Source organism: Kitasatospora sp. NPDC127111, from assembly GCF_042677465.1.
GTDB lineage: Bacteria > Actinomycetota > Actinomycetes > Streptomycetales > Streptomycetaceae > Kitasatospora.
Genome location: NZ_JBHXTG010000003.1, coordinates 168482 through 223467, shown reverse-complemented (window position 1 = coordinate 223467; position 54986 = coordinate 168482). Strand labels below are relative to the sequence as shown.

General features: G+C 74.9%; 52 protein-coding genes (2 of these 52 running past the window's edge). 27 read left to right on the top strand and 25 right to left on the bottom strand.

From position 1 onward, the window contains the following. Nucleotides 1-629 carry the final stretch of a CDP-glycerol glycerophosphotransferase family protein gene (locus tag ACFVHB_RS04090; RefSeq protein WP_380314697.1) on the top strand. The gene continues 1582 nt to the left of window position 1, outside the view, so only the last 629 of its 2211 coding nucleotides appear in the window; its start codon lies beyond the left edge, outside the window; its stop codon occupies nucleotides 627-629. 141 nt (nucleotides 630-770) lie between these two features. Here ACFVHB_RS04090 and ACFVHB_RS04085 read toward each other — a convergent pair whose 3' ends face one another. Further along, nucleotides 771-983, bottom strand: a complete 213-nt coding sequence (locus ACFVHB_RS04085; RefSeq protein WP_380314695.1) for an EF-hand domain-containing protein — start codon at nucleotides 981-983, stop codon at nucleotides 771-773. A 232-nt stretch (nucleotides 984-1215) separates the two neighbouring features. On the opposite strand from ACFVHB_RS04085, the gene ACFVHB_RS04080 reads away from it, so the two are divergent. Next, nucleotides 1216-1884: a lysophospholipid acyltransferase family protein gene (locus tag ACFVHB_RS04080; RefSeq protein ID WP_380314693.1), complete on the top strand. Its 669-nt coding sequence runs from the start codon at nucleotides 1216-1218 to the stop codon at nucleotides 1882-1884. A 150-nt stretch (nucleotides 1885-2034) separates the two neighbouring features. Here the strand turns inward: ACFVHB_RS04080 and ACFVHB_RS04075 are convergent, their stop codons facing one another. Continuing rightward, nucleotides 2035-3870 (bottom strand): ABC transporter ATP-binding protein, encoded by a 1836-nt coding sequence (locus ACFVHB_RS04075; RefSeq protein ID WP_380314691.1) that lies wholly within the window; start codon nucleotides 3868-3870, stop codon nucleotides 2035-2037. Nucleotides 3871-4299: 429 nt separating this feature from the next. Next, nucleotides 4300-5073: an SDR family NAD(P)-dependent oxidoreductase gene (locus ACFVHB_RS04070; RefSeq protein WP_380314689.1), complete on the bottom strand. Its 774-nt coding sequence runs from the start codon at nucleotides 5071-5073 to the stop codon at nucleotides 4300-4302. 243 nt (nucleotides 5074-5316) lie between these two features. On the opposite strand from ACFVHB_RS04070, the gene ACFVHB_RS04065 reads away from it, so the two are divergent. The 3 genes from ACFVHB_RS04065 to ACFVHB_RS04055 all read left to right on the top strand — a co-directional run bounded on the left by ACFVHB_RS04065 (nucleotide 5317) and on the right by ACFVHB_RS04055 (nucleotide 8634). Then, the gene (locus ACFVHB_RS04065) at nucleotides 5317-5508 is read left to right on the top strand and encodes a hypothetical protein (RefSeq protein ID WP_380314687.1); all 192 of its coding nucleotides are present in this window, start codon (nucleotides 5317-5319) and stop codon (nucleotides 5506-5508) included. A 117-nt stretch (nucleotides 5509-5625) separates the two neighbouring features. Continuing rightward, the gene (locus ACFVHB_RS04060) at nucleotides 5626-7578 is read left to right on the top strand and encodes a DUF6895 family protein (protein ID WP_380314686.1); all 1953 of its coding nucleotides are present in this window, start codon (nucleotides 5626-5628) and stop codon (nucleotides 7576-7578) included. Next, nucleotides 7579-8634 carry a serine hydrolase domain-containing protein gene (locus ACFVHB_RS04055; protein WP_380314685.1) on the top strand — a complete coding sequence of 352 codons (1056 nt, stop codon included), beginning with the start codon at nucleotides 7579-7581 and terminating at the stop codon, nucleotides 8632-8634. It begins immediately after the preceding gene. 65 nt (nucleotides 8635-8699) lie between these two features. Here the strand turns inward: ACFVHB_RS04055 and ACFVHB_RS04050 are convergent, their stop codons facing one another. From ACFVHB_RS04050 to ACFVHB_RS04040, 3 genes are read right to left on the bottom strand one after another with little or no spacing between them, the layout of a single operon-like run. Continuing rightward, on the bottom strand, nucleotides 8700-9593 hold the full coding sequence (locus ACFVHB_RS04050) for an SDR family oxidoreductase (protein ID WP_380314684.1): 894 nt from the start codon (nucleotides 9591-9593) through the stop codon (nucleotides 8700-8702). Beyond that, a complete protein-coding gene (locus ACFVHB_RS04045; RefSeq protein WP_380314683.1) occupies nucleotides 9590-10621 on the bottom strand; it encodes an alpha/beta fold hydrolase in 1032 nt (343 codons plus the stop codon). The genes ACFVHB_RS04050 and ACFVHB_RS04045 overlap by 4 nt, the downstream gene beginning before the upstream one ends. Next, entirely contained in the window at nucleotides 10618-12312 is a 1695-nt protein-coding gene (locus ACFVHB_RS04040) for a flavin-containing monooxygenase (protein WP_380314682.1), read from the bottom strand. Before ACFVHB_RS04040 ends, ACFVHB_RS04045 begins: the two co-directional genes overlap by 4 nt. Before the next feature lie 179 nt (nucleotides 12313-12491). On the opposite strand from ACFVHB_RS04040, the gene ACFVHB_RS04035 reads away from it, so the two are divergent. From ACFVHB_RS04035 to ACFVHB_RS04005, 7 genes are all read left to right on the top strand, one after another. Further along, complete coding sequence (locus ACFVHB_RS04035; protein ID WP_380314681.1) at nucleotides 12492-13352, top strand: MerR family transcriptional regulator; 861 nt, start codon at nucleotides 12492-12494, stop codon at nucleotides 13350-13352. Between the two features lie 171 nt (nucleotides 13353-13523). After that, complete coding sequence (locus tag ACFVHB_RS04030) at nucleotides 13524-14537, top strand: ABC transporter substrate-binding protein (RefSeq protein WP_380314680.1); 1014 nt, start codon at nucleotides 13524-13526, stop codon at nucleotides 14535-14537. A 278-nt stretch (nucleotides 14538-14815) separates the two neighbouring features. Then, a complete protein-coding gene (locus tag ACFVHB_RS04025; protein ID WP_380314679.1) occupies nucleotides 14816-16180 on the top strand; it encodes an MFS transporter in 1365 nt (454 codons plus the stop codon). A gap of 309 nt (nucleotides 16181-16489) precedes the next feature. Beyond that, the gene (locus ACFVHB_RS04020) at nucleotides 16490-16828 is read left to right on the top strand and encodes a type VII secretion target (protein WP_380314678.1); all 339 of its coding nucleotides are present in this window, start codon (nucleotides 16490-16492) and stop codon (nucleotides 16826-16828) included. Then, nucleotides 16825-18381 carry a WXG100 family type VII secretion target gene (locus tag ACFVHB_RS04015; protein ID WP_380314677.1) on the top strand — a complete coding sequence of 519 codons (1557 nt, stop codon included), beginning with the start codon at nucleotides 16825-16827 and terminating at the stop codon, nucleotides 18379-18381. Before ACFVHB_RS04020 ends, ACFVHB_RS04015 begins: the two co-directional genes overlap by 4 nt. Then, nucleotides 18378-18767, top strand: a complete 390-nt coding sequence (locus tag ACFVHB_RS04010; protein WP_380314676.1) for a hypothetical protein — start codon at nucleotides 18378-18380, stop codon at nucleotides 18765-18767. Before ACFVHB_RS04015 ends, ACFVHB_RS04010 begins: the two co-directional genes overlap by 4 nt. 54 nt (nucleotides 18768-18821) lie before the next feature. Continuing rightward, nucleotides 18822-19409 carry a GNAT family N-acetyltransferase gene (locus tag ACFVHB_RS04005; RefSeq protein WP_380314675.1) on the top strand — a complete coding sequence of 196 codons (588 nt, stop codon included), beginning with the start codon at nucleotides 18822-18824 and terminating at the stop codon, nucleotides 19407-19409. A gap of 242 nt (nucleotides 19410-19651) precedes the next feature. Here ACFVHB_RS04005 and ACFVHB_RS04000 read toward each other — a convergent pair whose 3' ends face one another. Both ACFVHB_RS04000 and ACFVHB_RS03995 read right to left on the bottom strand, forming a co-directional pair. Then, a complete protein-coding gene (locus ACFVHB_RS04000) occupies nucleotides 19652-20470 on the bottom strand; it encodes a class I SAM-dependent methyltransferase (RefSeq protein ID WP_380314674.1) in 819 nt (272 codons plus the stop codon). Nucleotides 20471-20583: 113 nt separating this feature from the next. Next, nucleotides 20584-21012 (bottom strand): ester cyclase, encoded by a 429-nt coding sequence (locus ACFVHB_RS03995; protein WP_380314673.1) that lies wholly within the window; start codon nucleotides 21010-21012, stop codon nucleotides 20584-20586. A 126-nt stretch (nucleotides 21013-21138) separates the two neighbouring features. Between ACFVHB_RS03995 and ACFVHB_RS03990 the strand changes: the two genes are divergently transcribed. Further along, the gene (locus tag ACFVHB_RS03990) at nucleotides 21139-21618 is read left to right on the top strand and encodes a GNAT family N-acetyltransferase (protein WP_380314672.1); all 480 of its coding nucleotides are present in this window, start codon (nucleotides 21139-21141) and stop codon (nucleotides 21616-21618) included. 163 nt (nucleotides 21619-21781) lie between these two features. Here ACFVHB_RS03990 and ACFVHB_RS03985 read toward each other — a convergent pair whose 3' ends face one another. Then, nucleotides 21782-22693 carry a LysR family transcriptional regulator gene (locus ACFVHB_RS03985; RefSeq protein WP_380314671.1) on the bottom strand — a complete coding sequence of 304 codons (912 nt, stop codon included), beginning with the start codon at nucleotides 22691-22693 and terminating at the stop codon, nucleotides 21782-21784. 72 nt (nucleotides 22694-22765) lie between these two features. Between ACFVHB_RS03985 and ACFVHB_RS03980 the strand changes: the two genes are divergently transcribed. Then, complete coding sequence (locus tag ACFVHB_RS03980) at nucleotides 22766-23359, top strand: maleylpyruvate isomerase family mycothiol-dependent enzyme (RefSeq protein WP_380314670.1); 594 nt, start codon at nucleotides 22766-22768, stop codon at nucleotides 23357-23359. Between the two features lie 143 nt (nucleotides 23360-23502). On the opposite strand, the gene ACFVHB_RS03975 is transcribed toward ACFVHB_RS03980, so the two are convergent. The 3 genes from ACFVHB_RS03975 to ACFVHB_RS03965 form a co-directional block, all read right to left on the bottom strand. Beyond that, nucleotides 23503-24303: a hypothetical protein gene (locus ACFVHB_RS03975; RefSeq protein ID WP_380314669.1), complete on the bottom strand. Its 801-nt coding sequence runs from the start codon at nucleotides 24301-24303 to the stop codon at nucleotides 23503-23505. Between the two features lie 100 nt (nucleotides 24304-24403). Further along, nucleotides 24404-24805 carry a VOC family protein gene (locus ACFVHB_RS03970; protein WP_380314668.1) on the bottom strand — a complete coding sequence of 134 codons (402 nt, stop codon included), beginning with the start codon at nucleotides 24803-24805 and terminating at the stop codon, nucleotides 24404-24406. Between the two features lie 107 nt (nucleotides 24806-24912). Further along, nucleotides 24913-25839, bottom strand: coding sequence for a (2Fe-2S)-binding protein (locus ACFVHB_RS03965; protein WP_380314667.1), 927 nt, complete (start codon nucleotides 25837-25839; stop codon nucleotides 24913-24915). Nucleotides 25840-25974: 135 nt separating this feature from the next. Here ACFVHB_RS03965 and ACFVHB_RS03960 point away from each other — a divergent pair, with 135 nt between their 5' ends. The 10 genes from ACFVHB_RS03960 (at nucleotide 25975) to ACFVHB_RS03915 (ending at nucleotide 38608) form a co-directional block, all read left to right on the top strand. Then, nucleotides 25975-27009 carry a FecCD family ABC transporter permease gene (locus ACFVHB_RS03960; RefSeq protein ID WP_380314666.1) on the top strand — a complete coding sequence of 345 codons (1035 nt, stop codon included), beginning with the start codon at nucleotides 25975-25977 and terminating at the stop codon, nucleotides 27007-27009. After that, nucleotides 27006-28121, top strand: a complete 1116-nt coding sequence (locus ACFVHB_RS03955) for a FecCD family ABC transporter permease (protein ID WP_380314665.1) — start codon at nucleotides 27006-27008, stop codon at nucleotides 28119-28121. Before ACFVHB_RS03960 ends, ACFVHB_RS03955 begins: the two co-directional genes overlap by 4 nt. Further along, nucleotides 28121-28942: an ABC transporter ATP-binding protein gene (locus ACFVHB_RS03950; RefSeq protein WP_380314664.1), complete on the top strand. Its 822-nt coding sequence runs from the start codon at nucleotides 28121-28123 to the stop codon at nucleotides 28940-28942. The genes ACFVHB_RS03955 and ACFVHB_RS03950 overlap by 1 nt, the downstream gene beginning before the upstream one ends. A 201-nt stretch (nucleotides 28943-29143) precedes the next feature. Further along, nucleotides 29144-30160, top strand: coding sequence for an ABC transporter substrate-binding protein (locus ACFVHB_RS03945; protein ID WP_380314663.1), 1017 nt, complete (start codon nucleotides 29144-29146; stop codon nucleotides 30158-30160). 88 nt (nucleotides 30161-30248) lie between these two features. Then, nucleotides 30249-31472, top strand: a complete 1224-nt coding sequence (locus ACFVHB_RS03940; RefSeq protein WP_380314662.1) for an acetyl-CoA carboxylase biotin carboxylase subunit family protein — start codon at nucleotides 30249-30251, stop codon at nucleotides 31470-31472. Between the two features lie 50 nt (nucleotides 31473-31522). Next, nucleotides 31523-33292, top strand: a complete 1770-nt coding sequence (locus ACFVHB_RS03935; RefSeq protein ID WP_380314751.1) for an IucA/IucC family protein — start codon at nucleotides 31523-31525, stop codon at nucleotides 33290-33292. After that, nucleotides 33289-34623: an MFS transporter gene (locus ACFVHB_RS03930; protein ID WP_380314661.1), complete on the top strand. Its 1335-nt coding sequence runs from the start codon at nucleotides 33289-33291 to the stop codon at nucleotides 34621-34623. Before ACFVHB_RS03935 ends, ACFVHB_RS03930 begins: the two co-directional genes overlap by 4 nt. After that, on the top strand, nucleotides 34620-36371 hold the full coding sequence (locus ACFVHB_RS03925; protein WP_380314660.1) for an IucA/IucC family protein: 1752 nt from the start codon (nucleotides 34620-34622) through the stop codon (nucleotides 36369-36371). Before ACFVHB_RS03930 ends, ACFVHB_RS03925 begins: the two co-directional genes overlap by 4 nt. Further along, complete coding sequence (locus ACFVHB_RS03920; protein ID WP_380314659.1) at nucleotides 36368-37618, top strand: type III PLP-dependent enzyme; 1251 nt, start codon at nucleotides 36368-36370, stop codon at nucleotides 37616-37618. The genes ACFVHB_RS03925 and ACFVHB_RS03920 overlap by 4 nt, the downstream gene beginning before the upstream one ends. A 192-nt stretch (nucleotides 37619-37810) precedes the next feature. Beyond that, nucleotides 37811-38608, top strand: a complete 798-nt coding sequence (locus ACFVHB_RS03915; RefSeq protein ID WP_380314748.1) for an inositol monophosphatase family protein — start codon at nucleotides 37811-37813, stop codon at nucleotides 38606-38608. Between the two features lie 74 nt (nucleotides 38609-38682). On the opposite strand, the gene ACFVHB_RS03910 is transcribed toward ACFVHB_RS03915, so the two are convergent. The 4 genes from ACFVHB_RS03910 to ACFVHB_RS03895 form a co-directional block, all read right to left on the bottom strand. After that, a complete protein-coding gene (locus tag ACFVHB_RS03910) occupies nucleotides 38683-39870 on the bottom strand; it encodes a cytochrome P450 (RefSeq protein WP_380314658.1) in 1188 nt (395 codons plus the stop codon). Between the two features lie 86 nt (nucleotides 39871-39956). After that, on the bottom strand, nucleotides 39957-40721 hold the full coding sequence (locus tag ACFVHB_RS03905; protein WP_380314657.1) for a tRNA-dependent cyclodipeptide synthase: 765 nt from the start codon (nucleotides 40719-40721) through the stop codon (nucleotides 39957-39959). A gap of 515 nt (nucleotides 40722-41236) precedes the next feature. Beyond that, the gene (locus ACFVHB_RS03900; protein WP_380314656.1) at nucleotides 41237-42733 is read right to left on the bottom strand and encodes a pyridoxal phosphate-dependent decarboxylase family protein; all 1497 of its coding nucleotides are present in this window, start codon (nucleotides 42731-42733) and stop codon (nucleotides 41237-41239) included. A gap of 83 nt (nucleotides 42734-42816) precedes the next feature. Next, nucleotides 42817-44325, bottom strand: a complete 1509-nt coding sequence (locus tag ACFVHB_RS03895) for a diaminobutyrate--2-oxoglutarate transaminase (protein ID WP_380314655.1) — start codon at nucleotides 44323-44325, stop codon at nucleotides 42817-42819. A gap of 172 nt (nucleotides 44326-44497) precedes the next feature. Here ACFVHB_RS03895 and ACFVHB_RS03890 point away from each other — a divergent pair, with 172 nt between their 5' ends. Then, nucleotides 44498-45241, top strand: coding sequence for a class I SAM-dependent methyltransferase (locus ACFVHB_RS03890; RefSeq protein WP_380314654.1), 744 nt, complete (start codon nucleotides 44498-44500; stop codon nucleotides 45239-45241). A 110-nt stretch (nucleotides 45242-45351) separates the two neighbouring features. On the opposite strand, the gene ACFVHB_RS03885 is transcribed toward ACFVHB_RS03890, so the two are convergent. Beyond that, entirely contained in the window at nucleotides 45352-46068 is a 717-nt protein-coding gene (locus ACFVHB_RS03885) for a response regulator (protein WP_380314653.1), read from the bottom strand. Beyond that, complete coding sequence (locus tag ACFVHB_RS03880) at nucleotides 46065-47759, bottom strand: ATP-binding protein (RefSeq protein ID WP_380314652.1); 1695 nt, start codon at nucleotides 47757-47759, stop codon at nucleotides 46065-46067. The genes ACFVHB_RS03885 and ACFVHB_RS03880 overlap by 4 nt, the downstream gene beginning before the upstream one ends. Nucleotides 47760-47968: 209 nt before the next feature. On the opposite strand from ACFVHB_RS03880, the gene ACFVHB_RS03875 reads away from it, so the two are divergent. Then, a complete protein-coding gene (locus tag ACFVHB_RS03875) occupies nucleotides 47969-49393 on the top strand; it encodes a cation:dicarboxylate symporter family transporter (RefSeq protein WP_380314651.1) in 1425 nt (474 codons plus the stop codon). Nucleotides 49394-49619: 226 nt separating this feature from the next. Here ACFVHB_RS03875 and ACFVHB_RS03870 read toward each other — a convergent pair whose 3' ends face one another. Beyond that, on the bottom strand, nucleotides 49620-50576 hold the full coding sequence (locus tag ACFVHB_RS03870) for a hypothetical protein (protein WP_380314650.1): 957 nt from the start codon (nucleotides 50574-50576) through the stop codon (nucleotides 49620-49622). Nucleotides 50577-50621: 45 nt separating this feature from the next. Further along, nucleotides 50622-51410, bottom strand: a complete 789-nt coding sequence (locus ACFVHB_RS03865; RefSeq protein WP_380314745.1) for an RNA polymerase sigma factor — start codon at nucleotides 51408-51410, stop codon at nucleotides 50622-50624. A gap of 207 nt (nucleotides 51411-51617) precedes the next feature. Here ACFVHB_RS03865 and ACFVHB_RS03860 point away from each other — a divergent pair, with 207 nt between their 5' ends. Then, nucleotides 51618-51992 carry a hypothetical protein gene (locus tag ACFVHB_RS03860; protein WP_380314649.1) on the top strand — a complete coding sequence of 125 codons (375 nt, stop codon included), beginning with the start codon at nucleotides 51618-51620 and terminating at the stop codon, nucleotides 51990-51992. A gap of 258 nt (nucleotides 51993-52250) precedes the next feature. Here the strand turns inward: ACFVHB_RS03860 and ACFVHB_RS03855 are convergent, their stop codons facing one another. The 5 genes from ACFVHB_RS03855 to ACFVHB_RS03835 all read right to left on the bottom strand — a co-directional run. Next, on the bottom strand, nucleotides 52251-52439 hold the full coding sequence (locus ACFVHB_RS03855; RefSeq protein ID WP_380314648.1) for a transposase: 189 nt from the start codon (nucleotides 52437-52439) through the stop codon (nucleotides 52251-52253). Between the two features lie 339 nt (nucleotides 52440-52778). Further along, nucleotides 52779-53504: an ATP/GTP-binding protein gene (locus ACFVHB_RS03850; RefSeq protein ID WP_380314647.1), complete on the bottom strand. Its 726-nt coding sequence runs from the start codon at nucleotides 53502-53504 to the stop codon at nucleotides 52779-52781. Next, nucleotides 53485-53961 (bottom strand): DUF742 domain-containing protein, encoded by a 477-nt coding sequence (locus ACFVHB_RS03845; protein WP_380314646.1) that lies wholly within the window; start codon nucleotides 53959-53961, stop codon nucleotides 53485-53487. The genes ACFVHB_RS03850 and ACFVHB_RS03845 overlap by 20 nt, the downstream gene beginning before the upstream one ends. An 80-nt stretch (nucleotides 53962-54041) precedes the next feature. Continuing rightward, entirely contained in the window at nucleotides 54042-54452 is a 411-nt protein-coding gene (locus ACFVHB_RS03840; protein ID WP_380314645.1) for a roadblock/LC7 domain-containing protein, read from the bottom strand. Continuing rightward, on the bottom strand, nucleotides 54449-54986 hold the end of the coding sequence (locus ACFVHB_RS03835) for a nitrate- and nitrite sensing domain-containing protein (protein WP_380314644.1). 2537 nt of this gene lie beyond the right edge of the window; only the last 538 of its 3075 coding nucleotides appear in the window; the start codon falls outside the window, past its right edge — the gene reads right to left on this strand; the stop codon is at nucleotides 54449-54451. The genes ACFVHB_RS03840 and ACFVHB_RS03835 overlap by 4 nt, the downstream gene beginning before the upstream one ends.

Genomic DNA, 54986 nt, shown 5'->3' with positions numbered 1-54986 from the left:
GCTACGAGATGCTGGACACCGGCTACCCGCGCAACGACCGGCTGGCCAACGCCACCCCGGCCGAGGTGGCCGCGATGCGGGAGCGGTTCGGCCTGGCGCCGGGCCGCACGGCGGTGCTGTACGCGCCGACGCACCGCGAGGGCAGGGGCGGGTACGTGCCGCTGCTGGACGTGCGCGAGCTGGCCCGGCGGCTCGGGCCCGGCTTCACACTGCTCGTCCGCACGCACTACTTCCACACCGGCGGCCCGGGCGACCTGGCGGCGGGCGCGGGCGCGGCGGAGATCGTGGACGTCTCGGCGCACCCGACCGTCGAGGACCTCTACCTGGCTGCGGACGTGCTGGTCACCGACTACTCGTCGATGATGTTCGACTACGCGGTGCTGGACCGGCCGGTGGTGATCTTCGCGCCGGACTGGGACGAGTACCGGCAGAACCGGGGCGTCTACTTCGACCTGTTCGAGCAGCCGCCGGGCGCGGTGACGGTGGACGCCGACGGGCTGGCGAAGGCGCTGCTGGCGGGTGACCCGGAGCCGGCGGCGCGGGCGCGGTTCCGCGAGCGGTTCTGCCCGTGGGACGACGGCGGGGCGGCCGAGCGGGTGGTGCGGCGGGTGTTCCCGGTCAAGGGCTGACGGGCCCGGCCGGGCGTGCCGGAGCCTGACGTGCCGCGGCGGCCTGACGGGCCCCCGGGCCCCCGGGGAGCGCCGGGAGGCGGTCCCGCGAAAGCCGACGGCGGGGCTCCCGGGCGGACCCGGGCGCCCCGCCGAGCGGGCTCAGCCCTGACGCGCGGCCAGGAACTCGTCGAAGGTCAGCTCGCCGTCGTGGTTCGTGTCCATCTGCTTGATGATGGCCTCGGCCACCGCGATCGTGGTGGTCAGGTCGCCGAGCTCGCGCGCGACCTTGGCGTACTCGGCGGCGGTGATCCGGCCGTTGCCGTTCACGTCGTACTTGTCGAACGCCGCGCGGATGGTCTCGACGTCTGCCATGGGTGGCCCCTTCTGATGAACTGCTGATCCTGAAGACCGGCTGATGTGCGTTTCCGTCGGCGGTACCCTACCCGCCCGTGGTGAGCGCCACGGCGGGCGGGAGTGGACGGGCTCCGGGGTCGGTGTCGTAGTCTGCGGGTCTGTTCCCGGCCCGGCCGGGGATTGATCGACCACCGATTGTCGTCTGTTCAGGCCCGGGCACCTCTCGGGCGTGCGCGTCCTGGGAGGGACCATGCTCGATCTCGTCACCAAGCTGGTGCTGAAACCGCTCTCGCGGGGGATCTGGCGGCCGAACATCGAGGGTCTGGAGAACGTGCCGCGCAAGGGCGGGGTCATCCTGGCCAGCAACCACCTGTCCTTCATCGACAGCGTGGTCATCCCGCTGACCGCCCCGCGCCGGGTGCACTTCCTCGCCAAGGCCGAGTACTTCACCGGCACCGGGCTGAAGGGCGCGGTGTCCAAGGGCTTCTTCGAGGCGATCGGCGCGGTGCCGGTCGAGCGCGGCACCTACCGCTCGGCGCAGGCCTCGCTGGAGTCGGCGCTGGAGATCCTGGAGGACGGCAAGGCCTTCGGCATCTACCCGGAGGGCACCCGCTCGCTCGACGGCCGCCTCTACCGGGGCAAGACCGGTGTGGCCTGGCTGGCCCTCACCGCGGGCGTCCCGGTGGTGCCGGTGGCGCTGGAGGGGCCGGAGCAGATCCTGCCGATCGGCAAGCGCGTCCCCCGGATCAAGAAGGTGACGGTCCGTTTCGGCGAGCCGCTGCACTTCGACGAGCTGCACGGCCAGGCGCGCTCGCTCAAGGCCCGCCGGCAGGTCACCGACGAGGTGATGCGGGCGATCCAGCAGCTCTCCGGCCAGGAGGTCGTGGAGAGCTACAACGAGATCCCCAAGGCCGCCTGAGACCCGTCCCGTCCGAGGCCTGCCGGGACTGCCCGGGGCCCGCGCGGGCCCGGCCGGCGCTGCCGTGGGCCGGGGCCGTGTCCGCGAGTCCGCGTGGTTCCGCCTGCGGCCGGCCGGGCACACCGCCGGGGGCCGCGCCCACCCCGCCGGCTACGCGTGCCCGAGGGACGGCACCGGCACCGACGCCGGAACCGGCGCCTCGCGGCGCAGCAGCGCCGCGTACCGGCCGTCCGCCTCGACCAGGTCGTCGTGGGTGCCCAGCTCGGCCACCTCACCGTGGTCCAGGACGACGATCTGGTCGGCGGCCCGGACGGTGGACAGCCGGTGGGCGATGGTGATGGTGGTCCGTCCGGCCGCCAGGGTGTCGATCGCCTGCTGGACGGCGTGCTCGGTCCGGTTGTCGAGCGCGCTGGTGGCCTCGTCCAGGATCAGCACCGGCGGGTTGCGCAGGATCGTCCGGGCGAGCGCGAGCCGCTGCTTCTCCCCTCCCGAGAAGCGGTAGCCGCGCTCGCCGACCAGGGTGTCGTAGCCGTCCGGCAGGCCGGCGATGGTCTCGTGGATCTGCGCGGCCTCCGCGGCGGCCACCAGCTCGGCGTCGGTGGCGTCCGGCTTGGCGAAGCGCAGGTTGTCGGCGACCGAGGCGTGGAAGAGGTAGGTCTCCTGGGAGACCACCCCGACCGCCCGGGACAGCGTCTCGAAGGACAGCTCGCGGACGTCGACGCCGTCGATGGTGACCCGGCCGCCGGTGACGTCGTAGAGGCGGGGGACGAGGTAGCTGAGCGTGGTCTTGCCGGAGCCGGTCTCGCCGACCACGGCGAGCGAGCTGCCGGCCGGGACCTTGAGCTCGACGCCCGACAGGGTCGGCCGCTCCTGCTCCGCGTCGTACCGGAAGTCCACGCCCTCGAACCTGACCTCGCCCTGGATCCGCTCCAGGGCCACCGGGTGCTCCGGTTCGGCGATCTCCACCGGCAGGTCGAGGTACTCGAAGATCCGGTGGAACAGCGCCAGCGAGGTCTGCACCTGCACGCCGGTCGAGAGCAGGCTGACGGTCGGGCGGAACAGGCCCTGCTGGAGCGAGACGAACGCGACCAGGGTGCCGACCGAGACGATCGGCGAGCCGCCGGCCGAGGCCAGCCCGGCCGCCCAGTAGATCACCGCGGGCATCGCGGCCATCACGATCTGGATGGTGTTCATCCGCCAGCGCCCGGCCATGCTGGCGCGCACCTCGAGGTCGGCCAGCTGGTCGGACTGCCCGGTGAACTCCTTCGACAGCGAGTCGGAGCGGCCCATGGTGCGGCCGAGCAGGATGCCGCTGACCGACAGCGACTCCTGCACCGCCGAGCTCATCGCGGCCAGCTGCTTCTGCCGCTCGGCGGTGATCTTCTTGCGCTCGTTGCCGACCCGGCGGCTGATCCAGACGAACACCGGCAGGAGCAGCAGCGAGACCACGGTGAGCCGCCAGTCGAGCGCGACCATGGCGACCACGGAGGCGATCACGCCGGTGAAGTTGGAGACCAGCGAGGTGGCGGTGGAGGTCACGGTGGACTGCATGCCGCCGATGTCGTTGGCGATCCGGGACTGCACCTCGCCGGTGCGGGTCCGGGTGAAGAAGGCCAGCGACATCCGCTGGAGGTGGCTGTAGACGGCGGTGCGCAGGTCGTGCATGACGCGCTGGCCGACGGTGGTGGAGATCAGCGTCTGCAGCACGTTGAAGATGCTGTTGACCACGGCGGCGGCGACCATGCCGAGCGCGAGCACGCTGAGCAGGCCGGTGCGGCCCTGCGGGATGGCGGTGTCCAGGACGGCCCGGAGCAGGAACGGCGATATCACCGAGACCACGGCGGAGGCCGCGACCAGCAGCCCGACCGCGGTGAGCCGGCCGGTGTAGGGGCGGAAGAGCGCGAGGATGCGGCGCCACTGGGCCGGCGGGCGGGTCTCGCCCTCGGCACGGGCGGGCGGGGTCCAACGGATGCCATCGGGCCTCAAGGGCGGACCTCCCAGGGTCGGACGCGCGGGCGCGCGGCGGGCGCCGCACCGCGCGGTGGCGCGGCGGGCACGGCGGGCACGGCGGTCGGGCGGCCGCCAGCATAGCGAGAATAGCTCATAGTTAGCGAAGCTAATAGTGAGGCTCGCTCTATTCCCGGCCGGTCACCCGCTCGCCCGGGTCCGCCGGCGCCCCGCCCAGCCCGGGCCCGGCCGTGCCGCTCGCGCCTTTCCGTACCCGCTCGCGCCTTCCCGTGCCCGCTCGCGCCTTCCCGTGCCCGCTCGCGCCTTCCCGTGCCCGCTCGCGCCTTCCCTTGCCCGCTCGCGCCTTTCCGTGCCCGCTCGCGCCCGTCGGCGCCCTCCGATGCCCGGGCCGGGTCCGCCTGCGCCCGCCCGGGCCCGCCCGGGCCCGCTCATGCCGGGCCGTGCCGGCTAGTTCGTCCGGTAGGTGCGCGCCGCCTTCGAGGAGAGCCCGCCGAGCTTGCCGGACGGCAACAGACGGGCGATCGTGACCGCGATCTTGTAACGCTTCCCCGGGACGGACAACGAACGCCCCCGTGCCAGGTCGCGCATCGCCTCTTCCACCACCCGCTCGGCGGACAGCCAGCCCCAGGACGGGATGTTGCCCGTCCCCATGCCCGCCCGCTGGTGGAACTCCGTCCGGGTGAAGCCCGGGCAGAGCGCCATCAGCCGCACCCCCGTACCGCCGAGGTCGCGCATCACGCCCTGGGTGAAGCTCACCACCCAGGCCTTGCTCGCGCCGTACGTGCCGCGCGGCAGGAAGGCCGCCACCGAGGCGACGTTGACGATCGCGCCGCGGCGCCGCTCGCGCATGCCCGGCAGCGCGGCCGTGGTCAGCCGGAGGATCGCCTCCACGTGCACCTTCAGCATGTCCAGCTCGTCCTGGAGCGGGACGGTCAGGAAGGCGCCCTTGTTGCCGAAGCCGGCGTTGTTCACCAGCAGGTCCACCGGGCGGTCGGCGTCGGCGAGCCGCGCCTCGACGGCGGCGATGCCGTCGTCGGTCGCGAGGTCGGCGGTCAGCACCTCGGCGTCGACGCCGTACGCGGCCCGCAGGTCGGCGGCGGAACGCTCCAGCCGCTCGGTGTCACGGGCCACCAGGACGAGCCGGTAGCCGCTCCGGGCGAGCCGGCGGGCGAACGCGGCTCCGATGCCGGCGGTCGCGCCGGTGATCAAGGCAGTGGTCATGCCCCTGACCGTACCCACTGCGCCCCGCGACGGGTACCGCAATCGGCATTCGTGACGCGTGCCGCGGCCGGAGTCCGGCGCCCGTACGGCCCGCACGGCACCCACCCGCCTCCACCCGTGACCACCCGCCTCCGCCCGCGACTACGCAGCGTACTGAAGTGGCACCGGACGGTTCGCATCCGTATCGTCGGTAGAGGGGCATCGCCGGGCCAGGCGATGACATCTTCGATGAGGAGGCATCTGATGCTTGCTCAGACCACCCAGACCACGCGGGCACCGCTCGCCACCCCGGCCGAGGCGGACGCGCTCGGCATGCTGATGACGGAGGACGAGGCGGCCGTCAGCGACGCGCCCACGTACTGCCCCGAAGCCCAGGGCGTGCTGATCGCCCTCCTGCTGCTGTCGCCGAAGCAGCCCAAGGAGAAGACCCGCTAGCGGAGCCGACCGGCAGCCCTTCGGGCGCGCCCGACTCCACCGACCCCTGAACGGGCCGGCTCGGTAGCGGCCGGCACCGGTACCGAGCCGGCTCCAGAACAGGAGAAGTCAACGCTCATGCCGTTCGCCGACACCTCCCTCCGTGACGAGTACGCCGCGGCCGTCGAGCGAGTGGCCGGCCGGGTCCTCCACGCCCTCGGGGGCGGCGGGGACCCGGTCGCGCCCGCCCGGCCAGGCCACGGCTCTCCAGCGTCGGCCGTCTCCCCCGACGCCGAACCCCCGCTTCTCACCTCCCCGCCGCTCGCCGCCGAAAGGCCGCTCCCGCGCGCCGAGTTGGCGGCCGTCCGGGTCCTCGGGCCCGACGCCTTCGCCCCCACGCTGCTCGCCGGCCGGGCGCCCGACGCGGCGACCGCACTCACCGTGGCACAGGCCCTCGACGTGTTCCCCGCCGCCGCCACCGATCCCACCCGGCCCGAGACCGCGCTCGTCGCCGCCTGGCGCGACCGGGCCACCACCCAACTGCTCGCCCGGGCCGGCCGCCCCACCGTCGCCCCGAGCGCCGACCACGTGCCCTCCCCCGCCCCGGGACCGGACCAACTCGGCTGGCCCGGCTGGTCGGTGGTCATGGCGCAGCTGTCCGCGCTCGCCCTGCCGGGCCTGGACGGGCCGGTCCACGAACTCGCCCGCCGGCACGACCTGGCCCTCGCCCGCGGCCTCGTCCGCTCGATGCTCCGCCGCGACCACCGGACCGCCGCCCGGATCGCCCGCTGGCTCGCCCGGACCGCCGCCGACGGCGTCCCGGCCCGCCTCGACCTCGCACCGGTCCTCGACCGGATCCGCCTGGCCGGCGACGGCAGTGCCCGCACGGCCCTCGATCTCGCCATCGCCGAACGCCTGTGGCGGCAACGCCCCTTGGGGGACGGCGAATCGGGGAATGTCCAGTTGGCGACCGGCCGGTTGGGGAAAGGCCAGCGGGGGGAAGGCGGTCCAGGGGAAGGCGGTCCAGGGGAAGGCCGCCTGGGGAACGGGCGCCCGGGCGGAGGCCGCCCCGGGGAAAGCCCGCCCCCGGGAACGCCCGCCGGCCACAGCGTCCGGGCCGAAGGAGACGCCGGCATGACCGGGACCGCGGTCCTGCGCACCGCCCAACAGCTCTCCGCCGGCGCCCTGCGCTGGCTGCACGGCCGCTACGAGAGCGGGCTCGGGCGGTTCTCCGCGGACGCCACGATCGACCTGGCCGACCCCGACAACGTCTACAAGCCGCTCGGCGAGGCCGCGTTGGCCACCGGGCTGCTGCTGCGCGAAGGCGTCGCCGGCACGGAGGACAGCCGGATCGCCCGCCGGATCCTCGACCTCTGCTGGGCCGAACTGCGGGAGGGCGACCTCCTCTACGAACGGCAGCTGCGCCACCCGCTGACGAGCGACCCGCTGGAGGTCTACGTCCACTTCGCCCGGGCCGGCCTCCGCCACCGACCGCTGGAGGGACTGCTGCAGTCACTGGCCGGGGTCCGTTCCGTCCAGGCGATGGAGGTCATGCCCAACCGGCGGCTCGCCGTGGCCAACGCCCGCCGGGTGATCGGACTCGCCCAGCAGCCCGACTGGTCCGCGCTCACCGCCGCCACCTGGCTCGGCGCCACCCCGGAACCCTGGCTGCTCGACTGGCTCACCGCCTACCACCTGACCCACACCGTCTTCCACCTCACCGACTGGGGCGCCCGGCCCGACGGACTGCCCGCCCCGATCCGCGACTACCTGCGCGAATGGCTGCCCGCCTGGATCGAGGTCTGGCTGGAGACCGGCGAGTGGGACCTCGTCGGCGAACTGCTCATCGTCGACGCCTGCATCGGAGCGCCCGAGGCCGGCGCCGCCGCCTGGGCCGCGCTCGCCGCCGTCCAGCGGGCGGACGGCCTCGTGCCGCGCGACACCGGGCCGGTCACCGAGGACCCCGAGCAGCAGCTCACCGACCACGGCCACACCGCCGTCGTCACCGTGGTGGCCGCGACCATCACCCTCGCCCGCGCACTCGGCGGCGCCCACGGTGGTACCCCCGGCGGCGCACCGGCGGTGGCCTGAGTGGAACGAGCCTTCGGCGCCGCCGAGTTCGCCGCTCTCGTCCCCGCCGCCGCACCGCACGCCACCGCCGTCACCCTGGCGTTCGCCTCCGGCGGCCGGCAGGCCGTCCACTGCCACGGACGGCTCGGCCGGGACGACGACGCCCCCTGCACGCCCGACACCGTCTTCGAACTCGGCTCCATCACCAAGACGTTCACCGCACTGCTGCTCGCCGCCATGGCCGCGCATGGCGAACTCGCCCTGGACGACCCGGTGGAGCGCCACCTCCCCCGTCGTTGGCGGCCCGCCACCGTCCGCTCCGGCGCGCCGATCCGCCTGCTGCACCTGGCCACCCACACCTCCGGGCTCCCCCGCCTGCCCCCGGGGCTGCTGGCCGCCGCCGTCCCGACCTTCCTCAGCAACCCGTACACCGGCTTCCACGACGAGCAGTTGCGCACCGCACTGGCCCGCACCACCGTGCGCCACCGGCCCGGTGCGCGCTTCCGCTACTCCAACTACGGTGTCGGCCTGCTCGGCCGGCTGCTCGCCGAGGCCGGCTCCGGCACGTACGCCGAACTGCTCGCCGAGCGCGTCTGCCGGCCGCTCGGCCTGCGCACCGCGACCACCGGCCCCGACGCGCCCGGGCGTGCCACCGGCCACCGGCGCGGCCGCCCGCTGCCGCCCTGGCACATCCCCGGCCTCCCGGGCGCGGGCGCCGTCCGGGCCTCCGGCACCGACCTGCTGCGTTACCTCCTCGCCCACCTCTCGCCGGACGGGGGCGAGTTGGCGACCGCGCTGCGTGACGTCCAACGCCCCCGGCTACGGCTGCCACACTCCTCCGGCCGGCTCGCCCTGGTCTGGAACCACCGCCGCACCGCCGGCCGCGACCTCGTCTTCCACGCCGGAGCCACCCGCGGCTTCACCGCGTTCGCCGGCTTCTGCCCCCAGTCCGCCACCGCCGTAGCCGCCCTCGCCAACTGCGGCCCCACCCTGGACAACCGCTTCGTCCAGGGCGCCTACGAGGTACTGAGGGGGTTGGCTGCCGCGGGGGACGACGCGCCGACAGATAACAGCTGACAGATGTTGAAATCTGTCAGCTGTTATCTGTTATCTGTTCGCTGTCATCTGTCAGCCGTCTCCCGTCAGTCCTTCGCGGAGCGGGCGGCGGTGTCGGCGGCGCCGCCCGCTCCCACGGGGCGCAAGCGGGTGGCGGCGGTGGCCGCGAGCTGAGGGGCCAGCTTGGCGACGTCGCGGGAGCCGACCGCGGCGATCACCAGGGGCAGGACGGCACGGACCGGCTGCATGCCGCGCAGCCAGGCCTGGGCGTAGACGTGGGCGGAGCGGCGGGCGATGCCGGCGACCAGGCGGTCCACGGCCGGGGCCAGGGGGTAGGTCTTGTTGGCCGGCCAGGGCAGCCGGGAGCGCATCTGCCGCAGCACGGTGTCCTGGTCGGCGCCGCGCACCATGTCGGTGTCGGTCCAACTCAGGTAGCCGACACCGACCTTGACGCCCTGATGAGCGACCTCGGCGCGGATCGAGTGGGCGAACGCCTCGACGCCGGCCTTGCTCGCGCAGTACGCGCTCATCAGCGGGGCGGGGGTCAGCGCGGCGAGCGAGGCGATCTGGAGCAGGTAGCCACGGCTCTCGACGAGAGCCGGGAGGAAGGCACGGGCGGTGGCGACGCTGCCGAGCAGGTTGACCTCGATCACCCGGCTGAACGCCCGGTGGTCGCTGTCCAGCAGCGGGCCGCCGATGGCGATGCCGGCGTTGGCGACCACCGCGTCGATCCGGCCGTAGTGATCCTTGATCAGCCGGGCGGTCTCGGTCAGCGCCTCGACGTCGGTGACGTCCGCCTCCCAGGCGGTGGCGGACGGGCCGCACTGCGCGGCGACGGCCTTGAGCTCGGCCGGTTCGAGGCCGAGCAGCGCGACCTTCGCGCCCTGCGCGGTGAGTTTGCGGGCGAGTTCGGCACCGACGCCGCGTGCGGCACCCGTGACGACGACGACCTGCGTGGACAGCGGCGGGACGGCGTTCATGCGCTCAGGCTCCTCTGCGGGGTGGCGGGACGGACGGCCGGGACGCCGGGACGGACGGCCGGGACGGCGGGACGAGAAGCGGGCCGGGCGGCGGCCGGGCCGTCGGCGGCCACATGCGCGGCGGCCAACTTCGCGGCGGCCATGCGGTCGATCTCGGCCGCGACCTCGGCGGGCCGCTCGACCGGCGCCATGTGGCCGACGCCGGGAAGCAGGAGCAGGCCCTGCGGATCGGGCAGAGCGGCGACCATCCGGTGGGCGTGCACCGGCGGGGTCAGGCGGTCGTCGGTGCCGACCACGACGGCGGTCGGCACGGCCAGGGCGGCCAGCCCGGCGCGGACGTCCAGGCCGTCCAGCACGCCGGCCCACCCGGCCCGAACGGCGGTCGGGCAGGCGTGCACGATCCGGGCCGTCGCCTCCACCCGGTCGGCGGGCGAACCCGGCCCCATCGTCGCGTACTTGAGGCCGGCGCGACTGACCGGCCCGACCGGGCCGAGCGGCAGCCGGGAGAGCAGCAGCCGACGGTGCAGGAACCGGCGCAGCCCGCGGGCGCGGACCGTGTCGGGCAGCACCCGGAGTTCGGCGATCAGGTCGGAGGGGCCGGTGGAGACCAGGACGGCGGCGGCCGTCCGGGCGGCGACCTCGGGGCGGCCGGCCGCCGCCATGATGGTCATGCCGCCCATGCTGTGGCCGGCCAGGACGGCCCGCTCACCTGCCGGGACGGTGCGCTCGAGAACGACGGTGAGGTCGTCGGCGAGCGCGCGGGTCGAGTAGCGGATCCGGCTGGGCGGGATCTCGCTGCGCCCGTGACCACGCTGGTCGTACGCCACCACCCGGTAGCGGTCGGCGAGCCGGCGGATCACCGGCGCCCAGAAGGCCGTCGAGCAGGTCCAGCCGTGGGCGAGCACGATGGTCGGGGCGGCGGGCTGTCCGTGGATCTCGACGTGCAACCGGATGCCGTCGGCCGAGCGGACGTCCCACACCTGGGCGGGGGTGGGCGGTACGCAGTCGGCGGGGAGGGCCGGGCTCATGTCAGGGCCTCCTCGGCGGCGGAGGCGCCGGTCGCGGTTGCCGAGGAGCCGGTCGCCGTTGCGGCGGCGCCGGTCGCCTCGGCGGCGCGGGGCTTCGGCGGGGTCCGCATGATCAGCTCGTACTCGCCGAGGTCGACCTTGCGGGTGGCGCGGCGGAACGAGGTGGTGGAGCCGGGCCAGAGCACGGTGTTCTTGCCGCTGGCGTCGAGGTACCAGCTGCGGCAGCCGCCGGTGGTCCAGACGGTGCGGTCCATCCGGTGCTGGAGCTCCAGGTTCCAGTGCCGCTGGGCGCGCTCGGTGGGCTGCATCGCGGTGGCGCCGACCGAGCCGAGCGCGGTGAGCGCGTCGATCAGGTAGTTCAGCTGGGACTCGATCATCAGGATCATCGAGCTGTTGCCGAGCCCGGTGTTGGGGCCGATGACGAAGAAGAGGTTGGGGAAGCCGCGCACGGTGGAACCGCGCAGCGCCTCCATGCCGCCCTTCCAGTGTTCGGCCAGGCTGGCGCCGCCGACGCCGAACACCCGGGAGCCGATGGGCATGTCGGTGACGTGGAAGCCGGTGCCGAAGACGATCGCGTCCACCTCGTGCTCGCTGCCGTCGGCGGCGACCAGGGTGGAGCCGCGCACCTCGCGCAGGCCGGAGGCGACCAGCTCGGTGTTGGGGGCGGCGAGTGCCGGGTAGTAGGTGTTGCTCAGCAGGATGCGCTTGCAGCCGATCCGGTAGTCCGGGGTGAGTTTGGCGCGCAGGGCCGGGTCGGCGACGCCCTGGGCGATGTGCCGCTCGGCGAGCTGCTGGACCACCTTCAGCAGGCCGGGCCGGCGGACGAAGGCGTCCACCTGGAGCTCGCGCAGGGCGAACAGGGTGCCGCGGCGGAGCTTGGCGGTCATCGGAAGCCGGTTGTGCAGCCACTTCTCCAGCTCGGTGATGTCGCGGTCGCGGCGCGGCAGGACCCAGGCGGGCGTCCGCTGAAAGACCGTCAACTTGCCGACCTGCGGCTGGATCGAGGGAATGATCTGCGCCGCCGAGGCGCCGGTGCCGACCATCGCGACCCGCTTGCCGGCGAGTTCGTAGTCGTGGTCCCAGCGGGAGGAGTGGAACACCTTGCCGGGGAAGGCGTCCAGGCCCGGCAGGTTCGGGATCTGCGGGTCGGCGAGCGGGCCGGCGGCGGCGACGAGGGCGTCGGCGGTCCACTCGCCGGCCGTGGTGGTGATCCGCCAGCGGGTCTCGTCGGCCTCCCAACGAGCCTTCGCCACCTCGGTGTTGAAGCGCAGATGCGGGCGGAGGCCGAACACGTCGGCGACCTTCTCCAGGTAGGCGCGGATCGCCGGCTGGCCGGAGAAGCTGCGCGGCCAGTCCGGGTTGGGCGCGAAGGAGAAGGAGTACAGGTGGGAGGGGACGTCGCAGGCGCAGCCGGGGTAACTGTTGTCGCGCCAGGTGCCGCCGACCGAGTCGGCGCGCTCCAGGATCACGAAGTCGGTGATGCCGGCACGGCGCAGCCGGACACCGGCGCCGAGGCCGCCGAACCCCGAGCCGATGACCGCGACCCGGACGTGCGGGGCGGGTGCGGCGGGGGCCGCCGTGGCGAGGGCGGGCGCCGGCGCGTCGACGGGCGCGGGCGCCCCGGCGGGGTCGGCGCCCGGGGAGTCCTGGCCGGACGCGCCGGGGCGGGGGCGCTTGGTGCTGGATGCCATGCGGCGTCCTCCTGAGGGTGGGGGCCTGAGGTGCGCACTGCTGCGACGAACCGCCTACATGGTGCCGTGGCGCCGCCGCGATAACCATGCCAGCAATCACTGGCGCGATTGGCAGAGTAGCCCGTGCCACCGGCGGAGGGAAGAAGCCCGGCCACGTCACTTCCCCGATCACCGGTCCTATGCTGAGCGCCGTGGACAAGCTCAGAGCAGCGGCAGGCGACAGGCGACGCGAGTACCGGGTGGAGGAGCTGGCCGAGGCGGCCGGCATCACCACCCGGACCCTGCGCTTCTACCGCGAGCGCAAACTGCTCCAGCCGCCGCGCAAGGAGGGCCGGATCGCCTGGTACGGCGAAGCCCACCTGGCCCGCCTCCGGGTGATCGCCGAACTGCTGGAGCGTGGCCACACCCTGGGCGGCATCGCCGAGTTGATCGGCGCGGGCGAGAGCGGTCAGGACGTCGCCGAGCTGATCGGACTGGAGGCGGCGATCATCGCGCCGTGGTCCGACGAGACGCCGGCCCACGTGGACTGGGAGGAGCTCAAGACCACCTTCGGCGACCAGCTCACCGAGGAGAACACCGCCGAGGCGATCGCCCAGGGCTACATCACGATCGGCGAGGACGGGATCACCCACGTCAGTCGCCGGCTGATGGACGCGACGACGGCACTGGTCGCGGAAGGCGTCCCGCTCTCGGCCGTCCTGGAGGCCAGCCGGCGCTCCCAGGAACACGTGGACGCGATCGCGGAGATCTTCACCTCACTGGTCCGCGACCAGATACTCGGCGCACTCGCCGCCGACACCCCCCTGCCGCCCGGCGAGGCGACCCGGCTGACCGAGCAGATCCTGCGGGTCCGCCCGCTCGCCCGGACCGTCACGGACGCGCAGTTCGCCCTGGCGATGGACCGCCGGGTGCACGCCGAGTACGACGAGCTCCTCCGACAGCGACTTGAGCGGGAGGGCGAGGGCGAGGGCGACGGCGGAGACGGGGGCGAGAGCGGCGGGCGGACGGGCGAGGACCAACCGGGCACGACTGACAGCTGACAATTGACAACTAACAGATGTTGAAATCTGTTAGTTGTCATCTGTCAGCTGTCACTTGTCAGCCGCCCCGGCTGGCCGAGCGTCAGGCCGACCGTTCGTTCGGCGCGTAGCCGGGCCCGCCACCGGGCAGGGATCCCGGCGCCTCGCCGCCTTCCGGAACGGAGTCGCCCGATGCCGCACGCCCTCACCCCCACCACCTCCGCGTCCCGAGCCGCCGCCCTCACCCGCCGAACCCTGCTCGCCGCGGTCTCCGGCCTCGCGCTCGCCGCCTGCACCTCCGGCGGCTCGGGCGGCTCCGGCAGATCCGACGCCCAGGGCGGCACCCCCGGCGCCGGCACCGGGACCCGGACCGTCCGGCACGCGCGCGGCGAGAGCACCGTCCCGGCGCGCGCTGCCCGCGTCGTCGTCCTGGACACCGACGCGCTGGACTCCGCCGTCACGCTCGGCGTCACCCCGGTCGGCGCCACGACCGTCGCCGAGGGCGCGGCGCTGTCCGGGTACCTGCCGGCCGCGCGGCTGGCCGGGACCAAGGCCGTCGGCACCATCGGCCAGCCCAGCCTGGAGGCCGTCGCCGCACTGCGGCCGGATCTGATCCTCAGCAACCAGGTCCGCGACGACAAGCGGTACGACGAGCTGTCGAAGATCGCCCCGACCGTGCTGACCAGGACCACCGGGCCCGCCTGGAAGGAGAACGTGCGACTGCACGCCGAGGCGCTCGGCCGGCAGAGCGAGGCGGCCGCGGCGGAGGCGGCGTACCGGGCCAAGGCGGCTGACCTGGTCGCCGCGCTCGGCGGACCGGAGAAGGCGGCCGCCACCAAGGTGGAGATGGCCCGCTTCCTGGCCGGCGCGCCCACCCGTCTCTACCTCAACGACACCTTCATCGGCTCGGTCCTCAAGGACGTCGGCCTGGGCCGGCCCGCCAATCAGGACAAGGCCGGATTCTCCATGGAGATCAGCCCGGAGCAGGTCGACCAGGCCGCCGCGGACGTCATCTTCTACTCGGTGTACGGCGACGCGGCCAAGTCCGACCGGGCGAAGATCATGGAGGGCTCGCTCTGGAAGAACCTGGACGCGGTGCGCCGCGGCCGGGTCTACCCGGTGGACGACGGCCTGTGGATGCTCGGCATCGGCTACACCGGCGCCGGCATGATCCTGGACCAGATCCGGAGGAGCCTGGCCGGCTGACACCCCCGCACCCGGACACCGCCGCACCCGGCACCGCCACAGACCACGCCCCCCGCAGCCCGGTCCCCAGCGGCGCGGCGCCCCCGTTGGCCGGTCCTCCAACATGATCGAGCGCGCCCGGCCGACTCCGCTGGGTGATCGCACGGTTACCTGGAGGATCCTCCCGGCCGTACGGTCGGAGCTCACCCGCGGTTCGTTGCGGTCACCGGCCGGGCCGGTGGTGGGAGGCGGGCGCCCACACCGGCTCCGAGTGGGGGCACTCCAGGATGTCCGTGGTCATGAGATTCCGTTCGGCGGCGCGGCTGACGGGCGGTGTAGTGCTGCTCTGGTCGCTGCTGGGCCGGCTGCCGAACGCGATGTGCCCGATCGGCACGCTGCTGCTGGTCACCCGGAACACCGACAGCGTCTGGCGCGGTTCGGTGGTGGCCGGGGCGCTGGCGGTCGGTCAGGCGGTCGGCGGTCCGCTGGTCGGGCGGCTCGCCGACCGGCGCGGACAGCGGACGGTCGGGCTGGTCGCGGCGGCCGTGAACACCGTCGCGATCGTGGCGCTGGTCGCCGCCTCCGAGGGCGGGCTCCCGATGGTCTGGCAGATCGCGCCGGCCGCGCTGATCGGGCTCTCCGTCCCGCTGGTCGGCCCGCTGTCGCGTAGCCGGTGGGTCCGACTGGCCGACGGGAACGCCGAGTTGACGTCCTCGATGCTCTCACTGGACGGCATCGTGGACGAGATCAGCTTCACCACCGGCCCCGCGCTGGTCGGTCTGCTCGCCACCCTGGCCTCCCCCGCGGCCGGCCTGCTGACGGCGGCCACGCTGGTCGGCGTCTGCGCCACCCTGTTCGCCCTCCACCCGACCGCCACCCCCGGGTCCGCCGCCCGTACCGCCACCCCCGGGTCCGCCGCCCCCGCCGGGGCCGGGGGCCGGGCCCGGCGCTCCGCCCAGGGCCAGAACACCGACCGCCTGTTGAGCACGCCGTACGTCCTGCTGCTGGCCGGAATGGCGCTGCTGGGCGCCTGCTTCGGCTCGGTGCAGGTCGGGGTGACGGCCACCACGGACTCCCTCGGGCAGCCGGGCGCGGCCGGGCTGCTCTACGGGTTCATGGGCTTCACCAGTGCCTTCGCCGGAATCGCCACCGCCGCCCTGCCGGCGCGCTGGGAACTGCCGCTGCGCCTGCGGGCGGGGACCGGCCTGCTCTGCTCGGCTTCCGTCCTGCTGCTCTTCTCGGGCGGCAGCGCGGGCGCCCTGGCGGCCGCGATCGGGTGCGTGGGCGTGGCCGTCGCCCCGCAGATGATCACCATGTTCGGCCTGGTGGAGCGGACGGTGCCGGCGTCCCGGCTGGGCGAGGCGATGGCGGCGCTGGTCAGCGCGATCATCCTGGCCCAGTCGGCGGGGACGTTCCTGGGCGGCTGGGCCGCCGACCACCTCGGGCCCACCGCGCCGTTCCGGATCACCGTCGCCGCGGCCACGGCCGCCCTGCTGCTCGCCGCGTTCACCGCCACCGACCGCCGGTACCGCCGCCGGGACCGGCCGGCCGAGGGGGACACCAAGACCAGCCCAAGCGACGGCGGTGATTCCCGGCAGATCGCGGAGCCGACGCGTGCGCCGCGTGAAGAGAACGAGGAGCCGGTGCAACCCTCGCGGGCGTAACACCGCGGCCGCTCCCACACGTTAGGCTCAGCCTCCGATGTCCGCGTCGCACCACACGGCGTGGGCATCGAGCCATTCGGGCCGACCGGCAGCCGACGTCCGGACCACGCAGCGGACGGCGCGACGGATCGCGCGCCGGACGACGCGACGGACGGGGCACCTGACGCCGCGCCGGACGTCGGCCCGGAGGCGCACCGGAGGCACCGAAGTACGAAGCACCAAGCACGAAGCACGAAGCACACCGAACGACGAGCCGGCTGACGTACCGGAAGACGTGAGGACGTCCCGGGGACGGGGGAACGGGGAAGCATGAGCGGCGAAGCAGGAGCGGGAGCCGGCGGGGCGGGCGGATACGGCGTCAGCCTGGCGGGTCTGAGCGGCGTGAACGACCAGCTGGCCAAGACCGCCGCCGACATCGCGGCGGCCAAGACCGCGTACACGGGTTCGGCCTGCTACGCGTCCACGGCGTTCGGCGAGTTCGGCGTGGACCAGGCCTGGGCGGCCTTCGACAGCGCGTGGTCGAAGGAGATCTCCGTCACCCAGCGCGCCCTGGACGAGCTGTCGCAGAAGATGTCGACCACCACGCAGAACTACCACGACACGGAGAAGGCGATCGCCGCCGCGCTGGTCCCGGCGGGTGGCCGGTGAGCAAGGTCAAGGATCTGGAGCACGCCCAGCACAGCATCGAGCAGGTCACCTTCTTCCTGCCCGGAATCCACCTGATACAGGGGATCGACCAGGCGCTGGCCGTCCCGGAGCCGGTCGGCGACCCGGCGGCGATACGGGCCCGGGCGAAGGACTACGCGCAGGCGGCCGTCTCCTTCGGCCAGGCCGCGCAGGACCTCTCGGGCATCGCCACCAACCAGCTGCCCGCGGTCTGGACCGGTTCGGTGGCCGAGCACGCCACCCAGGCGATCCACGCCATGTCGGCCGAGACCACCACGTCCAAGGAGAACCTGGAGGCGGCGGCCAAGCTGCTGGACGCCTGGGCCAACGACCTGGAGTGGGCGAAGCGCACCGACGCGGACGGGTGCAGCCGGCTGCGGGCGGCCAGGGAGAAGGCCGAGCACGACCCCGGCGCGTTCGACCCGGACGCGCGGAACGGCGCGCTGGACGGTGTCGGCGCCCGGCTCACGGCCGCGCGGCACGCCGAGAGCTGCGCGACCAGCACCGCCAGCAAGCTCAACCAGCTGACCTCCAAGGCCCGTGCCCAGCGCGCCGGCCAGGGCTCGATCGACCCGCTGGCGGCCGTGGTGCTGGCCACCGAGAGGAACCCGGGCGCGGGCGAGGACGACGGCTACATCCTGACGCCGGGCCAGCTCGACCGGGCCACCCAGACGCTCGGCGTGATGAACGGCGCCGACCAGGCGGCCTTCCGCGCCCTGCTCGCCGACGCCAAGTCCCCCGAGGAGGCCGCCTACCTGTGGAAGGCCCTGGCGGCCGGGCACTCGGTGGCCGACATCCAGAAGTTCGACGCGGGCATCCACCCGCACGGCGACGACCCGGCCTGGCTCGCCCAGCACCTGGTGCCCGCGACCAGCACCAGTGACACCAACCGGGAGTCCTCGGACAACATCGACCTGACCTACCAGGGCCAGCAGGTCAACATCGACGGCTACTCCGTCTACTCGCAGCGCAACGTCAGCGACTGCGTGGCCGCGTCGACCGTGATCGCCCAGGCCAAGCTGGACCCGCTGCTGATGTACCAGCTGACCACCGGCGGCACGCCCGACGTGCCCGGCGCCGACTCCCCGCAGAACTTCGAGCAGCGGCTCCAGAAGACCTACATCGACGAGTACATCGCGGGACAGAAGGCCGACGGCCGGAAGACCTACCCCAAGGAGGACAAGGGCCTCGGCGCCACCGCCCAGACCTACCTGGCCGACAAGGACCTCGGCAAGGCGACCGGCGCCGACTACGAGCACGTGGAGCTGAAGAGCGACGCGGACCGGCGGGCGGCGCTGGCCCGGATCGAGAAGTCCGTGGACGAGGGCCTGCCGGTGCCGATCACCGTCCGCAACGAGGACTCCGGCCACCAGATGATGATCATCGGGCGGGACGGTGACAAGCTGCAGGTGTACAACCCCTGGGGCTTCACCTCCTGGGTGACCGAGGAGCAGTTCGTCAACAGCCAACTCGGCGGACTGACCCCCGGCGACCACCCCCTGAACAAGTCGACCGCCCTGGAGCTGCCGAAATGACCACCGTCCGGCCGGACGCCGAACTGGCGGACCTCGACGTGCCCGCCGCCATCACCCGCGGCCTGCTGCTCACCGGTGGCCCGCGCCAGGCCCTGTTCACCGAGGCCGCCATCGCCGCCGCGCACCGCGCGGAGGCGGCGGACGTCGGCCCGTACCCGCTGGGCTTCCTCGCCCAGCACGTCCGGGCGGGCGGCTTCGCGGCCGCCCTGGCGCTGCCCGAGCCGGTCATCAGCAAGCCCGGCCGCGCGCTGGTCCGCAGCTGGCTGGAGGCCGCCGCGGCGAGCGGCGCCGACCTCGGGCGCGAGCACCTGTTCGCGCGCTGGCTGGCGGAGGTCTCCGCGCTGCTCGCGCTGCGGCGCGACCTGCGGGCGCTCGACGACGAGTGACGCGCCGTCAGGGGACCGGCACATCGGATTGACCCACCGTCCTACGATGTGATCATGATCGAAGGAACGAAGGTGAGGCTGCGCGCGCTGCGCGCCGAGGACGCCGAGCACCATCTCCGGTGGCGCAACGACGCCGAGACGGTGCGCCTCGCGGCCGCCGGTGACCCGTGCTTCGGCCCGGTCACCGCCGAAGCGGTGGGGCTGGCGTTCGACACGATGCTGAAGCTGGTCCCCCGCGAGGCGGCCGTGTTCACCGTCGAGGAGGCGGGGACGGGCCGTGCCATCGGCATGGCCGAGTACCGGGACCTCGATCCGTACGCCGGGGTCGCCACGATCGGGATCCTCATCGGCGAGAAGGAGTTCTGGGGCCGGGGGCACGGCTCGGAGGCCGTGCGGCTGGTGATCGACCACCTGTTCGGCGCGTACGGCCTGCGCCGGCTGGAGCTGGACACCTGGAGCGGCAACGAGCGCGCCGTCCGGAGCTTCACCCGGCTCGGCTTCCGGGAGGAGGGCCGGCGCCGCTCGGCCGTCCTGGTCGGCGGGGAGCGCTACGACCGGGTGCTGTTCGGCATGCTCCGTGAGGAGTGGTCCGCGGCGGCCGCGCGGGGACGGGCCGAGGCCGCCGGGACGGTCCCCGCCTAGGGCCCGGCGAGATCCGCCGGACGGCCCCTGACCGCTGACGGTCCCCCAGCGGCCGTCGACGTCGCCGCTGCCGACGGACGACGGCCGCCGGGGACGCCCCGCCCCGCATACCCCGCGCGGCCCGCACGCCCCGCCCGGCCCGCCAGGTCAGCCACGTCAGCCGGACAGCGCCCGCAGCCCCGCCACGAGCCCCAGCACCGGCCGGACCGTCAGGTCGTCACCGGGCAGGGCCAGTGCCGGATTCACCGGACCCGGGCGAGGAAGAGGTCGGTGAGCTGGTCCATGGCGATCCCGCCGCCGTGCGCGTCCAGGACCTCGGCCGTGTCGGCGAGGGTCCGTTCGAGCCGTTCCGGCGGGAGGACGCGGTAGGCCGAGACCGAGGCGAGGAGCCCCAGGTAGCGCTCGGTGTCGTAGTACCGCTCCTGCCGGTACCGGACGGCCCGGAGGTCGGTGAAGCGGCCGTCCCGGCGGCACTGCTCCTCGGGCCATTCGAGCACGTCCGCCCAGTCGCCGGGCGTCTGTCCGTAGTCGGACGCCGAGGCGCTGTGCGGGGTCTGGCGCAGCCCGTGCCGGCGGTCGACCTCGGCCAGGGCGGCCAGCAGCCGCGGGTCGCGGGTGCCGTGCGGGTTCCAGAACAGGGCCACCGCCCCGCCGGGCGCGAGGGCGTCGTGCACCAGGTCCCACCGCCGTTCCGGGGCCACCCAGTGCCAGGACGTCGCCGCGTAGACCAGCCCGAAGCGGCGGCCGTCCGGCTGCCAGTCCTCGAAACGGCCGGTCTGCACGCGGACCCGCGGGAAGCCCGCGGTGTTGCGCCGCAGCACCTCGGCCATCCGCACGTCGGGCTCGATGCACAGCAGTGGGGTGCCGAGTGCGGCGAACGGCAGGGTGGCCTTTCCGGTGCCGGCACCGATCTCGACCGCCGTCCGGTCGCCCAGCTCCGCGTACGCCAGCACCTCCTCGGCCAGTGCGTCCGCGTAGCCCGGACGGGCGGCGTCGTACAGCTCGGCCACCTCTCCGAAGACCTGGCTGCGCGCCATGTCGAGTCTCGGCTGCTCGGCCATGTGCATCCCCCCACGGTTCGACGGTCGGCGACCCGTCACCCTACCGACGACGCCCGGCCGACTGAAGGGCGCGCGGCGCGGCGACGTGGCGCGAAAGGGCGGCCGAGTGACGTTCAGTCGACGGTCGGCCAGTCCCAGCCGAGCTGGAGGAAGAGGCCCAGGCGGTCCGAGACGCCGCGGAACTCGCTGATCCGGCCGTCGGTCACCGTGAAGACGAAGATCGCCTCGTTCTCGAAGGACCGGCCGGTCGGCACGGGCATCCGGGGGTGGCTGCCGGAGCTGACGCCGCTCTGGGTGACCCGGGCGACGACCTGGTCCCCCTCGGCGATCAGGCCGTCGATCCGGGCGTGGTACGGCGCGAGCGCTTCGAGCTGCATCGCGATGGCGGCGAAGGCGGCGCCCGGCTCGTCCGGCTCGCCGTGAATGATCTTGTTGTGGTCGATCACGTCGGCGGCGAGGAAGTCGCGCAGGTCGGCGAGGCGGGCCTCGTTGAGGGCGACGAAGAAGTCGGTCACCAACTGCTTGTTCTGCTCGACGGTCATGGCTGAACCTTTCCCCACGGCTTCTCTTGCACTGCAAGAACTCTGTTGGGCAGCAGTTTTATCTTGCACTGCAAGAATGTCAAGGGAGGGCCACGGGACAGCGGGCGAGACGCGACACTGGTCCGCATGGTGACCATCCGTTCGCTGACCCCGCAGGACTGGCCGCTCTGGCGCGAGGCCCGGCTCGCCGCGCTCACCGAGGCGCCGCACGCCTTCAGGGCGCGGCTCTCCGACTGGGCGCACGGCGGCGAGCGGCAGTGGCGCGCACGGCTCGCGACGGCCGAGGCCTGCCACCTCGTCGCCCTGCTCGACGGCCGGGTCGTCGGGCTGGCCGGTGGGGTGCCCGGCCCGGACGGGACGGCGCAGCTGCGGTCCGTGTGGGTCGGGCCCGAGGTCCGGGGGCGCGGCGTCGGGGACCGGCTGGTCGCGGCGGTCGAGGCGTGGGCGCGGCGGTCGGGCGCCACCACGCTGACGCTCGCGGTGCTGCCGGGCAACGACGCCGCCCTCGCGCTCTACCGCCGCCACGGCTTCGTCGCCGCGGACGCGCCGGGGCTCCGGCCCGACGGCGCCACCGGGGAACGGGTGATGGCCAAGCCGCTGGGCTGACGCCCGGACGGAACCGCCCCGCGCCCGTGCGGACCCCACCCCGCGCGCCGCCGGGCGCCACCGGCCGGAAGACCGGCGACCGGCCGTAGCCGGGGCGCGTGGACGGCCCGTCAACGCCCGCGTCCACCAGACGTCCACGGGCCTCGGCCACTGCCGGCGGCGGTCAGCCCGGCGCGACCGCCGGGAAGGTCCGGCGCAGCCTGGCCAGCAGTTCAGCGGCCGCCGGGGTGGCCGGGCCGTCCGCCGGCCAGGCGACGGCGATGCGGCCGCGCAGCGCGGGGTCGGCGAGGCGCCTGGTGCGGATGCCGAGGGCGGCGCCGTGCTCGGCGGGGAGGTCCGGGAGGACGGCCAACCCCAGCCCCGTCGCGGCGAGTCGGGCGAGCAGGGGTGGGGACGAGGCCTCGAAGGCGATCCGCGGCTCGATGCCGGCGTGGGCGCAGGCGCGTTCCAGGACGGCGCGCAGGCCGGTCCCGCGCGGCAGGCTGATCAGCGGGCGGTCGGCGAGCGCGGTGACCGGCAGGGGGGCGTCGTCGGCCAGCACCGGGTCGCCGACGGCGGCCGCGGCGACCAGCGGGGTGTCCACGACCACCTGCAGTCCGATCCCGGGCGGGGGCTGCTCGTCCAGGAGTCCGACGATCGCGATGTCCAACTCGCCCCGGCGCAGGGCGGCGAGCATCTGCTCGGAGGCGGACTCGGTCAGCGAGATCTCGACGCCGGGGTGGTCCCGGTGGAAGCCCGCGAGCAGGTCGGCGACCGCGAACTCCTCGGTGGCGGCGCCGGCGACCAGGCCGATCGCGACCTGACCGCGGACCAGCCCGGCGTACTCGTCCGCGGTCTGCCGGATGCCCGCCACCGCCGCCAGGGCCGCCCGGACGTACGGGAGGACGGCCTCGCCGACCTCGGTGGTGGTCACCGTGCGGCCCGAACGGTCGAGCAGCCGGTGGCCCAACTCGCGTTCCAGCTGCCGGATCTGGGCGCTCACCCCGGGCTGGGCGAGGTGCAGCCGGGCCGCCGCCCGGGTGAAGTTGGCCTCCTCCACCACGGCGGCCAGGTAATGCAGCTGACGGAGCTCCATAAGCGGGGATTCTAGTGAGCAGAACAACCGGCTCTTGGACTTGTGCGACCGGCCCCGGGCAGGCTGGTGATCATGGGAAGCAGCACCACGACGACCGTCCGGGCCGCCATCGCCGCCGAGCGCCGCGAGTTGGCCGACGTCCTCGACAGCCTCACCCCCGCACAGTGGGACGCGCCTTCGCTCTGCGCGGGCTGGCGCGTGCGCGAGGTGGCCGCACACATGAGCACCGGGTTCCGCCACTCGCTCCCGCGCACCGTGCTCGACCTCGCCCGGGCGGGCGGCAGTCTGCACCGGATGACCGACCGGGTCGCCCGGCGCGACGCCGCCGCGCTCGGTCCGCGCCAACTGGCCGCCGCCCTGCGGGAGAACGCCGGCCACCCGTGGACCCCGCCGGTCGGCGGGTTCACCGCCGCGCTCGGGCACGACGTCGTCCACGGCCTGGACATCACCGTCGCGCTCGGCCTCGACCGCCGGGTGCCCGCCGACCGGCTCCGGCTGCTCCTGGACGCCGTCACCCCGAGCAGCCTGCGCTTCTTCGGCGCCAGGCTGGACGGGACCGAGCTGCTCGCCACCGACCTGGACTGGTCCTACGGGAGCGGGCGCACGGTGGAGCGGCCGGCCCAGGAGCTGCTGCTGCTCGCCTACGGGCGGAGGTTGGATCCCTGACGGGGGCTCGGGAGCTCGGCCGGGCCGGGGCCGGCGCCGGCCCCGGCCCGGCTCGGACCCGGCTTCGACCTCGGGGCGCGGCTGCCGACGCCGTCGCCCGCCACCAGCCGTCCCGGGTCCGTCCCGGGTGGTGGCGGTGAGCGTCACGGAAGGTCCAGGACGGGGCGGACGGACATGCTGTCGAAGAGGTCGTCACCCTCGGGGCCGTGGAGGAACTCGGCCGTGTACGGGTTGCGGTTGGCGGTGGCCAACGGCAGCCAGGCCAGCAGGCGGCCGTACCCGCCGCACTCCGACTCGCCGCCGTCGCCGCCGTGCACGGCGGTCGGGTCGGTGCTCAGCTCGCTGCGGTAGGTGTCGTAGGCGATGCGCAGGCCGAAGGCGTTCGGCTGCCGCTGCGGGCCGTCGGGGGACGTGTACGGGGTGCTGTCGAGCGGACAGTCGTCGCCCCAGCGGAACAGGGTGGCCGCACCGGCGCCGCAGGCGTGTTCCCACTCGTCGGCGGTCGGCGGCCGCAGGCCCCGGGCGGCGAGGAGGGCGGGCAGGTCGGCGGGCGCTTCGGTCAGGTCCTCGTCCGTCACGGCCATCAGTACGGTGGCCAGGGTGACGGTGCGGCGCGGGCTGAGCAGCTGCGCGAGGTGGGCGCGCAGGTCGGGGCCGTAGCCGAAGCCCTGCGACAGGCTCGCGGCGTAGTCGGCGGCCTGGGCGGGCGTGGGCCGCCAGGCGTCCAGGTCGAAACCGACCGGCACCCGGCCGCCCGGGATCAGCGCGAACTCCTGCCCGTCCCGGTCGATCCGGACGCGGTGCAGCGGCGCGCCGAGGTGGTCGGCGGTCTCGACGGCGGTGACCCGGCCGCCCACGGCGTCCGCCGCCGAGGCGGCGAAGCTGCGGGCGGCCGGCAGGTCGTAGGCGCGCCACCGGTCGAGGCTGAGGTCGGCGAGAGACATGGGCGGGAGTGTGCCACGCACGGCCGACAGCGCGCCCCGCAGCCCGGCGCGCGCTCGCCCTGGCCCGGTCGGGCGCGGGTCAGGCCCGGTCGGGCGCGGCTCAGGCGGTCCAGGTGCGGGTGCAGAGCACCAGGCGGTAGCCGTCCGGGTCGGCGACGGTGACACCGTACTCGTCCCAGTAGGGGTTGTGGGCGGGGACACGGGCGCCGCCGGCGGCCTCCAGGCGGGCGACCACGGCCTCGTCCACCGGCGTGCCGAGGTAGAGGACGAACAGGTCGTCGACGGTCGGCGTCGGTTCGAGGGGGTGCTCGGGGTCGTGGGTGAGCTCGAAGTGCCAGGTGCCGCCGGGCAGGCCGACCATCAGCAGGTCGTGCTCGCCGGGGACGCGTTCGGTGCTGCGCCAGAGCACGGAGAGGCCGAGGCCCTCGACGTAGAAGCGCTCGGCGGCGGCGAGGTCCCGGGAGGGACGGGCGACGCGGATCCGCGTCGTAGTGTCGATCATGCGATGAGCGTACTGCGGAGGCCTTTTGAGACTGCCGATCCGCCAGGCTCCCGATGAAGCCGGTATTCAGACTGAGCATCAGTTCCGAGCGAGCGCCGGAGCGGTCGTCAGAGGCGCCGCAGCCGCTCCTCGTCGGGCGTCCGGGGACAGGTGACGCAGGCGGCGTCGGGGCGGATCGCGTAGTAGAGGCAGCAGCCCAGGCGGGTCCGGGTGTGGTGATTGCGGCCGTCCGGGCCGTGCAGGGTGCGGAACTCGGCGGCGCCGAGGAGTGGTTGGGTGCCGCCGGGGAGGACGGCACCCGCGGCCCGCACCGCCGCGGTCTCCGCGTCCGTGCCCGACTCCGCGCCCGTGCCCGTGCCCCCGTGCGCTCCCGCGGGTGTGCCCGCGGGTGTGCCCCCGGGAGCGCCACGGCCTTCGGCACCACCCGGGGCGGCGGCGTCCAGCATCCGCCCGAGGTACCAGATCGCGGAGGCCAGGTCGTCCGTGACCATGCCCCAGAGTGCCCGGGCGCCACGCCGGGTGGGGCCGGCGAAGGCGGTGAGCAGCGGTTCGACGTGGCTGACGACGGCGGCGCGCAGTTCGGCGCGGAGCTCGTCGTCCCCGGGGAGCGTGACGTGGGTGCGCGGGCGGAGCGCGAGATCGCCGGTGGGGGCGTGCAGCCAGAGATCCGCGCCGTCGATCGCGGGCACGCGGCGGCCGAGGTGCCAGGGCCCGGCGATCAGCACGCAGACCGACCAGAGGTAGTGGTGCAGCAGCCGGGAGGCGGCGACGTGCGGGCGCGGGGCGGCGCCGTGCTCCGCGGCGACCGGGGCGATCCGGGCGGCCTCGCCGGCCAGCGCGGCGTCCAGCGCGACCGGGTCGGCGGCCAGTTCGGCCGCGGAGTACCAGCCCTGAGCACGCGTCGGGTCCGGTTCGCCGTCCTCGACCAACCTGACCCGCAGGACGGGGCAGAGCTCCAGCAACCGCCGGTAGTCCGTACGGAGAGGGGACGGGCCCCGGCCGGTGGCGGGCATGGGTGCGATACCCAAGATCATCGGCACTCCCGAGATCGGATAAGGTGAGGCTCACCTTATAGGCACTCGGAGCCCGCTCCGGACGCGGCGCCACCCGGTCCGCGAACGCGAGACGAACTTGACGAGGTTAGGTTTGCCTAACCTAATATCTGGCTCGTGCTCACCACCGACCAGCCGGCCTCCCCAGCTCCGGCCGCGCCCCGGACCTCGGCGGTTCGGCGTCCCCTGCTGCTGGCCGCCGGAGTCGTCGTACTCCTGCTCTGCGCCACTCTCAGCCTCGCGCTCGGCTCCCGCTCCGTCCCGCTGTCCACCGTGATCGACGCCCTCACCGGTGCCGAGCACGGCGGTGACGCCGACGTGGTGACGGGCCTCCGCGTCCCCCGGACCGTCATCGGCCTGGCCGTCGGCGCCGCGCTCGGCGTCGCCGGGGCGGTCGCCCAGGGCGTCACCCGCAACCCGCTCGCCTCGCCGATCACCCTCGGCATCAACGCCGGCGCGGGCTTCGCCGTGGTCGCCGCGATCTACACCCTGGACCTCACCCGGCCGATCGAGTACATCTGGTTCGCCTTCGCCGGCGCGGCGGTCGCCGCGGTCGCCGCGTACGCGATGTCCCGGCGCGGCGGGGACCTCGACCCGGTCCGGCTGGCGCTCGGCGGCACCGTGCTCACCGTGGTGCTCACCTCGTGGACGTCCGCGCTGATGCTGGCCAGTCACCGCACGCTGGACGAAGCCCGGTTCTGGCTGGCGGGCTCGGTCGCCGGACGGCACCTGGACACCCTGACGCCCGTCCTGCCCTTCCTCGCCCTCGGCCTGATCGGCGCCTTCGCCGTCTCCCCCGCCCTCAACGCGCTGGCACTCGGCGACGAGGCCGCGCAGTCGCTCGGCGTCCCGGTGGCCCGGATCCGGGTGCTCGGCGGCCTGGCCGTCGTCCTGCTCGCGGGCGGCGCGGTCGCCGTCGCCGGACCGGTCGCCTTCATCGGGCTGGCCGCGCCGCACCTGGTCCGCCCGTTCCTCGGCAACGACCACCGCTGGCTGCTGCCCGGCTGCCTGATCGCCGGTCCGGTGCTGCTGCTCGCCGCCGACGTGCTGGGCCGCGTGGTGGCCCGGCCGTCCGAGATCGAGGTCGGCATCGTGACCGCCTTCCTCGGCGCGCCGCTGCTCGCCGTACTGGCCCGGAAGGTGGCCCGATGACCGCCCTGGCCTCCCCCACCGATCCCACCAGAACCGCCGCCACCGCCGCCACCGCCGCCACCGCAGCCCCCACCGCCGTCGCCGCCACCGCCCCGGCGCGCAGCACCGCGGCCCGCCGCCGGGCCCGCACCGCGGCCTGGTCGCTGCTGGCCGCCGCGCTGCTGGTGCTGCTGACCGGCGTCGCGCTCGGCACCGGCCAGGTGAAGATGTCGGTCTGGGACGCGCTGCGCGCCCTGGTCGGGGCCGGCGACGCCGGAAACGTCCTGGTGGTGCAGGAGTTCCGCGCCCCCCGGGTGGTCTCGGCGCTGATCGCCGGCGCCGGACTGGCGGTGGCCGGCTCGATGCTGCAGCGGCTCTTCCGCAACCCGCTCGCCTCCCCCGACACCGTCGGCGTCACCGGCGGCGCGTCCTTCGGCGCCGTGCTGATGCTCGCCACCGGCGCCTCGCAGGAGCTGATCCCGCTCGCCGCGCTCGGCGGCGGCCTGCTGGCCGCGCTGCTGCTCGGCGGCTTCGCCTGGCGCTCGCGGATGGCGGTGACCCGGCTGGTGCTGGTCGGGCTGGCCGTCCAGCAGGGCCTGGCCGCCGCCGTGAACCTGATGATCGTACGGTTCCCGGCCGAACTGGCCGCCTCCGCGATGCAGTGGACCACCGGCTCGCTGTACGGGCGGAACTGGACCGAGGTCTGGATCGGCGGCACCGCCGTCGCGCTCACCGCGGCCGTCGTGCTGCTCGCCCAGCGCCGGGTCGCCGTGCTCGACCTCGGCGACGACTCGGCCGGCGGGCTCGGCCTCAACCCGGGCCGCGACCGCGTCCTCCTGCTGCTGCTCACCATCGCGCTGGCCTCGCTGGCCGCCGCCCTCACCGGGCCGGTCGCCTTCGTCGCACTCGCCGTCCCGCACCTGGTCCGGCTGCTCGCCGGGCCGCCCACGCTCGGCACGCTCGGCCTCACCGCGCTCACCGGCGCCGTGCTGCTGCTCTCCTCCGACCTCCTCGTGCTGCACGTGATCCCCGTCCACGGCCTGCCGGTCGGTGCCGTCACCGCCACGCTCGGCGCGCCCTGGCTCCTGGTGCTGATGATCCGCCAGGGCCGGCTTCCCCAGAGGAGCAACTGATGACCACCACCCCGGAGAACCGGCTCGCCGCCCACGGCCTGCACCTGCGCTACGGCAACCGGGTGATCGTGGACGGGCTCGACCTCGAACTGCCCGGCGGCGCGGTCACCGCGATCGTCGGCCCCAACGCCTGCGGCAAGTCCACCCTGCTGCGCGGGCTCGTCCGGCTGCTCGACCCGGCCGCCGGCACCGTCACCCTGGACGGCTCCGACATCCACCGGATGCCCGCCCGGGCGCTCGCCAAGCGGATGGGCCTGCTGCCGCAGCAGCCGGTCACCCCCGAGGCGATCACCGTCGAGGCGCTGGTCCGGCTCGGGCGGTTCCCGCACCAGCGGATGCTCAGCCCGTGGTCCAAGGCCGATCAGGCCGCCGTCGACGACGCGCTGGCCCGCACCGGCACCGACGTGCTGCGCGACCAGCAGGTGGACCGGCTCTCCGGCGGCCAGCGCCAGCGCGCCTGGATCGCCCTCGCGCTCGCCCAGGACACCGAGCTGCTGCTGCTCGACGAGCCGACCACCTTCCTCGACCTCCGGCACCAGCTGGACGTCCTCGACCTGGTCGCCGACCTGCACGCCGAGGCCGGGCGCACCGTCGTCATGGTGCTGCACGACCTCGGGCAGGCCGCCCGGTACGCGGACCACCTGGTCGTCCTCAAGGACGGCAGGCTCGCCGCCGCCGGGGCGCCCACCGAGGTGCTGACGGCCGAACTGGTGGAGGAGGTCTTCCAGGTGGCCTGCCAGGTCGTGCCCGACCCGGAGACCGGCACGCCGCTGGTCGTGCCCCGGGCGCGGACGAGACGGCCCGCCGCCGTCACCGGCTGATCCCGCCGGCGACTCGCCGCCCCCGGTCATCGCCTCACTCACGCCACCGCCTTCCGAACGCCACCACCCCCGCACGCCGCCGCCTCCCGCACGGCGCCCAAGCCTTCCGGCCGGCCCAACGCTCACCGCGCGGGCCGAGCCGGTGTCCCACCCTGCCCGGAACCGTCCGGCAACCCCCGCACCAGAGACAAGGAAGCCGTCATGAACCGCACCGTCCGCGCCCGCAGACTCCCCGTCGCCGTCCTCGCCGTCGCGCTCTCCACCACGCTGCTCGCCGCCTGCGGCGGCAACGGCGACGGCAAGGACGCCGCCAAGCCGGCCGGCGACGCCGCCCCGGCCTCCGCCGGTTCCGCCGCCGTCTTCCCGCGCACCGTCACCCACGCCGCCGGCACCGCGGAGATCAAGGCGCAGCCCAAGCGCGTCGTGGTCCTGGACAGCGGCGAGCTGGACGACGTCACCCTGCTGGGCATCACCCCGGTCGGCGCGGTCTCCCCGCACATGAAGACCGAGGGCGGCTTCCCCGGCTACCTCAAGGACAAGATCAAGGACACCAAGGACGTCGGCCCGATGAACGAGCCGAACCTGGAGCTGATCGCCTCCCTCAAGCCCGACCTGATCCTCTCCTCGAAGGTCCGGCACGCCAAGGTCTACGACAAGCTCAACGCCATCGCTCCGACGGTGCTGGCCGAGACCACGGGCTTCCCGTGGAAGGAGAACCTCGCCCTGTACGCGCAGGCGCTCGGCAAGGAGGCGGAGGCCAAGAAGGCGCTCGCCGACTACGAGGCCCGCGCCGCCAAGCTCGGCGAGGCGATCAAGGCCAAGTACAACGGCACGGCCCCGACCGCCTCGGTGGTCCGCTTCGTCGCCGGCCCGACCCGGCTCTACCAGAAGCAGTCGTTCAGCGGTGTCGTGCTGAAGGACGCCGGCCTGGGCCGCCCGGCCTCGCAGGACGTCGACAAGTCGATGCTGGAGGTCAGCGCCGAGCAGATCAACCAGGCCGACGCCGACCTGGTCTTCGTCACCGTCGCCGACGACCCGACCAAGACCAAGCAGAGCGAGGTCCAGGGCACCCCGGTCTGGCAGGGCCTGAACGCCGTCAAGAACAACAAGGTGTTCAACGTCCCGGACGAGACCTGGATGTCCGGCATCGGCGTCCAGGCCGCCGAGGCCATGCTCGACGACATCGCCAAGGCCACGGGCGTCGACGCGCCCAAGTAGCCCCCGCCCCGCAGCCCTCGCACACGGGGGTGGTGCCGCCCCCACCGGGCCACCCCCGCCCCGCTCCCGCCCCACCGGAGGACCTCCCATGCGGCTCTACCTGCTCGCCCTCAACCCGACCGACTCCGTCACCCACGGCTTCCTCCCCGCCGCCGCCCGGCTCGGACTCGACGTCACCGTCCTCACCGACCACGCCGAACCGCACCGGCGCGACTACGCCCGGCTGGAGCCCGCGCCCGAGGTGGTCGAGTGCGAGGTCCGGGACTTCCGCGAGGTGATCGGGCTGATCTCCCGGCACCACACCGCCGGGGCGCCGTTCGCGGTGTTCACCAACAGCGACCACCTGCAGACCCAGACCGCTCTCGCCGCCCAGTACTTCGGGCTCCCGGCCAAGGACTGGAAGGCCACCCTGCGGGCCAAGAACAAGGGCGAGCTGCGCCGCCACCTGGCCGCCGCCGGCCTGGACACCGTCCGCTCGGCCGAGCTCGACCCCGGCCAGGACCCGTCCGTGCTCCGCGGATCCGGCCTGCCGTTCCCGGTCGTGGTGAAGCCGCGCGAGGGCGTCGCCAGCGAGGACGTCTCGCTGGTCGCCGACGCCGACGAGCTGGAGCGGCGCTGCAAGGAGGTCCAGCACCGCCGGCCCGGGGCGGCCCTGGTCGTCGAGGAGTTCCTGGAAGGGCAGTTGTGCACGCTGGAGACGCTCGGCGACGGGCGGCGCCGGCACGTCCTCGGCGGTTTCCGGACCAGGCTCTCCCCTCCCCCGGACTTCATCGAGGAGATGCTGGAGTTCGTCCCGGCCCATCCGGCGGCGGTGGTGGAGCAGGTCCTCGCCCAGCTCGACGTGATCGGCGTCGGACTCGGCGCCTGCCACACCGAGTTCGTCGTCCAGCCGGACGGCCGGGCCCGGATCATCGAGGTCAACTACCGGGCCATCGGCGACCAGTGCGACCTGATGCTCGCCGAGATCCTCCGCATCCCGCTGTTCGAGCACATCCTCGCCGCCCACCTCGGCCGTGAACTCCCGGCCGACCTCGGCGAGTTCTGTGCCGCCACCACGCTGCGCGCCCGCAACGAGGCGGTCCTCGCCGACCGGGCCGGCACCCTCACCGAGGCACCCGGACCGTACGACGAGGACCGCGACGGCGTCCGCCTGGCCTACCGGCCGCACCGCCCGCTCGGCGAACGACACGAGCTCTACCGCACCAACCGGGACTACCTGGGCGTGATCTGGGCCGTCGGCCCCGAGCAGGACGCCGTGGACGCCGCCGTCGCCCGGTTCACGGCCGCCAACCGCTGGGTGATCACGCCGTGAGGCCCCCGCACACCACGCACGCCATGAACGCCGTACGCGCCGTGAACGCCATGCGCGCCGTGGACGCCACGGACCCCGTCGACACGGCGGGGCAGTTGACGCTCCGGGTGCTCTCCGCGCTGCTGCGTGAGGACGTGCTCGGCCTGCGCGGCCGCGGCGCCGTCGAGGAGCGGGCCGACGGCCGCTGGCTGGTCCTGGCCGGGGCCGGACTCGCGCTGCCCGTCGCCGAGGACGGCTTCCAGAGCGAGTACGCCGCCCGGCTGCCGCTGCTCGAGTACCACGGCGCCCAACTCACCGACCTCGACGCCGTCCTGGCCACGCTCGCCGGACTCGCCGACGCCGAGGACCGGGACGGCTGGATCGCGTTCGCCGAGGAGTGCCGGCAGACCCTCGCCACCATGGAACTGCACGACCGGGTCCGCGACGAGGTGCACACCGCGCTCACCGACCTGTACGGCGCCGACCCCGCGTACTGGACGGGCCTCGGCGCCTCCCTCGGCCAGGACACCCTCGCCGCCCACCTCGACCACCCCGTCTACCCGACCGCGCGCGGGCGCTCCGGACTCACCGAGCCGCAACTACGCGCTTTCGCACCGGAGTTCCACCCGGCCTTCGAGCTCCGCTGGCTCGCCGTGCCGGCCGACGCCGTGCGCCGGGCGGGCGACCCGCCGCCCAGCTGGTGGCCCACCCCGGCGTGGCTCGGCCTCGACCTCCCCGGCGACTGGCACACCCTCCCCGTCCACCCGCTCTCCGTCGGCGCACCGCTCGACGAGGCACTGGCCGCCCTCGGCCTGACCGGGCGGGCGGTGCTCGCCGACCGGCCGTACCTGACCGTCCTGCCGACCCTGTCCATGCGCACCGTCGCCGTCGCCGACGACCCCGCCTGCCACCTGAAGCTGCCGCTGGCCACCGCCACGCTGGGCCTGAAGAACCGCCGCACCATCAAGCCCGGCGTGCTGCCCGACGGCGCGGCCGGCCAGCGCCTGCTGGAGACCGTCATCGGCCTCGAACCGCGGTTCGCCGCGACGATCCTGCACGCCGACGAGCAGTGCTACACGGAAACCGGCCACGAACTGCTGGCCGCCCTGCTGCGCCGCTACCCCGCCGGGCTCGACGACGCCGTGACCGTCCCCCTCGCGTCGCTGCTGGCCCCCGCGCCCGGCGGCCGACTGGTCGTCGACCACCTCGCGGACCGCTTCTACGACGGCGACCCGGTCGCTCTCTACGACGCCTTCCTCACCCTGCTGCTCGACTGGCAGACCACGCTCTTCCGCTACGGCATCGCCCTCGAATCGCACCAGCAGAACACCTCGCTGGTCCTGGACGCCGCCGGAGCCGCCGACGGCGGAACCAGGCTGCGGCTGCTGTACAAGGACAACGACGGCCCCCGGATCCACGGCCCCCGCCTGGCCGCCGCCCTCGGAGAACTCGCCCCAGACCCGGCCGAGTTCGACGATCACGCGCGGATGTTCGGGGACACCGACCGGCCGCTCACCGACCTGTTCACCACCATCACCGGCCACCTCTGCACCGGCTCCCTGGCCTTCGGTCTCGCCGCCCACGGACGCGCCGGACTCGGCGAACTGCTGACCCTGCTGCGCAAGCGGCTGGCCGAGGCCCTCGACCGGCTCGGCCCGGCCGGCGAACCGCTGCGCACCGCCCTGCTGGACGCCGAACGGCTGCCGGTCAAGGCGATGGTCACCGCCGGCACCCTGCTGAGCAAGCAGCGCTCCGGCGCCACGGACATCAACAAGCACTACACCGACGGCCCCAACTACCTGCTGCCGCGGGCGTTCCCGCTGCAGGCGGACCCCCGGTGACGGTCGACGCGCTGGCGCCGCACTCCGGCAGCGGCACCAGCCACCCCCGCGGCCTCGGCCGCCGCCAGGTGCACGCGGTGGCGGCCTGCTACTTCGTCGCCTCCTTCGCGGCGCTCGGCCTGCCGCCGTACCTGACGGCGATCCTGCCCGCGCTCGGCGACCCGCAGGGCCGGTGGGCCGGCGTGCTCTACATCGTGCCGACGGTGTTCAGCGCCCTCGGTGCCCCGCTCTGGGGGCGGCTCGCCGACCGGTTCGGCCGCAAGCGGCTGCTGCTGCGCGCCCAACTCGGGCTCACCGTCTCGTTCCTGCTGGCCGGGGCCGCCGACGACCTGCCCGCGTTCACCCTCGCGCTCGTCCTCCAGGGCTTCCTCGGCGGCACCTTCGCCGCCACCAACGGCTACCTGGCCGCCGCGCTCGAAGGCCCGCGGCTCTCGCGGGCGCTCACCCTGATGCAGGGCAGCGCCCGGGCCGCCCTGGTCGCCGCGCCGGTCCTGGTCGGGGCGCTGTCCCCGTGGATCGACCCGCACCGGCAGTACCTGCTGATGGCCGTCCTGCCGCTGGCCGCCGCCGCGCTGCTGTCGCTGCTGCCGGAACCGGCGCGGCCGCCGGCCCGGGCAGCGGGCCCGGGTGAGGGCCCGGCTGACGGCCTCGGCGAGGGACTGGGTGAGGGCCTCGCCGAGGGTCTGGGCGACGACCGGGGTGACGCCCGGGGCTCCGGGCCGGGCTGCGGTGCGAGGCCCGCCGCCGGGGCCGCACCGGGCGGACGGGCGCCGCTCGCGGTGCTGTACGCCCTCGAATTCGCCTTCGTCTTCGCGACCGTGATCTCCTTCCCCTACCTGATATCCCTCGCGCAGGACCGGCTGCCCGGCGTCTCCGGCACCACCACCGGCGCGCTGTTCGCCCTGCCGCACCTGTGCTACCTGGCGTTCGCCGCCCGCACCCACACCGCCTTCCTCGCCCGCCCGCACACCGGCATCGCGCTCGGCTTCGGCCTCGTCGCGCTCGGCCTGGCCGGGCACGCCGTCACCGACTCGCTGCCCGCGTTCGTCGCCGTCCGGCTGCTGCTCGGCGCCGGGCTCACGCTCGGCCTGGTCTGCCTCTCCGTGCTGGCCGCCGAGGCCGCCCGGGGCCGGGCACCGGGCCGGATGTTCGGCACCCTCGAGTTTGTCTCCAAGGGCGGCGCCGTGGCCGCCGGCGCCGTCGCGGCGCTGGCCAACGCCCGCTTCGGCGCCGCCGCCCCCGTGCTGGCCGGTACCGTCGCCGCCGGGCTGGCCGCCGCCGCGGCCGCCGCACTCACCCTCCCGCCCCGCAAGCGTTGGAGTCCCCGATGATCCACGAACTGCCCGAAGCGACCGAACTCGCCGAGCGGCCCGAACTGCCCACCGCCGACCAGGCCGTGGCCCACACCCTGCTCAACTGCGTGCTGCGCGAGGTATCCGCGCCCGAGCACCAGACCGCCGTCACCGACGGCCGCCTGCTGCTCCGCCTCCCCCGGCGCGGCGTCCTGCTCCGGGTCGCCCTGCGCCGCACCTCGCTGCTCGGCGCACACCGGTTCACCGGCCCGGTCGAGCGGGAACAGGCCGACGGCTGGCACGCGCTGGACTGGCGCGAGCTGGCCGGCTACGTCCAGGACGAGCTGGAGCTGCGCACCGGAACGGTCAACGAGGAGTTCCTGGACCAGGTGGCGTCCAGTCACCAGGGCGTCGCCGCCGGGCTGGAGCACCGCCCCGGGGCGGGGAGCGACCGCTACCTGGAGTCCGAGCAGGCCCTGCTCTTCGGCCACCGGTTCCACCCCGCGCCCAAGTCCCGCTCCGCCGAACGCGGCGACTGGCGGGCGTACGCGCCCGAGTCACGGGCGGCGTTCCAGCTGCGGCACCTGGCCGTGCGGCGCGAGCTGATCGCCGAGGCCGCCACCGACCCGGCGGCGACCGCCCTGCTCGACGGGCTGCGCGAGGTGCCGGCCGGCCACCGACTGCTGCCCGCCCACCCCTGGCAGTACCAACTCCTCGCCGACCACCCGCTGTTGCGCGGTGCGCTGGAGCGCGGGGACGTCCTCGACCTCGGCCCCGGCGGCGCGCCGTTCGCCGCCACCGCCTCGGTCCGCACCCTGCACGGCGCCGGCGCGTTCCTCAAGTTCAGCCTCAACGTGCGGATCACCAACTGCCTGCGCAAGAACGCCGCCTACGAGCTGACCGGCGCCGTCGCACTGACCAGGCTGCTCGGCCCCGCGCTCACCGACCTCGCCGGACGCTTCCCCGACGCCGCGGTGCTGCGCGAACCCGCCTACCGCACCCTCGCCCTGCCCGGCGCGGACGGCCGCCCGGACCGCGCGCTCTACGAGGGCTTCGGCCTCATCGTCCGGGAGGGCTTCGCGGACCTGCTGCGCCCCGGCGTCACCCCGCTGCTGGCCGCCGCCGTCGCCGACGAGCACCCGACCAGCTCGGCGCACGTCTCCGCGCTGCTCGGACCGGACGCCGGGGTGCGGGACGCGCTCGACTGGTGGGCCGCCTACCTGCGACTGCTCGTGCCGCCGGTGCTCGCCGCCTACTTCGACCACGGCGTGGTGCTGGAGCCGCACCTGCAGAACGTGCTGATCGGCGTCGGCGCGGACGGCCGGCCCGCCCAGGTGCTCTTCCGCGACCTCGAGGGCACCAAGCTCGTCCCGGAGCGGAACGCCGCCCTGCTCGCCGCCCTGCCGCCCGAGGTGGCCGGCCCGATGGCCTACGACGCCGAGCGCGGCTGGGACCGCGTCGTCTACTGCCTGCTGGTCAACCACGTCGCCGAACTGCTCGCCGCCCTCGCCGACCGCCACCCGGAGGCGGAGGGCGCGCTCTGGGAGGCCGTCCGGCGCGTCCTGGAGGAGTACGCCGCCGCGCACGGCCGCCCGCCCCGGCTGCGCGCCCTGCTGGCCGGTGTGCCGCTGCCCGCCAAGGCCAACCTGCTGACCCGCTGGAAGCGCCGGCCCGACCGCGAGGCCGGCTACGTCCGGCTGCCGTCCCCGCTCGCCCGCACCGTCCTCGCGGAGGCCGCGCAGCTGCCGGCCCGGGGTGCGCGCACGCCCGCCTGGAGTGCCCGATGACCGACCACACCGCCACCGCGGATTCGTGGACCACCGACGCCGTCCGCCGGCACGTCGCCGGGCTGGCGCCGGACGCGCTGCCCGCCTTCGTCCACGACCTCGCGGCGCTGCGCGCGCACGCCGCCGCCGTCCGGGCCGCGCTGCCCGAGCGGGTCGAGCTGTACTACGCCGCCAAGGCCAACCCCGACGCTCCGCTGCTGACGGCGCTGCGGGGTGCGGTCGACGGCTACGAGGTGTCCAGCGGCGGCGAGTTGGCGCACGTCCGGGCGGCCGTGCCGGGCGCGCCGCTGGCCTTCGGCGGGCCGGGCAAGACGCCTGCCGAGATCCTGGCCGCGGTCGACGCGGGGGTGCACCGCTGGCACGTCGAGAGCGAGCAGGAGCTGCACCGGCTCACCGCCGTCCTCACCGACCAGCGGCCGGAGGCCTCGGTGGACGTGCTGTTGCGGGTCAACCTGCCGGTGGGCGCGGGCGCGTTGGACACGGTGGCCCTCGCCATGGGCGGCCGCCCGACCCCGTTCGGCCTCGACCCGGACCGCGCCGAGGCCTGCGTCCGGCTGCTCACCGACCCGCTCGGCCCGTTCGGCCCGCTCCGCGGCCGGCTGCGGCTGCGCGGCGTGCACGCCCACCTGGCGAGCGGGCTGGCGGCGGCGGAGCATCTGGCCGTCGCCGAGCAGGTCGTGGGCTGGGCGGTCCGGCTGGCGGAGCGGCACGGGTTCGCGCTGGACGAGGTCAACGTGGGCGGCGGCATGGCCGTCGACTACGCGGACCCGGCCGCGCGCTTCGACTGGACGGCCTTCGGCAAGGGTCTGGCCGAGCTGCTCGACCGCCACCCCGGCCCGGTACTGCGGATCGAGCCGGGCCGCGCGCTCACCGCCTACTGCGGCTGGTACGCCACCGAGGTGCTGGACGTGAAGCGGAGCCACGGCGAGGACTTCGCCGTGCTCCGCGGCGGCACCCACCACCTGCGCACCCCGGCCACCCGGGGCCACGACCAGCCGTTCGGCGTGCTGCCGGTCGACGCCTGGCCGCACCCGTGGCCGCGCCCCGCGGTCACCACCGGGCGCGCCACCCTGGCCGGGCAGCTGTGCACCCCGAAGGACGTCCTCGCCCGGGCCGCCGGGGCCGCGGCGGGCCTCCGGACGGCCGACCGGGTGCTCTTCGCGATGGCCGGCGCGTACGGGTGGAACATCTCGCACCACGACTTCCTGATGCACCCCCGCCCGGGGTTCCACTACCTGGGCGAGTGATGACAGATGACAGCGAACAACTTTCAGCGAACAGATGTTGAAATCTGTTCGCTGAAAGTTGTCGTTTGAAAGTTGTCAGCCGTCCTCCGCCGCCCCGCTCCCCCGCCGGAGGCCGGCCGAGGGGCCTCGCGCAGGTCACGCCCGCACAGGCGTGCGAGAGTGGTATCCAGCGAAGGGAGCGCGCAGGTGCTGATGGACAGGGTGGCGGAGATCCTCGCCGAGGCGGCGGCCGAGGCGGTGGAGCCGCGGTTCCGGGCGCTGGCCGCCGGGGAGGTCATGGAGAAGGCCCCCGGCGAGGTGGTGACCATAGCCGACCGCGAGGCCGAGCTGATCATCGAGCGACGGCTGCGCGAGCTGCTGCCCGTCCCCGTGGTCGGCGAGGAGGCCGTCGCCGCCGACCCCGGGCTCGCGCGGGCGCTGCACTCCGAGCCCGCCGTCTGGCTGGTCGACCCGGTGGACGGCACGTCCAACTTCATCGCCGGCCGCCCCGAGTACGCCGTGATGGCCTCCCTGGTGCGCTCCGGCCAGACCGTGGCCTCGTGGATCTGGCAGCCCGCCACCGCCACCTGCTACACCGCCGAACTGGGCGCCGGCGCCTGGCGCAACGGCCACCAGCTCACCCGGGCGCCCCTGGTCGGCGAGCCCGCGAAGTGGCGCGGCTCGGTCAAGAGCCGCTTCCTGGACCCGGAGCACCGCCGGCTGCTGGAGACCAACACGACCGCCTTCGGCGAGATCACCCCCGGGCGGCACGCCGCCGGGATCGAGTACCCGGACATCACCGAGGGCGCCCTCGACTTCATCCTCTACTGGCGCACTCTGCCCTGGGACCACGCCCCCGGCTCGCTGCTGGTCAGCGAGGCCGGCGGCGTCTCCGCCCGGCTGGACGGCTCCCCCTACCGGCCGGAGGCGCCGGGCGGCGAGGACGGCCTGCTGGTCGCCGCCGACCCGGAGAGCTGGGAGCGCATCCGGGACATCCTGCTCGGCCCCTGACGCCGGGCCACCCGCCCGGCCGCCGGATCACCCGCCGCTCCCACCTCGCCCACACCCCGCCCGCGCCCCCCGCGTCACCAGACGACCGGCAGCCGCTCCGGCAGCCGCTTGATGAACCCCGGCCGCCAGGCCAGCTGCTCGACCGGAAGGGCGAGCCGCAGGCCGGGCAGCCGCTCGACCAGGGCCGTGAGCGCGATCTCCGCGTGGGTGCGGCCGAGCGCCGAGGCCGGGCAGAAGTGGCGGCCGGCGCCGAAGGCCAGGTGCGGGTTGTGGACCCGGTCGAAGTCGATCTTCGCCGGGTCCGGGAACACCGCCGGGTCGTAGTTGGCGCCCTCGACCAGCACCAGCACCAGTTCGCCCTCCTTCACCTCGACCTCGCCGAGCCGCACGTCCGCCATGGCGATCCGGGGCAGCGCGTCACCGATCGACAGGTTGACCCGGAGCAGCTCGTCCACCGCGCGGCCGATCAGCTCCCGCTCCCGCCGCAGCCGCTCGGCCAGTTCGGGCTGCTGCGCCAGGTAGATGATCGCGTGCAGCAGGAACGAGGAGGTCGACACGGCCCCCGCGCCGAACAGCGACAGCGCGACGGTGGCCAGCAGTTCGTCGTCCACCCGGTCCGAGACGTCGGGCGAGCGGCGCAGTTCGGCGAACCGGCCGAGCAGGCCGTCCTTGGGCTCCGGGTCGGCGTTGAGCCGGTCCAGCATGTAGCCGAGGTCCTTGTACCAGTTGGGCGTCGAGCCCTCGAACGGCACCGGGCTGGTGAGGAAGGCGACGTCGATGCCCGACATCAGCCGGCGCCAGTCGTCGGTGGGGATGCCGAGCAGTCGGCAGTGCAGGGCGGCGGAGTAGGGGTCGGTGAAGCCGTCGCGCAGTTCACCGGGGGCGCCCTGGTCCACCAGCGCGTCGATCAGCCGGTGTGCCTCGGCCTGCAGCCAGCCGTCCAACTCCTTGTCCGCGCGCGGCGAGAGGGTCTTCATGACGGCGTTGCGCAGGCCGGCGCTGTTGATGTTGCCCATGTTGTTGACCACCTCCGGCGGGATGGTCAGCGCGTACTGGCGGGGCACGCCGGGGTTGGCGGTGTCCTTGAGGCTGAACCGCTCGTCCTCCAGGACCTGCTTGGCCAGTTCGTAGCTGCTGACCAGCCAGGCGGGGTCGCCGGTCATGGTCCGGACCCGGGCGACGGGCTGCTCCTCGCGCAGCCGGTTCGCCTCCTCGGGCAGTACGTCGCCCCTGCGGGAGAGCGGGAAGGTGAGGTCGGTCATGGCTGTGCTCCAGGTGAACGGAGGAGGGACGGGAAGAGGGACGGGAAGGGGGCGGAAAGGGCGGGGACGAGGGGGCGCGGCCGCGCTCAGGCGGCGCGGGCCGGCTGCATGACGGCGGCCGGGAGGGGCCCGGTCGGGGCGGCCGGGCGGACCACCGCGTATCCCTGGCCGGGCGCCGCCCGGAGGCCCTCGTCGCGCCCGAACAGGACCGGGGTGAGCGGCAGTTGGAGGTGGTAGCAGCTCACCGAGGAGGGCACGCCGAGCAGCGCCGGGGTGTCCAGGAAGAACGGCAGCTCGGCGGCGATGTACCGGAGTCCGGCGGCGAGTTGGGGTTCGTTCGGGGCCAGGCCCTCGTCCATCCGGGCGGCCAGGAAGCCGCGCGCCATGCCCTCGGCGGCCTCGCGGAACACGCGGTCGGTGCGCAGCGCGTCGACGGTCTGCCGGTGCAGCCGCTGGTACGCGGGGTGGCCGGCGAAGTCGGAGAGGGCGTGCGCCCGGACGCCGTCGGGACCGCCGGCCTCCTCGACGCCGCGGGCGATCCGCCGGGCGGTCGTCTTGACCTCCTTGGCGGCCCGGCGCCGGGCGTGCTCGGCGGTGTAGCCGAAGGCCTCGAACTGGGCCTCGACGTGCAGGTCGGCGTGGACGATGTCGATCCGTTCGAAGAACTCCAGCCCCCACCCCACGAGTTCGGTTATTCGGCGATGACTGAAATAGCTGTTTCCCGGGCTGACACCGATGAGCAGGTGCTCGCCGCGCTGCCAGATCTCGCCGCAGCGGTCGGAGAACGGCAGTGCCTCGTATGCGGCCGGATCGATGGTGACGGCGCTTTCGTCCGGGAGGGTTTCGCGCATGCCCTGCCTCCGCTTCACAGGATCGGTCAAAGGATTTGGCTCACGTGGCGCCCGCGGTTTACCGGGATTCACAGAAGTGCATGGCGGGTAGGCGGAGTTCACCCGGCTGTAGGGGGTGGGACCGCCGCACGCGGATGGCACGCGCCTGGTCAGGCGGCCTGCCCCGGGGGAGTCGTTCGCTCTTGGTGGGGAGGCGGCCACATGAAGTTACCGCCGCTCTTCGGGATCTCCGCAAGTCCTGCCGGGGGGTTGGCGGAATATGGTCACCGGGCGGCTGAAATCGGCCTGTACTCCTGCGGAAAGGTATGTCCACGGAGGCTTTCCGAGGGCGGCCGAATATCCCCCGGACAGCATGCCACGCCAGTGTGGCTTCCTCCAACATCCCTGCGGGGAAAAGGCTTTGTTTTGGAATGCGCGCGACCCCGGACTCCGGCTTCCACCGGCCCCGCGGCCCCCGGCTCGGCCGGTCGGAGCGGTGGAGCCGGTGGAGCCGGTGGAGCCGACGGTGGAGCCGGCTAGGCCGGGCGGGTTTCCCGACCGGTCCGGACGATGACGTGCAGCAGGGCGCCGACCTGGGCCGCGGTGGTGTGCGGGTTGAGCAGCGTCAGCTTCAGGCGGACCCGGCCCGGGCCCTCGCCGGGCAGTTCGGTCCGGCCGACGACGGCGCGGCCGGTGCGCAGCAGGGTCCGGCGCAGTTCGGCGTTGACCGCGTCGAGTACGGCCCGGTCGTGTTCGCCGGGCGGGCGGTAGCGGAAGAGCACGGTGGTGAGGACGGGTTCCGTGTACAGCTCGAGTTCGGGTTCGGCGCGGACGGCTTCGGCGGCGTCCAGGGCGAGCCGGTGGCAGGCGTCGACCAGTCGGCCGAGTCCGGCGCGGCCGAGGGTGCGCAGGGTGACGGCGATCTTGAAGGCGTCGGCCCGCCGGGTGGTGCGCAGCGACTGGCCCAACAGGCTGGGGTAGCCGGCCTGTTCGTCGTCGGCCGGGTTGAGGTACTCGGCGCGGCGGGCGAGCGAGACGTAGGTTTCGGCGCGGCGGACCAGGAAGACGCCGGCCGCGGCGGGCTGCCAGCCGAGTTTGTGCCAGTCGAGGGAGACGGAGTCGGCGCGGGCGATGCCGTCCAGGAGCGGGGCGAGCCGGTCGGAGAGCAGCGCGCCGCCCCCGTAGGCGGCGTCGACGTGCAGCCAGGCGCCGTGGCGGGCGGCGAGGTCGGCGGCGGTGTGCAGGGGGTCGATCGCGCCGGTGTCGGTGGTGCCGGCGGTGGCGACGACGGCGATGGGGGTGTGCCCGGCCCAGGCGGTCTCGGCGAGGGCGCGTTCCAGGGCGGTGGGGTCCATCCGCAGGTCGCGGTCGACCGGGACGGGGACGACGGCGCGCTCGCCGAGGCCGAGCAGGGCGGCGGCGCGCTGGACGGAGAAGTGGGCGGCCTGTGAGGCGATGATCCGGGGCGTGACGCCGGCCGGCAGGCCGTCCAGCTCGACGATGCCGTCGAGCTTCTGGTCGCGGGCCAGCATCAGGCCCATCAGGTTGGACTCGGTGCCGCCGGAGGTGAGCACCCCGGCCGCCCGGGCGGGGTCGTAGCCGACCAGGGCGGCGAGTTCGGCGAGCAGCGCGGTCTCCAGCGCGGTCGCGGCGGGGGCCTGGTCCCAGGAGTCCTGGGAGGGGTTGAGCGCGCTGACGGCGAGGTCGGCGGCGGCCGCGACGGCGAGCGGCGGGCAGTGCAGGTGGGCGGCGCAGGCCGGGTCGGCGGGGTCGGCGGCGCCGTGGGCGAGCAGTTCGGTCAGCACGGCGAGCGCCTGCGGGCCGTGTGCGCCGGCCAGCCGGTCGGCGACCCGGGCGGCGAGCGCGTCCGGGTGTCCGGCGGGCAGCGGGCCGCCGCGGCGCGTCGCGCCGGCGTCGAGCGCGTCGAGCACGGTGGCCAGCAGCGGGCCGAGTGCGGCCGGGCCGTTCACCCCGCCGGAGAGCGCGTCGGGCGGGGCGGCGGGGTCGTCGGGCAGGTCCGGGTCGGCGGGCATGCCGAGGTCGTCCGGCCCACCGGGGTCGCCGGGGCCGCCGGGTCTGCCCGGCGAGCCGGGCCCGTCCGGCCCGCCGCCCCCGCTCACCGGCCCTCCCCCGCAGCCGAACCGGCGGCCGAGCCCGCGGCCGGACCACCGGCCGAACCCGCAGCCGAGCCCGCGGCCGAACCGGCGCCCTCCCCGGCGGCCGCCGCGGCGATGGCGTGGGCGAGCCGGTCGAGCACGGCGTCGGCCTGCTCGTCGGTGATGGTGAGCGGCGGGAGCAGCCGCAGCACCGCGTCGTGCCGGCCGCCGAGTTCGACGATCAGCCCGCGGGCGAGGCAGGCCTCGCGGACCCGGACGGCGAACCCGGGCGCGGCCGGGCGGGCCCCGCAGGCGTCCGGTTCGGCCTCCGGGTCGACGAGTTCGACGCCGATCATCAGCCCGCGCCCGCGGACGTCGCCGATCACGGGGAGTTCGCCGGCCAGCGCGCGCAGCCGCTCGGTCATCCGGGCGCCGACGACCGCGGCGCGTTCGGCCAGTCCGTGCGCGGCGACGTGGCGGAGGGTGGCGGCGCCGGCCGCCATGGCGAGGGTGTTGCCGCGGAACGTGCCGGTGTGCGCGCCGGGCAGCCAGCCGTCGTACTCGGCGCGGTAGACCACGACGGCGAGCGGCAGGCTGCCGCCGATCGCCTTGGAGAGCACCATCGCGTCGGGGAGGATCCCGCTGTGCTCGACCGCCCACATCGCGCCGGTGCGGCCGACCCCGGTCTGCACCTCGTCGACGATCAGCGGGATGCCGCGCTCGGCGGTGATCCGGCGCATCGCGCGCAGCCAGTCGTCGGGCGCGGGGACGACGCCGCCCTCGCCCTGGACGGCCTCCAGGACCATCGCGGCGGGCCGGACGACGCCACCGGAGGGGTCGTCGAGCAGGCGCTCGGCGTAGGTGGCGGCGAGTTCGGTGCCCGCTTCGCCGCCGACGCCGAACGGGCAGCGGTAGCCGTACGGGTAGGGCAGCCGGACGACCTCGCCGCCGCCCGGCAGCGGCTCCTTGACGGCGACGTTGCCGGTGAGCGCGAGGGCGCCGGCGGTCATGCCGTGGTAGCCGCCGGTGAAGGCGAGGGCGCCGGAGCGGCCGGTGGCGGTCTGCATCAGCTTGAGGGCGGCCTCGACGGCGTCCGTCCCGGCGGGGCCGCAGAAGTGCACCCGGGCCTGTTCGGCGAAGTCCCGCGGCAGGCTCTCGAACAGGGCGGTGGTGAAGTCGTCCTTCTCGGCGGTGGCGAGGTCCAGCAGGTGGAGCGGGGCGCCGCTGTCCAGGGTGCGGCGGATCGCCTCCAGGACGACCGGGTGGTTGTGGCCGAGGGCGAGGGTGCCGGCGCCGGAGAGGCAGTCCAGGTACCGGCGGCCGTCGGCGCCTTCGACGGTCATGCCGTTGGCCCGCACGGGGACGATCGGGAACGAGCGGGCGTAGGTGCGGGCGGCGGACTCGCGGACGCGCTGACGGCGCAGGATGGCCTCGCCGGCCGGGCCCTGGGTCTGGGCCTGACTCGGGGCCTGACTCCGGCCCTTGGTCGGGGCCTGGGTGGGCAGAGCGGCGGACCCGGTTGCGGGCACGGCGGCGAGCGTCAAGGCATACTCCCGATAAGTTAGGTAAGCCTAACTTTACTGCCTTGACCTGGTCGGATACGCCCCGGGCGGCAAGAACCACTCGTGCGGGTGACAGGGAGCCCGATTCCCCAACGAGCGACCCGGCCGGAGGTTACGGCCCGCGCGCTACCCTCACCGCATGTCGCCCTCCACTCCCGCTGACTCCTCGCACGAGACCCCCGGCCCTCCCCCGCAGGAGTCCCCCGCCGACTCCTCGCACGAGACCCCCGGCTCCTCGCACGGGAGCCCCGACTCCTCGCACGGGACTGCGACCCCCTCCTCGTACGAGGCCGAACTCGCCCGCACCCGCGCGTTCTTCGCCGTCCGCGCCGCCGGCTGGGACGCCCGCTTCCCCGACGACGGCCCGCGCTACGCCGCCGCGATCGCCGGACTCGGCCTGCGCCCGGGCGACACCGTGCTCGACGCCGGCTGCGGCACCGGCCGCGCACTGCCCCTGCTGCGCGCCGCGGTCGGCCCCGACGGCCGGGTGTTCGGCGCCGACGTCACCCCCGAGATGCTGCACGAGGCGGCCACCCGCCACGCCGGCGCCGCGACCCTGCTGCTCGCCGACTGCGCCCGCCTCCCGCTCCCGGACGCCGTACTGGACGCGGTCTTCGCCGCCGGCCTGGTCTCACACCTCCCCGATCCGGCCCGCGCGCTGCGCGAACTCGCCCGCGTCACCCGCCCCGGCGGCACGCTCGCCCTCTACCACCCGATCGGACGCGCCGCCCTCGCCGCCCGCCACGGCCGCCCCCTCACGCCGGACGACCTCCGCGCCGAGCCCAACCTCCGGCCGCTCCTCACCGCCACCGGCTGGCACCTGGACGCCTACACGGACACCGACGAGCGGTACCTCGCCCGGGCGACCCGCACCGGCGCCTGACCCCGACCGCCAACGACCCGGCCGCCCTTACCCGGCGGCCCCCGCCGCCCACCCCGCCCGGCCGCCCTACCCGGCGGGCCCGGCCGACCCGCCTGGCGGACCCGTGCGGGCTACCGGCCTCCCCCGCCGCCCGTCCAGCGGTAGCAGAGCTCCGGGCGGCCGACGTTGCCGTACTGCGGCTCGCGGGCGGCGAGCCCGGTGTCGACGAGGTGTTCGAGGTAGCGGCGGGCGGTGATCCGGGAGACCCCGGCGGCGGCGCCGGCGGCGGCCGCCGACAGGCCGGAGCGGGCCTCGCGCAGGACGGTGGCGAGCGTGTCCAGCGTGGGCGCGCTCAGCCCCTTGGGGAGGGCGGTGCGTTCGGGGGTGCGCAGCAGGGCGAGCGCCTGGTCGACCTCGTCCTGGCCGGTGGCCTCGCCGGTGCGGGCGAGGGTGTCGCGGTAGCGGGCGTACCGCTCCAGCCGGTCGTGCAGGGCGGCCGCGCTGAACGGCTTCAGCAGGTACTGGACGACCCCCGCCGAGACGGCCTGGCGGACCATCGCGAGGTCGCGGGCGGAGGTGACCGCGATGACGTCGGTGGCGTGGCCGGCCGCGCGCAGGGTGCCGCAGAGCTGGAGGCCGTGCCCGTCCGGCAGGTAGAGGTCGAGCAGCGTGAGGTCGACGGGCCGGCCGGCGGCGCGGGCCCGGTCCAGGAAGCGCAGAGCGTCCGCGCAGCTGTGCACGGTGCCGACGGCGCGGAACCCGGGTTCCCGTTCGACGTACAGGGTGTGGGCGGCGGCGGCCACCGGGTCGTCCTCGACCACCAGGACCGTGATCTCGGGCCGGGTCACGGTGCCACCGCCTCGCGCCGCCGGGGCACCGCGGCGAGCGGCAGCCGGACGGTGAGCACGGCGCCGCGGTCCCGGCCGACCTCGACGCTGCCGCCGTTGCGCCGGGCGGTCTGGGCGACGAGGGCGAGCCCGAGTCCGTGCCCGCGGCCGTCCTGCTTGGTGCTCCAGCCGCGCCGGAACACGTCGTCCACGGCCGCCGGGTCGATCCCGGTGCCGGTGTCGGCGACCCGCAGCAGCAGGTGTTCGCCGTCCCGCGCGGTGGTGTCGATCCGGGCGGTGACGGTCACCTCGGGCGGGCCGGGGTACGTGGCGGCGCCGGCGATCGCGGCGTCCACGGCGTTGTCGACGAGGTTGCCGAGGACGGTGATCAGGTCGCGGGCGGAGAGGCCGGGCGGCAGCACCCCGTCGTCGATCCTGCTGTCCTCGGTGAGCGTCAGTTCCACGCCCCGCTCGGCGGCCTGGGCCGCCTTGCCGAGCAGCAGGGCGGCCAGGACCGGTTCGCTGACGGCGGCGACGACGCGGTCGGTGAGCCGCTGGGCGAGGGCGAGTTCGGCGGTGGCGAACTCCACCGCCTCCTCGTGGCGGCCGAGTTCGATCAGCGAGACGACGGCGTGCAGCCGGTTGGCGGCCTCGTGCGCCTGGGCGCCGAGTGCGTCGGTGAATCCCCGGACGGAGTCCAACTCGCCGCTCAGCGACTGGAGTTCGGTGTGGTCGCGGAGGGTGAGGACGCGACCGAGGCCGGTGCCGATGGTGGAGGTGTTGAGCACCACGACCCGCTCGGCGGTGAGGTGGACCTCGTCCCGGACCGGTTCGGATCCGAGCACCGCGGCCACCAGCGCCTCCGGCAGACCCAGCCCGTCGACCGGACGGCCCTCCAACTCGCCGGTCAGCCCGAGGAGTTCGCGGGCGGCGTCGTTGCACAGCACCACCCGGTGGCGGCGGTCGAGCAGCACCAGACCCTCGCGCACCGAGTGCAGGGTGGCCTGGTGGTACTCGTAGAGGTGGCTGAGTTCGGCCGGGCCCATGCCGTGGGTGTGCCGCCGCAGCCGGGAGTTGGCGAGGTAGGTGCCGAACCCGCCGACCGCCAGCGCGGCCACCGCGACGCCGACCAGGGCCAGCAGCGGCCCGCGCAGCTGGGCGGAGATGGACTGCAGCGTGATGCCCGCGCTGACCAGGGCGACCACCCGGTGCCGCTCGTCCAGCACCGGGGTGACCACCCGCACCGAGGGGCCGAGCGTGCCGGTGTACGTCTCGCTGCGGGTCTGCCCGGCGAGCGCCCAGTCGATGTGGCCGAGGTAGGGCTTGCCGATCTGCTCGGGCAGCGGGTGGGTCCAGCGGACCCCGGCGGTGTCCATCACCGTGATGAACGAGACCCCGGTGTCCACCCGCACCTGCTCCGCGTAGGGCTGCAGGACGGCGGTCGGGTCCGGCCCGGTGACGGCGGCCCGGACGGACGGCGAGTCGGCGACCGAGCGGGCGACGGCGGTCACCTGGCGGCGGGCCGCGTCCTCGGTGCGGCCGGCGGTGAACAGGTACGCCAGCACGGCCCCGCCCGCCACCACGGCGGCGACGATGACCACCTGGACGACGAAGAGCTGCCCGGCGAGGCTGCGCACCAGCCGGCGCGGCGCACCCGGCACCGGCCGGGACCTCGACGGCCACGGCGGTGCGGGGGGTGTGCGCGGGGACATGTCTGACAGTGTGCACCACCGCCGCCCGGCGTCCAGGGGCCCGGCGGACCGCCGTCCGGCATCCCGCCGCCCGCTGTCCGGGTGCCCGTCGCCGGGCGGGTCCGCGTGAACTCTATGAACGCAAACGTGACCTCCGTCACGGCGCGCCGCCATAGTCGGATCGGCCCACCACCCGGGGCCGCCAGGACTGCAGGGCGAAGGAGCCGCAGATGTCGATCACCGGAGCAGGACCGCAGGCGGGGGTCAGACCGAAGGACCGGACCCACTACCTCTATCTCGCGGTGATCGTCGCCGTGCTCGCCGGCGTCGTGGTCGGCCTGGTGGCGCCGAAGTTCGCGGTGGAGCTGAAGCCGGTCGGGACCGGCTTCGTCAACCTGATCAAGATGATGATCAGCCCGGTGATCTTCTGCACCATCGTGCTCGGCATCGGCTCGGTGACCAAGGCGGCCAAGGTCGGCAGGGTCGGCGGCCTCGCGCTCGGCTACTTCCTCACCATGTCGACGGTGGCGCTGGCCATCGGCCTGGCCGTCGGCAACCTGCTGGAGCCCGGCGGCGGCCTGCACCTGACCGCCGCCCTGGCCAAGTCCGGCCACGCCCAGGCCGCCGCGGGCGCCGCCCAGTCCACCACCGACTTCCTGCTCGGGATGATCCCGACCACCATGCTCTCGGCCCTCACCGAGGGCAAGGTGCTGCAGACCCTGCTGGTCTCCCTGCTGGCCGGGTTCGCGCTGCAGGCCATGGGCGCGGCGGGCACGCCCGTGCTGCGCGGGATCGAGCACGTCCAGCGACTGGTGTTCCGGGTCATGTCGATGATCATGTGGGTGGCGCCGGTCGGCGCCTTCGGGGCCATGGCCGCGGTGGTCGGCGCGACCGGCACCGCCGCGCTGAAGAGCCTCGCCGTCATCATGATCGGCTTCTACGTCACCTGCGCGCTCTTCGTGGTCGTCGTGCTCGGCACCCTGCTGCGGCTGGTCGCGGGCGTCAACGTGTTCACGCTGCTGCGCTACCTCGGCCGCGAGTTCCTGCTGATCCTCTCCACCTCCTCCTCGGAGAGCGCGCTGCCGCGGCTGATCGCCAAGATGGAGCACCTGGGCGTCAGCCGTCCGGTCGTCGGCATCACCGTGCCGACCGGCTACAGCTTCAACCTCGACGGCACCGCGATCTACCTGACCATGGCCTCGATCTTCATCTCGGAGGCGCTGGACAAGCCGATGTCGCTGGGCGAGCAGGCCTCGCTGCTGGTGTTCATGGTGATCGCCAGCAAGGGCGCGGCCGGCGTCACCGGCGCCGGGCTGGCCACCCTGGCGGGCGGTCTGCAGTCGCACAAGCCGGCGCTGGTGGACGGGGTCGGCCTGATCGTCGGCATCGACCGCTTCATGTCCGAGGCCCGGGCGCTCACCAACTTCGCGGGCAACGCCGTGGCCACCGTGCTGATCGGGCACTGGACCGGCGAGCTCGACCGGGAGCGGGCCCGGCAGGTGCTGGCGGGCGCGCTGCCGTTCGACGAGCGGACGCTGGTCGACGCGCACGGCGCCGAGCCGGTGCCGGCCGGCGGGACCCCCGCCGACGCGCCGGGCGGCGCGCGGCCGGAGCCCGTCCCGGCGCAGGGCGGTGCCGCGAACGCCGCCGCCTGAGCGGGCCGCGGGCCCACCCCCCTACTCCCCGGCCCCGGTGCCGCAAGCCCAACCCCCCGGGCGGCGCCGGGCCGGGGCCTTCGCACGCCCGGACGCCCGTCGGGTGACCGGGGGCCCGCCCCGGGAGCCGTCGGGTGCGCGGGGCGCGCCGGGTGACCGGAGGCCCGCCCCGGGGACCGTCGGGTGACCGGAGGCCCGCCGCCGCGGGGCGCGCCGGGTGCGCGCGTCAGGCCTCGTCCGAGCCGCTGACCGCCCAGCTCAGACCGGTCGCCGGGTCCTCCATCGCGACGTGCAGGTGGCGCAGGCCGTCCGCCGGGTCGCACCAGGTGAAGCAGCGCATCCGGGCCACCAGCGCGTTCACCTCCGTCCGGTCCGGCCCGTCGCCGCCGGCCATGGCACCGAGCGCCCGCCAGATCGCCAACCGGCCGTCCGCCGAACCCCGCGCCCGGTCCGCGGCCCCCGCCTGCAACAGCGCCGGATAGGCGATCGCGAACGGCAGGTACCCGCCGGTGACCCGCCGCGCCGGGGCCAGCTGGCCGGCCGCCTGCGGCGCCGGGCCGCGGACGCACACCACCTCCGCCCACTCCGCCAGCGCGGCCAGCGCCCGGGTCGCCCGCTGGCCGCGCAGCCGGCCGGCCGGCGCGGGCAGCAGCACCGGGCCGAGGCCCTCCCGGGTGGCGGGCAGCGTCAGCAGCGCGCTGCGCGAACCGCCCTCCGGCAGGTAGTCGCGCACCCGGGAACCCTCGCCCCAGCCGGCCGACTCCCAGGGCTCCAGCACCAGCGGGACGCCCTCCGGATCCGGCTCCGCGCCGTACGAGAGGTCCTCGCCGATCAGCACCCTGGTGTGCGCGACGAGCCGGCGCACCGGCGCCGGACCGAGCAGCGGCGCCAGCCGCAGCCACGAGTGCCGGGTGGCCAGCACCTCCCAGAGCGGCCCGGCGTCGTGGTCGGCGACCCCGGCGGCGGTGCCGGGGCCGCCGTCCGGGTCGAACAGCCGCACGGCCAGCTCGGGCGGTGCGGAATGCGCGATCAGGTGGCCGAGCGGCGCCGTCTCGGCCACCCCCCGTTCCTCGCCGACCCGCGCCACGGCGGCGGCCCGGGCCTGCCGGTAGGCGGCCAGCAGCTCTGGCCAGCGGCCGTCCTCGACCAGGGTGCGGAGCCGGTGCTCCTGGTACGTGATCACGATGCGCAGCGTAAGGGCCGGGGCGGCGCATCAGCTGACTTGTCGTCAGTTCGGTGCGTCGGGTCGGGCTCCGGGGCCCGAGGGCCGCCGGCCCCGGGCGCGCCCGCGGCCGTGCTCGCACTCCCGTTCGCCCTCGCCCTCCCGTTCGCCCTCGTCCTCGCGTTCACACTCACCCCCGCGTTCGCGCCCACCCTCGCGTTCGCGCTCGCCCTCGACGATGGCGCGGAGCCGGACCAGTGCCCGGCGGCGGGTGACCGCCAGGGTGGACCGGTGCAGGCCCAGCAGCGCGGCCGCCTCGTCGACCGTGTACCCGTCGAGGTCGACCAGCGCCACCACGCGAGCCTGCTTGGGGGTCAGCCGGCGCAGCAGCCGGAGCACCTCCCAGCGCGACTGCAGCTCCCCCAGCCCTCCGCCCGAGGGGTCCGCCCGGGCCCGCTCCCCCTCGACCGGCTCCGACACGACCGTCCGACGGCGCTCCCGACGCCACTGGTCCCGCACGATGTTCGTCATCGTGGTGAACGCGTACGCGTAGGGATGCGGGTGGCCGAGGAACCGCTCCGGCCGGCGGGCGATCCGCAGATACGCGTCATGCACGAGGTCATCGGCCGCGAACGAACTTCCGCCGAGTGAAACGGCCGCCCGGCGAAGCCGGGGCAGGATTTCCGTGAACACCCGGTGGAAATCGGCCGCCTCGGCATCGACCACGCCGCCGACCGCACCGCCGCCCGCGCCATCGGCCGCCCGCCCGCCGGCTTCCCCTCCCGGACCTGCCACATGAAGGCCGGCGGTGACGTCCGCCCCCCGCCCACCTCGACCCCGACCGGTGAATTCCATGCCGCTCCCCTCGGAAATCGGCACCCCGAAGGCACGGTTGACGACCCGGCCGACAACCACCCTGTGACGCACATCACATCATAGTTCGTCGTCCCACCGTGCGCAGTCATTCGTGTGCAATGCGTCACCGGCCGTACGGGGCACGGGAATTGCCGCTCCCGGTCGCCTTCCGGGCCGGGGCAGGTACCACGAGTGAGGAGAGACACCGTGTCAGGTCGCATCGCCAGGAACATCGCCGAGCTCGGGATGGTGGCCACGGCCGCCCTCGGCGTGCTCGGCACCACGACCCTTCCCGCCGCTGCCGCCGCGCCGGCCGCCGACCAGAGCATCTCCGCCGGCTCGGGCATCGCCCAGCCCGAGGCCGTCGCCGCCTCCTACCACTGCACCATCACCGCCGACTACGGCTGGCGCTGGGAGGGCAGCTGCCGGATCTACTCCGGTGAGCTGCGCACCATCACCTACTGCGCCAACGGCACGTCCAGCACCGGCCTGTGGATCGGCGCCCGGCCCCAGCCGTGGGCGGTCTGGGGCAACTGCCCGGGCTCCAGCTGGACCCGGATCCTCTTCCAGACCCGAGGCTGACGCCCGGCCGGCCCACGGCCGACACCACCCGTCGCCCACCACACATCGAGGGGTGCCGCCCCCACGGCGGCACCCCGCTCCTCCTGCTCCCCGGCCCGGGCGCACCTGTACGGGCAGCGGCCCACGTGGTGGAACCGGTTCTTCGGAATCTTCTGACGGTCGCACTCCGAGGACCAGCCTGCGCCTGCGAGGCAGCCGTCGATCAGGTGGGGACGGTACTGGAGCTTCTCAAGGCTGCGCTTGACCGCGCGCGTGATCTCACCGAGGTTGGCCGCCGCGAGGGTTGCCGATGTCCCGCTCGACCAGCGACCACACGCCCGCGGTCGGGTTGAGGTCGGGCGCGTAGGTCGGCAACTGGACGACGCTGAGCCGCCGCTCGGCACTGGCTTCGACGAACTCGCGCAGCGGCCGTGGCAGAGGGAGCCGCACGTTGTCCCAGACCAGCACGATCGGGCCGCCGAGCTGGATGCGAGCCCGGACGATCAGGTCGCGGAAGTCCCGCCGGCCGAAACCCTTCGGCTGGTCCTTGCGCCAGCGTGCTCACGGACGACGTAGAACACCCGGGGCCGCTCGCCGGGCTTGTAGCAGGCCGCAGGGCGGCAGCGATCCTGCTGTTGCTGTCCCCGCCCCGAAGCGCACGACGGCCTGAAGCCCGCAATCCCTCGCGAGGCCCTGCCAGCCTCGGTCAGGCTCCCGCCTGTGCGCACCTCACGCCCGAGGTCGACCGCACGACCGCACGAGCCAACGCCTGGTCCGACCGACGGCCCCGACACCACTCCTTCAGGTTCAGTAGTACGCGGACGCCCCCGTGTCGGCGAGCAGGCGGGCGGCGTGGACGCGGCCGGCGTGTTCGACCAGGTTGACCAGTACCTCCTTGCCGGAGGCCCGTAGGCGCGCGTCGCAGAGCACCACCGGGGTGCCGGCCTCCAGGTCCAGCGCCCGGGCGACCTCCTCGATGCCGAAGTGCCGGGTGCCGGCGAAACGGTTGACGGCCACCACGAACGGGATGCCGCGGTGCTCGAAGAAGTCCACCGCCGGGAAGCAGTCGGTCAGCCGGCGGGTGTCGGCGAGCACCACCGCACCGAGCGCGCCCTGGGCCAGCTCGTCCCACAGGAACCAGAAGCGGTCCTGCCCCGGAGTGCCGAAGAGGTAGACGGACAGGCCCTCGCGGATGGTGATCCGGCCGAAGTCCATCGCCACGGTCGTGGTGGTCTTCCGCTCGACCCCGCCGAGGTCGTCCACGCCCCGCCCCGCCTCGGTGAGCTGCTCCTCGGTGCGCAGCGGGCGGATCTCGCTGACCGAGCCGACCAGGGTGGTCTTGCCGACCCCGAAACCGCCCGCCACCAGGATCTTCAGCGCGAGCACGGGGGCGTCCGAGGCGTCCGAGGCGTTCGCGCCGCCCGTGTCGGCCGGACGGTCGGGGTGCGAGGGTGCGGCGTGCGGGTCACCCGCGTAGGGGTCACCCGCGCGCGGGTCACCGGCGGGCGGGCGGTCAGAGTGCGCGGAGTCCATGGATGACCTCCTGGAGGATGCGCTCGTCGGGGAGCAGGGCGGGCGGGACGGGGCGGGTGACCCGGATGTACCCGGCCGCCAGCAGGTCGCCGAGCAGCACCCGCACCACGCCGAGCGGCAGGTCGAGGTCGGCGGCGATCTCCGCCACCGAGAGGGCGTTGCCCCGGCAGAGGCCCAGGATCAGGCCCTGTTCGGGCCCGACCGGCGGCTCCGGGGCGTCCGGGGAGTCCGCCGGGTCCGGGACGTCGCCGACCACCAGGGCGATCAGGTCGAAGTCCCGGCCGCTGGGCCTGGTCCGCCCCTTGGTCATCGCGTACGGGCGGACCAGCGGGCCGGCCTCGTCGTCGTACCAACGGGAACGGTGGGCGGCGGCGAGCGGGTTGCGGGTAGCCGGCGGGGTGCCGGGCGGCCCCGGTGCGACGGCCGGAACCGGCGGCACCGGCGGGACCGACGGCACCGGCGGGACCTGCCCGGCCGGCGGGCGCTCGGCCGGCCACGGCCCACGGCGGCGGTGCGGACGCGGCTGCGGCACCGGGCTCACCCGCCGTCCGCGCTGCGCGGAGGGGTGAAGAGGTGCTCGCCGACCCGGCGGACCAGTCGGGCCATCTCGTACGCGATCAGCCCGAGGTCGGCGTCGGCGGTGGAGAACACGGCCAGGCAGGTGCCCTCGCCCGCGGCGGCCACGAACAGGAATCCGTGCTCCAACTCGACCATGGTCTGCCGGACTTCACCGGCGTCGAAGTGCCGCCCGGCGCCCTTGGCCAGGCTGTGGAAGCCGGAGGCGACGGCGGCCAGGTGCTCGCCGTCCTCACGGCCGAGTCCGGCCGAGGTGCCCATGGCGAGGCCGTCGGCGGAGAGCATCACGGCGAACCGGACCTCGACGACACGCGAAACCAGTTCGTCGAGCAGCCAGTTGAGCTCTCCCGCGCGGTGGGTGGTGCCGATCATGGGCGCTCTCCTTCGTGGTGGTGCGGTGGCAGGGGGCGGTACGGGGGTGCAGGAGCTTCGGCGGGACGCCGGTCCGGGCGTGGCCTCGGTTCTTGAACCTGACTCTGACTCTGGCCCTGGCCGGAGCCGGAGCCGGGGCCGGGGCCGTCGTCCGGGCGTTTGCCGCGGGCCCAGCCGGCCTGGAAGGCGGACATCGCGGCGCGGGCCGCCTCCGGGTTGCGGCCGGGCCCGGCCGCGGTGGCCGTGGCGGGACGCCGACGGCCCGGCGCCGGACGGGGTGGGCCCTCGCGCAGTTGCGGGACCAGACTGGCCTGGCGGACCCGCCGGGGCAGCTCGTCCGGCCCGGCGGGTCCGGAGGGTCCGGAGGGTCCGGAGGCGCCCGTGGGCGTGGCCCCGGTCCGCGGTGCGGACCGGCCGGCCCACCCCGGCCGGACCGCCGGGGCCGCCATCGGAGCCGAAGGCACCCGGTCCACCGTGCGCGGCCACCCGTCCGGGCCGGCTTCCGCCCGACGGGCGACGGCCTGACCGCCGCGC

Excerpts from the sequence above, each read along its gene's own strand:
- ACFVHB_RS04085 (WP_380314695.1), bottom strand. The coding sequence starts at position 983 with ATGGCAGACGTCGAGACCATCCGCGCGGCGTTCGACAAGTACGACGTG.
- ACFVHB_RS04080 (WP_380314693.1), top strand. The coding sequence starts at position 1,216 with ATGCTCGATCTCGTCACCAAGCTGGTGCTGAAACCGCTCTCGCGGGGG.
- ACFVHB_RS04070 (WP_380314689.1), bottom strand. The coding sequence starts at position 5,073 with ATGACCACTGCCTTGATCACCGGCGCGACCGCCGGCATCGGAGCCGCG.
- ACFVHB_RS04065 (WP_380314687.1), top strand. The coding sequence starts at position 5,317 with ATGCTTGCTCAGACCACCCAGACCACGCGGGCACCGCTCGCCACCCCG.
- ACFVHB_RS04060 (WP_380314686.1), top strand. The coding sequence starts at position 5,626 with ATGCCGTTCGCCGACACCTCCCTCCGTGACGAGTACGCCGCGGCCGTC.
- ACFVHB_RS04050 (WP_380314684.1), bottom strand. The coding sequence starts at position 9,593 with ATGAACGCCGTCCCGCCGCTGTCCACGCAGGTCGTCGTCGTCACGGGT.
- ACFVHB_RS04045 (WP_380314683.1), bottom strand. The coding sequence starts at position 10,621 with ATGAGCCCGGCCCTCCCCGCCGACTGCGTACCGCCCACCCCCGCCCAG.
- ACFVHB_RS04040 (WP_380314682.1), bottom strand. The coding sequence starts at position 12,312 with ATGGCATCCAGCACCAAGCGCCCCCGCCCCGGCGCGTCCGGCCAGGAC.
- ACFVHB_RS04035 (WP_380314681.1), top strand. The coding sequence starts at position 12,492 with ATGCTGAGCGCCGTGGACAAGCTCAGAGCAGCGGCAGGCGACAGGCGA.
- ACFVHB_RS04030 (WP_380314680.1), top strand. The coding sequence starts at position 13,524 with ATGCCGCACGCCCTCACCCCCACCACCTCCGCGTCCCGAGCCGCCGCC.
- ACFVHB_RS04025 (WP_380314679.1), top strand. The coding sequence starts at position 14,816 with ATGAGATTCCGTTCGGCGGCGCGGCTGACGGGCGGTGTAGTGCTGCTC.
- ACFVHB_RS04020 (WP_380314678.1), top strand. The coding sequence starts at position 16,490 with ATGAGCGGCGAAGCAGGAGCGGGAGCCGGCGGGGCGGGCGGATACGGC.
- ACFVHB_RS04010 (WP_380314676.1), top strand. The coding sequence starts at position 18,378 with ATGACCACCGTCCGGCCGGACGCCGAACTGGCGGACCTCGACGTGCCC.
- ACFVHB_RS04005 (WP_380314675.1), top strand. The coding sequence starts at position 18,822 with ATGATCGAAGGAACGAAGGTGAGGCTGCGCGCGCTGCGCGCCGAGGAC.
- ACFVHB_RS04000 (WP_380314674.1), bottom strand. The coding sequence starts at position 20,470 with ATGGCCGAGCAGCCGAGACTCGACATGGCGCGCAGCCAGGTCTTCGGA.
- ACFVHB_RS03995 (WP_380314673.1), bottom strand. The coding sequence starts at position 21,012 with ATGACCGTCGAGCAGAACAAGCAGTTGGTGACCGACTTCTTCGTCGCC.
- ACFVHB_RS03990 (WP_380314672.1), top strand. The coding sequence starts at position 21,139 with ATGGTGACCATCCGTTCGCTGACCCCGCAGGACTGGCCGCTCTGGCGC.
- ACFVHB_RS03985 (WP_380314671.1), bottom strand. The coding sequence starts at position 22,693 with ATGGAGCTCCGTCAGCTGCATTACCTGGCCGCCGTGGTGGAGGAGGCC.
- ACFVHB_RS03980 (WP_380314670.1), top strand. The coding sequence starts at position 22,766 with ATGGGAAGCAGCACCACGACGACCGTCCGGGCCGCCATCGCCGCCGAG.
- ACFVHB_RS03975 (WP_380314669.1), bottom strand. The coding sequence starts at position 24,303 with ATGTCTCTCGCCGACCTCAGCCTCGACCGGTGGCGCGCCTACGACCTG.
- ACFVHB_RS03970 (WP_380314668.1), bottom strand. The coding sequence starts at position 24,805 with ATGATCGACACTACGACGCGGATCCGCGTCGCCCGTCCCTCCCGGGAC.
- ACFVHB_RS03965 (WP_380314667.1), bottom strand. The coding sequence starts at position 25,839 with ATGATCTTGGGTATCGCACCCATGCCCGCCACCGGCCGGGGCCCGTCC.
- ACFVHB_RS03955 (WP_380314665.1), top strand. The coding sequence starts at position 27,006 with ATGACCGCCCTGGCCTCCCCCACCGATCCCACCAGAACCGCCGCCACC.
- ACFVHB_RS03950 (WP_380314664.1), top strand. The coding sequence starts at position 28,121 with ATGACCACCACCCCGGAGAACCGGCTCGCCGCCCACGGCCTGCACCTG.
- ACFVHB_RS03945 (WP_380314663.1), top strand. The coding sequence starts at position 29,144 with ATGAACCGCACCGTCCGCGCCCGCAGACTCCCCGTCGCCGTCCTCGCC.
- ACFVHB_RS03940 (WP_380314662.1), top strand. The coding sequence starts at position 30,249 with ATGCGGCTCTACCTGCTCGCCCTCAACCCGACCGACTCCGTCACCCAC.
- ACFVHB_RS03935 (WP_380314751.1), top strand. The coding sequence starts at position 31,523 with ATGCGCGCCGTGGACGCCACGGACCCCGTCGACACGGCGGGGCAGTTG.
- ACFVHB_RS03925 (WP_380314660.1), top strand. The coding sequence starts at position 34,620 with ATGATCCACGAACTGCCCGAAGCGACCGAACTCGCCGAGCGGCCCGAA.
- ACFVHB_RS03920 (WP_380314659.1), top strand. The coding sequence starts at position 36,368 with ATGACCGACCACACCGCCACCGCGGATTCGTGGACCACCGACGCCGTC.
- ACFVHB_RS03915 (WP_380314748.1), top strand. The coding sequence starts at position 37,811 with ATGGACAGGGTGGCGGAGATCCTCGCCGAGGCGGCGGCCGAGGCGGTG.
- ACFVHB_RS03910 (WP_380314658.1), bottom strand. The coding sequence starts at position 39,870 with ATGACCGACCTCACCTTCCCGCTCTCCCGCAGGGGCGACGTACTGCCC.
- ACFVHB_RS03905 (WP_380314657.1), bottom strand. The coding sequence starts at position 40,721 with ATGCGCGAAACCCTCCCGGACGAAAGCGCCGTCACCATCGATCCGGCC.
- ACFVHB_RS03900 (WP_380314656.1), bottom strand. The coding sequence starts at position 42,733 with ATGCCCGCCGACCCGGACCTGCCCGACGACCCCGCCGCCCCGCCCGAC.
- ACFVHB_RS03890 (WP_380314654.1), top strand. The coding sequence starts at position 44,498 with ATGTCGCCCTCCACTCCCGCTGACTCCTCGCACGAGACCCCCGGCCCT.
- ACFVHB_RS03880 (WP_380314652.1), bottom strand. The coding sequence starts at position 47,759 with ATGTCCCCGCGCACACCCCCCGCACCGCCGTGGCCGTCGAGGTCCCGG.
- ACFVHB_RS03875 (WP_380314651.1), top strand. The coding sequence starts at position 47,969 with ATGTCGATCACCGGAGCAGGACCGCAGGCGGGGGTCAGACCGAAGGAC.
- ACFVHB_RS03865 (WP_380314745.1), bottom strand. The coding sequence starts at position 51,410 with ATGGAATTCACCGGTCGGGGTCGAGGTGGGCGGGGGGCGGACGTCACC.
- ACFVHB_RS03850 (WP_380314647.1), bottom strand. The coding sequence starts at position 53,504 with ATGGACTCCGCGCACTCTGACCGCCCGCCCGCCGGTGACCCGCGCGCG.
- ACFVHB_RS03840 (WP_380314645.1), bottom strand. The coding sequence starts at position 54,452 with ATGATCGGCACCACCCACCGCGCGGGAGAGCTCAACTGGCTGCTCGAC.